Raw genomic sequence first — 56,016 nt, 5'->3', positions numbered from 1 at the left:
CTGACCTCGCACCATCCGTAGTCGCCGGTATCGATCCGGCGCAGCGCCGCCTCGATCTTGGAGATCAACTTGCGCTGGCGGTCGCGGGTGCGAAGCTCGATCGACCAGTCGGTCTCGGTCGCGGCGCGGTCGGTGACATCGGGTTCGCGGAGAGACTCGACCTGCAGGGTGGCGAGCGTCTCGCGCGCCTCGGCAAGGATCGCCTCCCGCCAATCCAGCAACTTACGCTGGAAATACGCCAGCTGGCGCGGATTCATGAAGGCTTCATCGGGCGACGGCACGTAGCGCGTGTCCGGCGGCGACAACGTGGCATCGATCTGAATTGTCGGTGACCCTGACATCGACCCTCGACTCCCGCCTGGAACGCATAACGCTATTCGAAACCGCCCCGACGCGGCCTGTAGCGAGGATCATGCGGCGGAACAAGTGGTTGAGATTACCGGCCGTCAACCATTGGCCGCCGGTATCCGACCGGCTCGATCCGGGCGGCGACATCGGCGAGCGGTTCGACGACGGCCGCCATCCAATAGGCGTTGGCGTGAACCAGCGTGAGCGGGTCGGCGAGAATTCCGACATGGCCTGGAAAGACCACGAGATCACCGCGTCGCCGATTGGCGGGGTCGACTGGGGCGAAGGCGTCGCGCTGCTGGTCCGAATCGCGCGGGCAGGCGATTCCATGTGCGATCAGAACAGCTTGAGTCAGGCCGGAACAGTCGATCCCTTCGTGTGTCCGGCCGCCCCAGACGTATGGCGTACCGATGAAGCCGAGCGCGATCGTCACGGGATCGAGGCTCTCGGCTATCGGGTTACCCAGTTCGCTGACGTGACGGCGGTGAACGAACCCTCCGCCCGCTGCGACGAAGTCCGCCCCGGCTGCGCTGGCCGCGAGCCGGGCGTTGAGCGGTAAAGACCCCACAACCCGCGTCTTGATGTCGGGCCGGGCGAAAATCGCGGCAGTCGGAGCGATGACCCGGTGCGTCGGCGACACCATACCCGGCTTGATCGCACTTGCGCGCACCCATCCGACGTACGAATCGTGGTCGCATTGACCCCAGGCCCAACCATGCGCGACGTCAAATACGGTGAACTTCTCGCCGAACAACACGGCGCTGACAGCGGTCGCGTTATCTTCGGGCGCGGCCCGTAGCATCGCCGCGGCTACCACGGCATGCATGACGACGCCATCGGCAAAGCGCGGCGCGACGACGATCCCCGCCAATCCGATGTCGGCGAGATCGGGACGGACAGCATGGGTTCGCGGGTCGAGCCGTCGCGACGGGCCCGCGAGGTGCGCCTGTCTAATGCGACGTCCGCCGTCCGGTGCGCTTGTGATCATGCCCCTCCGTCCGCTCGATGAGTTCGGCGAACTCCTCGAGGAAGGCAAGGCCCGTCGGCGTCTGCTCGACGAAAATGTTGCGCAGGTCGCTGTCGTCTTTCTGGCGGCGGAGGTAGCCGAGCGCGCCCAGGGTATTGAGCGCGCGCGTCACGACCGGCTTCGAGACGTGAAGACGGGCGGCAAGTCCGCGAACTGTGTGGGGCCCGGGGAGCAGATAGACCACCATAAGCAGCGCCATCTGGCGGTTGGTGAGGTCAGGTCGCGCCGACTGAACATAGTCGATCAGCGTTCCCATCCAGGCGGCGAGTGGTTCGCCAGTCATATCATGGTCGGCGGCAGCACTCATTTGGCAATCCTCGCACTGGGCGCGCCGTCACCGACGCGGGCGTTAAAGTCATTAACTGTTTGAGGTCGGTACTTGTTTCCTCGCTGATATGATTTCTTACCAGTTCAGTACGAAGGTGTACCAAACTCGTCAATGGCGAAACGATTTTGGAGCATCGACCACAAGGCGCGCAAGCCCGTTGCCGCTCCGCCCTTTGGCCGCCCGGGCTTGGCCGCCGGGTTCCATGCGAACAGGTCGACGTGCGCCCATGGCACTCCGGGCGCGACGAATCGGTCGAGGAAAAGCGCCGCAGTGATGCATCCGGCGAAGCCTCCCTCCCCCGAGTTGTCGATGTCGGCAATGCCTGATTTGATCATCTCGGCATACGGCGCCCACAGCGGCATCCGCCATAATTGATCGCGTGCGGTAACGCCGCCAGCAAGGAGTTCGGCAGCGATACCATCACTATGGCTGAACAATGCAGGCAGGTCGGGGCCGAGCGCGACCCGCGCCGCGCCGGTCAGCGTCGCCATGTCGAGCAGCAGGTCGGGCGCATCTTCCTGCGCCAGCGCGAGCGCGTCGGCGAGGATCAGCCGCCCCTCAGCATCGGTGTTGCCGACCTCGACGGTAATTCCGGCGCGCGTCCGCAGCACGTCGCCGGGGCGAAAGGCATTCCCCGCGATCGCGTTCTCGACCGCCGGGACAATCAGTCGCAACCGAACCGGCAGCCTTGCGCCCATCACCAGCCGGGCCAGCGCCAGCGCATGCGCCGCGCCGCCCATGTCCTTCTTCATCAACCGCATGCCGCTCGCCGGCTTGATGTCGAGCCCGCCTGAATCAAACGTCACCCCCTTGCCGACGAGGGTCAGCTTGGGATGCGCCGGGTCGCCCCACGTCAGGTCGATCAAGCGCGGGCCGACCGCGGCGGCGCGGCCGACGGCGTCGATCGCGGGGAAACCGGTGCGCAGGTCGTCGCCGGTGATCACGTCGACGACCGCGCCGAAGCGCTCGCCCTCGGCGCGGATCGCGTCGGCGAGTGCGGCGGGGTCCATGTCGCCCGCCGGGGTGTCGACCAGATCGCGGACGAGCGCGGTCGCCTCGGCAAGCTGGACCGTCGCGTCGATGCTCGCGGTGTCGGGTGTCAGCAGGATGCGAGGGGCTACCGCCTTTGGCGCGCGGTAACGGTCGAAGCGATGCTGCGCCATCAGCCAGCCGAACGCCGCCGGCCCCGGTGCCGCGTCAGCCAGCCGGTAGGTTCCCGCCGGCAATTTCTCCGCCGCCGCTGCCAGCGCCCACGGATCGAGGCGGTCGACCACGCCGGCCAGCACCGACCAGTCACCGGCAGCATCCCCGCCGACGATCACAACCTCCCCCGCGCCGCCCACGAAACCCGCTGCATCGACCGCCACCCGCGCCCGGTCGCTCGCCGCCGCCAGCCAGTCTGCGAGGCCTGCCGAGTCGACGAGGGCGATCGTCCGCGCGGGCTGGCCCGTGTCGGCGACGAGGAGCGACGCGAAGTCGGTCATGCGGTCACCATCGCAAGGCGACCGGTAAATCTCGCAGCATGTCTCAACGGTCGGTGAGTTGCCGCCGAATGGTGGGTACGCGGCGTGCTGCTGGCGGTGCTGATTGGCTTCATTCGACACGCTAACCCGCGCCGCATGTTTTGCGACAGCGAAATATGCAGCGCGCCTGCGGTCGGCTCGTTCGTCGCTTGGGGTAGCGCAACCCTCTGCTACGCCGTAACAATGATCGTCGCAGTGCAGGCGTGGGGGCCGCTAAGCAGAATGGCTGATTCGCCGCCAAACACCGCGCTCAAGGGCTGGAAGTCGATCGCCGATTATTTCGGCCGCGACCAGAGCACGGTGATGCGCTGGGCGGCGCAGCGCGGGTTGCCGGTGCGGCGGATGCCCGGCGCGGGGCGCTCGTCGATCTATGCCCTGCCCAACGAACTCGCCGCGTGGCTCCAGAGCGAGAGGCCGGGCGGGGCATTGGCGACCCCTGCCGACATCACGCCGGTCGCGACCGACATCGCCGCACCCCCTGCTCCAGTCGGCATCGCCGAGGGGTTTCGACGGCGGCGACTGGCTTATGCCGGTGCCGGTGCCGTGGCCGTTGCCGGCGCTGTGGTCGCGGCCATCATCATCTCGATGCGTGCCCCGGTCGCTTCTCCATCCCGCCCCGCCTTCGCCGATCCCGCAGTCGAACGCGACTATCTCGCCGCAACGTACGACCTCGACCTGCGCTCGCCGGCCAGCCTCAACCGCGCCGTCGGCGAGTTCGGCGCGGTCATCGCCCGCGATCCCGGTGCGGCCCCGGCGTACGCGGCGCTCGGCGAGACCTACCTCATGCTCCGCGAGTACACCGCGTTCCCGAGCGATACCGCGTACCGTGCCGCCGCCGCTGCCGCCCAGGCGGCGGTCGCGCTCGATCCCGGGCTGCTCGCGGCGCATCGCGTCCTCGCCTTCGTCGCCTTCTGGGGCAACCTCGACCTCGCCACCGCGCGCGCCGAATTCGCCCGCGCCCGCGCGATCGCTCCCCGCGACGCCCAGACGTGGCACTGGTACGCGACCGCGCTCAGCGCCAACGGGGAGGCGGCGGCGGCATTGGACGCGATCGGCGAGGCACGGCGGCTCGAGCCTCAGTCGACCCCGATCGCCGCCGACTATGGCCTGATCGCCTACCTCGCAGGGCGTCGCGACGAAGGCCTCGCGGCGCTGCACGCGGTCGCGGCGGGGTCGCCGTCGCACATGTCGAGCCACCGCTACCTTGCCGACCTTGCCCTCGCGCGCGGCGACGGCACGACGTATCTCGCCGAGGCAGCAATTGCGTGCCGCTTGAAAGGCGACGCTCGCGAAGCCGCCGGGCTCGCGAGCGATCGCGTCGCGTTTCAACGCGGTGGCGAAGCCGGGCTGCTCGAGGAAATCGCGTCACGGATGGCGGCGACCGGCCAGCATTTCGATCGCGCCCGGATCGCCGCGCTCCAGGGCCGCCGCGATTTCGCGCTCGCCGAATTGCGTGCGGCGGCCGCTGCGCATGAGACGGGCATCGCGGGACTGCCGGGCGAGGTCATGCTCCGCAGTCTCGCGGGCGACCCGATGTTCGACGCGATGCGGCGGCGCGCATCGCTCGCCACTGGGGCAGACGGCACCGTCTGACCCTGATTACGCGGCGCTGCAGCAAGATGCGGGCTCGTGCCGGTTCATGCCGGAATAAGAATCTTCGTCAATGCGACATTAACCCTGTGTGCCGAGGCGGCACGGCGGCAGATCGCTAACAGGAGATAGTCAATGAAACAGCTTTGGTTGCTTGGCGGCGCGATGGCGCTGATCGGATCGGCGCTCCCCGCCGGAGCAGTGTCGGTCTATTCGAACGATTTCGAGCACGGCAGCACCACAGGCTTCACCGGAGCCGGCAGCATCGTCCCCGCGCCGTCGGGCCAGCATTTCCTTGGTCCGCTCGCCAACGGCGGCACCGCGACACTCACCCTCAATACTGCAGGCCTGACGTCGGTGACGTTGTCGTACGACCTGTACGCGATCATGACGGTCGATGGTGACGGGCCCTTCGGCGGCAACAGCGTGGCCAACCCCGACTCGTTCGTCGTCGGTGTCGTCGGTGGCCCTGGCCTGCTCAACAACAGCTTCGCCAACTTCGCGGGCGACACGCAGAACTATCCGGTCGTCGGCAGGCCCGACCAGAGCGGGGCAAGCGCGATCAACACGCTCGGCTACGGCAATTCCGGCGACGCGACCTACGGCTTTTCGCAGACCTTCGCCGTCCATGGCGCGACGACGCAGATCAGCTTCACCAGCAACACCAACCAGGGCACCGGCGACGAGTTCTACGGGCTCGACAATGTTCGTGCGACCGGGGTCGCGGCGATCGGCGGAACGGTTCCCGAGCCGGCGAGCTGGGCAATGATGCTGGCCGGGTTCGGCCTGATCGGTGGCGTCATGCGACGCCGTGCCGGCACGGTCAGCGTCGCAGCCTGAGCGGGGGAAGCGGCGGCGACCGGTGGCAACACCGGCCGTCGCCGTCAGACCGGCACGCCGAACAGGTCGACCTCGTCGGCGTCCTCGACCCGGACGGTGACGATATCGCCGGCCGCGAGGCCGCCTGCGTCGCGGAGGTGGACCTCGCCGTCGATCTCCGGTGCGTCGTACTTCGAGCGGCCGGATGCGCCGCCCTCGTCGTCGACCGCGTCGATCAGGACGTCGAGCGTGCGCCCGATCTTCAACGTCAGCCGGGCTTCGCTGATTGCCGACTGGTGCGCCATGAAGCGGTGCCAGCGGTCGGACTTGACCTCCTCCGGCACGGCTCCGGGCAATTCGTTCGCCGCCGCGCCCGCAACCGCCTCGTATTTGAAGCACCCGGCGCGGTCGATCTGCGCCTCGCTCAACCAGTCGAGCAGGTATTGGAAATCGGCCTCGGTCTCGCCGGGGAAGCCGACGATGAATGTCGAGCGCAGCGCGAGGTCGGGCTGGACGCTCCGCCACCGCCGGATGCGGTCGAGCACCTTCGCCTCGTTCGCCGGACGCCGCATCGCCTTGAGAACGCTCGGCGACGCATGCTGGAACGGGATGTCGAGGTACGGCAGCACCAGCCCCTCGGCCATCAGCGGTATCAGGTTATCGACGTGCGGATACGGGTAGATGTAATGCAGCCGCACCCACGCGCCGGTCGCCCCGAGTGCTCGGGCGAGATCGACGACATGTGCGCGGATCGGCTGCCCGCCCAGCACCGACACCGCGTGGCCGATGTCGACGCCGTAGGCGCTCGTGTCCTGGCTGATGACGAGCAGCTCCTTCGTCCCCCCGGCGACGAGCTTCTCCGCCTCGCGCACCACTGCATTCGCGGGGCGGCTGACGAGATCGCCGCGGATCGACGGGATGATGCAGAACTTGCAGCGGTGGTTGCAGCCCTCCGAAATCTTGAGATAGCTGTAATGGCGCGGGGTCAGCTTGAGCCCGATGTCGGGGACGAGGTCGAGGTACACCGATGGTGCCACCGGCGCGGCGGCGTGAACCGCGGCGACGACGTCGGCATATTGCTGCGGCCCGGTCACCGCAAGAACCTTGGGGTGCGCCGCGCGGATCATGTCGGCCTCGTGGCCCAAACAGCCGGTGACGATGACGCGCCCGTTCTCGGCGATCGCCTCGCCGATCGCAGCGAGGCTCTCGGCCTTGGCCGAGTCGAGGAAGCCGCAGGTGTTGACCAGCACGACGTCGGCCCCGGCATAGTCGGGCGACATGCGATAGCCGTCCGACCGCAGCTGGGTCAGGATGCGTTCGGAATCGACCAGCGCCTTGGGGCAGCCGAGCGAGACCATGCCGATTTTCGGCGCGGGTTCGAGGATGAGGGTCATCGGGGGCCTGTAGGGGATAAATCGAAAAACTTCGAGCCGTCATCCCGCAGCACCCGTCACCCTGCAACATACGTCACCACGGCGCAGGCCGGGGCCCAACTCTCCCCGCAACGCGCAGTTCGTCGCTTGCTCAACTATGGGCCCCGGCCTTCGCCGGGGTGACGGTCGGGAGAAGTTACGACCTTGGCGGCAGCAGCTTGACCGGATCGGTCGCCGCCCGCCCCCGCCGCAGTTCGAAATGGAGTTGCGGCTCGTCGACCGCCCCCGTCGCGCCCGATCGCGCGATGACGTCGCCCTTCGCCACCTTCGCGCCGCGCGCGACGAGCAGCGTCTCGTTATGCCCGTACGCCGAGACCCAGCCGTCGGCGTGCTTGATCAGGATCAGGTTGCCGAACCCCGCGACCGCGTCGCCCGCATAGGCGACGACCCCGTCGGCAGCGGCGCGGACGGCGGTCCCGGGGCTCGCCTTGAGGTTGATCCCATCGTTGTAGCGGCCGCCCGGCTTCGGCCCGAAGCTCGACAGCACGCGCCCCTCGATCGGCCACGCGAACACCGGCGTTCCGGTCGGCAGCGCAGGGAGCGGGGCGAGCGCGGCGGTTGCGGTCGGAGGGGTCGGTCGCGGAACGAACGGCCTGCTCGCGGCGGGTTTGGGTGCGGCCCTCGGCGCGGTGTACGGCGCCTCGGGTGCGGCGGCGATTGCGACGGGCGCACGCGTCGCGGGGCGCGGCGTTGCGGGGCGCGGCCTCGGCTTTGCTGCGCCAGTCACCGGGTCGCCGCCCGCCGGTTCGGCCCCAGTGATCAGGTCGTCGATGTCGATCCTGAACGCCTTGGCGCGCTCCTCGACCGACATCGCCGCGACCTGCTTCGCGCTCGGCAGGAGCAATTTGTCGCCGATCTCGATCGTGTACGGCGGCTTCAAGTGGTTCGCCGCGACGATCCGGCTCCACGTCACGCCGTACGCCCGGGCGATGGCGATGCCGGTCTCGCCGTACTTGACGGTGTGGATGCGCCCGCCGGGAACCGCGACCGCGTCGGTGACGACCCTGTGCGCCTGCCATGGCGGCTTTGGCGCGGGGGCGGCGGCGGGGGCAGCGATCGGGCGCGGCGCAGGCGCAGGGACATAGCGCGGGGCCGCGACCCGCCCGCCGCATCCGGCGAGCAGCCCGGCGGTAATCAGGACCGCCGCGCGCCGCATGATTATTCGAGCCCCGCCATCGCTTCGCGCAACGCCGCCATCGTCGGGTAATGCGTCAGGTCGAGGTGGAGCGGCGTCACCGACACCCAGCCGCCGCGCACCGCCTCGAGGTCGGTCGCATGGCGCGGCGTCTCGACCTCGCGGCCATAGCCGAACCAGAAATACGGGAAGCCGCGCGGGTCGGTCCGCCCGACGATGTTGATGTTGCCGTAATCGCGGAACCCCTGTTCGGCGACGCGGACGCCCTTCGCCACACCCGCCGGGAAATTGACGTTCATCAGCACGCCCGCCGGCCAATCGGTCCCGTTGAGTCGCCGAATGATCTCGGCGCCGTGCTTGATCGCGGGGCTGAAATCCTCGTTGCCGACGGTGTAGTCGCCCATCGCCTGGCTCAGCGCGATCGAGCGGACGCCGGCAAGGCACCCCTCCATCGCCGCCGAGACGGTGCCCGAATACGTCACGTCCTCGGCCATGTTCGGCCCGCGATTGACGCCGGACAGCAGCAGGTCGGGGCGGTGGTCCTTCATCACATGGCCGATCGCCATCATCACACTGTCGGTCGGTGTCCCGCGCACGGCGAAGCGCTTTTCCCCGAGCTGCCGCAGCCGGATCGGCGCGGTCAGCGTCAGGCTATGCCCCGTCCCCGACTGCTCCTCGGCGGGCGCGACGACCCAGACGTCGTCGGACAATTCGCGCGCGATCGCCTCGAGCGCGACGAGCCCGGGAGCCTCGATGCCGTCGTCGTTGGTCAGGAGAATGCGCATGTCTGTCTTTCTTCCTTATCCTCCCCGACTTCGGGGAGGGGGACCGCGCTTGCGGTGGAGGGGCGGTCGAACGGACTAAGATTCGAGTCCGCTCGACCGCCCCTCCACCACGCGGCTGAAGAAGCCGCGCGGTCCCCCTCCCCAAGCCGGGGAGGATTTAGTTTGGCACCAACTCCGTCACCCCGCCCATGTACGGAGCCAACACCTCGGGCACCGCGACCGACCCATCCGCCCGCTGATAATTCTCGATCACCGCAACCAGCGTCCGCCCGACCGCGAGCGCCGAGCCGTTGAGTGTGTGGACGAACTTCGTACCCTTCTCGCCGCGCGTCTTGTAGCGGGCGTCCATCCGCCGCGCCTGAAAGTCGCCGCAGTCCGAACAGCTCGAAATCTCGCGATACGCGCCCTGCCCCGGCAGCCAGACCTCGAGGTCGTAGGTCTTGCGCGCCGAAAACCCCATGTCGCCTGCGCACAGCAGCATCCGGCGATACGGCAGCCCGAGCGCATCGAGGATCGCCTCGGCGTGCGCGGTCATGCGTTCGTGCTCGGCAGCGGCGGCCTCGGCATCGGCGACGATCGCCACGAGCTCGACCTTGTCGAACTGGTGCTGGCGGATCAGCCCGCGCGTGTCGCGCCCCGCCGACCCGGCCTCCGACCGGAAGCACGGGGTCAGCGCGGTGAAGCGCAGCGGCAGGTCGGCGGCGTCGACGATCTTCTCGCGGACGAGGTTGGTCAGCGACACTTCCGCCGTCGAGATCAGGTAGCGCCCGTCGGTCGTCTTGAACAAATCATCGGCGAACTTCGGCAATTGCCCCGCGCCGAACACCGCCTTCTCGAGCACGAGCAGCGGCGGCGCGACCTCGGTAAAGCCCCCGGTCTCGACATGCCGGTCGATCATGAACTGCCCGAGCGCGCGGTGGAGCCGGGCGAGCGGACCCTTGAGGACAGCGAAACGCGCACCGGCGATGGTCGCGGCGGTATCGGGGTCGTAGCCGAATTTCAGCGCGAGGGTGTCGTGTTCGCGGGGGGTGAAGTCGAAGGTTGGGAGGGTGCCGCGCGTGTGGACGACGACGTTGCCAGATTCGTCGAGACCGTCCGGGACGTCGGGGGCAGGGATGTTGGGGAGGCCGGAAATCTCGGCTTCAAGCTCGGTCTCGATTACGGCCTGCCGCTTCTCACGAACCTCGACAGTCGCGGGGGCAAGATCGTGAATAACGCGGGCACGCAATTCGTCGGCAAGGGCGATATCTCCCTTCGCCATTGCCTGTCCTACCTCGCGCGAAACCTCCTTGCGACGGGCCTGAGCAGCCTCTTCTAACTGACGCAAACTACGAAGTTCGGCATCACCAGAGATAAGGAGATCGCTTGCCGCCTGTACCCCCCGCCGCGCGAGTCCCGCGTCGAAGGCGGCCGGGTCGGCGCGGATGGCTTTGATGTCGTGCATGATGCGGGAGGCTATGGCGGGGGTGCGGGCGGGAGGCAAGCGCGGGTCGTCCCAACAACTCGTCATCCCCGCGCAGGCGGGGACCCATCACCACCGAGCTTGGGGTGATGGGTCCCCGCATGCGCGGGGATGACGGGAGAGAGCGCGGGCGCACGCTCTAAATCCTCCCCGCCTTCGGGGAGGGGGACCATGCCCTTGCATGGTGGAGGGGCGGGCGAGCGGGCGCGGATCGAGTTCGCTTCACCGCCCCTCCACCGCGAAGACGCGGTCCCCCTCCCCGAAGGCGGGGAGGATCAAGGAAGGTAAAGCCCGGTGCGTCCCCCGCACGCGCAAGCCGGACGGATCAAGGATTGTCCCCGCCCCTCCCCTCGCGCTACTCATCAACCATGATCGCCACCTGTCCAGCGTGCAGCAAACGCTACCGCCTGCCCGACGACGCGGTCCCGCCCGAGGGGCGGAGCGTGCGCTGTGCCGCGTGCGGCCACGGCTGGACCGCCTTCCCCGCGCCGCCGCCCGCCATCGACCGCGAGCCGGGGCTGCCGTTCACGCCGCCGCCGTCGTCGTCGTCGTTCGCCGCGCCGACCGTTCCAGCCGACCCGATCGGCGGTCCCGCGATCAGCCCGACCGCTGCAGCAGGCGCAACCGCTCGCGACCTTCCCGGCGTACCTGCCAGCACCTTCGCCCCCCAACCCGACCGCGCCGCGATCATCGACGAGTCCCCCGCGGCGACGATCGGCGCGTACCGCCAACGCATTCCGGAGCCCGAAGCCGACGATCGCGGCCCGCGGCGGTGGCGATGGATCGTGCCGTTGCTGCTCGTCATCATCGCGCTCGGCGCGGTCGCGGTCGTCGAGTTCGCCCCGGCGTCGACGTTCAACCCGCCGCGCCTCGGCCTGCCCGCCCCGGCGGCGCTCGGTCTGCCCGCGATCGACGTTCCTCCGCTCGACCTGCCGCCGCTCGTCCTCCCCAAGCTGGCGCTGCCCAAGCTCGACCTGCCGCCGCTCGACCTGACGAAGATTCCCATCGTCGGCGCGCGGCTCGACGCGATCGCCCATCCGATCGCCGCGCCGCCGTCGCCGCTGACGATGACCGTCGCGGGCGAGCGGCGGCATTTGGCAAATGGCGGCGCGGTGCTCGTCCTGTCGGGCAGGATCGTCAATCCGACCGCGAACTTCGTGCCGGTCCCGGCGATCGAGGCGCGGCTGCTCGATCCGGCGGGCAAGGTCGCGTACCGCTGGCGGATCTCGGCGCCGGTCACGTCGCTGCCGCCGCACCACGAGGTCCCGTTCGAATCAACCGCCGCAAATTATCCGCCGAACGCCGAGCGCCTCGACCTCGCCTTCGCCCGCTGATGGCCGGGCCGACCGTCATGGCGCAGGCCGAGGCGCTGGCGAACGCCGGGCGCGAGGCCGAGGCGCACGCGCTCGTCGCCGCCGCCGTCGCGCGCGGCGACCCCGAGGCGGTGATGGCGACCGCGGCGTGGAAGCTGTTCGGCCTCGACGGGCCGCGCGACCCGGGAGCGGCGAAGGCGCTGCTCGCCCGCGCCGCCGATGCCGGGCATTTGCCCGCGCTGACTTTGCTTACGCGGATCACAGGCAACAGCGCGTGCGGCCCGGCGGACTGGGACGCGGCGATCACCTTGCTCGAACGCGCCGCCGCGACCGATACGAAGTCGCGCGCCGAACTCACCCTTGTCCGCGCCCTCGACCGCCCGCTGCCCGCCCCCGAACGCCTGTCCGACTCGCCCAACGTCGTGCGCTTTCCCGGCCTGCTAAGCCAAGCCGAATGCGACTGGCTGATCGCCGCCGCCGAGCCGGGTATCGCGCCGTCGCTCGTCGTCGATCCGCGCTCGGGACGCCCGATTGCCGACCCCGTCCGCCGCGCCGGGGCGATGAGCTTCGGGCCGCTCGACGAAGACCTCGCCGTCCGCGCGATCGGGCTGCGCATCGCCGCCGCGAGCAATACCGGAATCGACCGCGTCGAGCCGCTCGCGGTCCTCCGCTACAACCCCGGCGACGAATACCGCCCCCACCTCGACACGATCCCGGGGCTCGCCAACCAGCGCGCGGTGACGGTGCTGACCTACCTCAACGACAGCTTCGACGGCGGCGCGACGGTGTTCAGCGAAACCGGGTTGAGCGTCGCACCGCGGACCGGTGACGCCATCGTGTTCCAGACGCTCGACGCCGCCGGACGCCCCGACCCGATGACCCGCCACGCCGGGGCACCGGTGACGCGCGGTACGAAATATCTGTGTTCGCGCTGGATTAGATCGGCCGCGCATGACATCTGGTCGCAACCATAATGAGGGAGAGACGGCCATGATGTTCGACTACAGCGACAAGTCCAAGGGGCTGATCGACAAGCTCCGCGGCTTCATGGACGAGCACATCTACCCGAACGAGGCGCGCTACGAGAAGGAATCGGCGGAGGGCGAGCGCTGGAAGGTGCTGCCCGTGATCGAGGAATTGAAGCCGGTCGCGCGCGCCGCCGGGCTGTGGAACCTGTTCCTCAACATCTCCGCGCACGACACCGCCGAGTGGAAGGGCCCCGGCCTGACCAACCTCGAATACGCGCCATTGGCTGAGGAAATGGGCCGCGCGGGCTGGTCGTCGGAGGTGTTCAACTGCTCGGCCCCCGACACCGGCAACATGGAGGTCCTTCGCACCTACGGCTCCGAAGCGCAGAAGGCGAAGTGGCTGCGCCCGCTGATGGACGGCGAAATCCGCTCGGCGTTCCTGATGACCGAGCCCGCGGTGGCGTCGTCGGACGCGACCAACATCGAGACGAGCATCGTCCGCGACGGCGACGATTATGTCGTCAACGGGCGCAAATGGTGGTCGAGCGGCGTCGGCGACCCGCGCTGCGCGATCGCGATCGTCATGGGCAAGTCGGACACCAATGCGGCGAAGCACCTCCAGCAGTCGCAGATCCTCGTGCCGCTCGACGCTCCCGGTATCGTCAAGGTCCGTGCGCTTAAGGTCTTCGGCTATGACGACGCGCCGCACGGGCATTACGAGGTGATCCTCGACAACGTCCGCGTGCCGGCGTCGAACATCGTCCTGCGCGAGGGTGCGGGCTTCGAAATCGCCCAGGGGCGCCTCGGGCCGGGCCGCATCCACCATTGCATGCGGAGCATCGGTGCGGCCGAACGCGCGCTCGAAAAGATGTGCAAGCGCCTGAAGTCGCGCGTCGCCTTCGGCAAGCCCATCAGCGAGCAGTCGATCTGGCACGAGCGCATCGCCGACGCCCGCATCGCCATCGAACAGGCCCGCCTGCTGACGCTCAAGGCGGCGTACATGATGGACACCGTCGGCAACAAGGCAGCGAAGCGCGAGATCGCGATGATCAAGGTCGTCGCGCCGAACATGTCGTGCATGATCCACGACATGGCGATCCAGGCGCACGGCGGCGGCGGCGTCAGCCAGGACTTCGGGCTGGCGAGCGGCTATGCCCAGCAGCGGACGCTGCGGCTGGCGGACGGTCCGGACGAGGTCCATCGCGCGTCGATCGCGAAGGAAGAGCTGCGGCGGTACAACTAAAGCGACTCTGCCGGATACGAGTGAGTAGTTGTTGCGGCGGAGTCATGACGAAGGTCGTAACTCCGTCGTAACTGTCTTCGTGTAGATTGCCTTGCGTCATCCGAAGTCGCCGAGAAGCCGTAGTGCTTCCGGCGGCGGTGACCGGGGGGATCTTTCAATGACCGACTTCACCGCATGGCATGGCAAGTCGTTCGCCGAGCACGTCGCGTTGCGCGACGCCGCCGCCGCGACTGGGTATCGCTTCCTGTCGCTCAGCCTGTACGGCGCGGTCGGATCGCCCGTCTACGCGGCGGTCATGATCAAGCGGGCGACCGTCGTCGCCCAGCGCGACTGGCCCCTGATGACCAGCGCCGAGTGGCAGCAGACATTCAACGACCAGGCGAAGCTCGGGTACGGGCCGGTGATGATCGCGGCGACCGGCTCGGCGGCCGACCCTCGCTTCGCCGCGGTGTTCCAGCCAATGAACCCGATACCGCTGACGCGCGGCGGGCTGCGTTCGGGGGATCCAGCCGACGCCGGCACGATCCAGGGCATGAACGCCGTCGCGCGCAAACAGGGGCTGATGCTTCATTGGGCGGCATCGTACGGCGACCCGGCCGACCCGCGCTACGCCGCGATCTGGGTGCCGGTCACCGACCATAGCCTGTGGAATGCCGACGGCGTCGCCGATACCGCCGCCCAATATCAGGCGCGGTTCAACGCCCAGACCTCGGCGTGGTGCCGCCCGTCGTTCGTCACGCTCGATGCCGGCAGCCGCTATCTCTCGGTCTTTACCGATCGCGAGACCGGGCCATGGATCGCGCGTCACGACATGACGCCAGCGGAATATCAAACCGAATTCGATGCGCACAAGCAGGCGGGCTTCTACCCGGTCTGCGTCCAGGCGGCGGGGACGTCGGCAGCGAACGCCCGCTTCACCGCGCTGTGGGTCAAGACCGAGGCGGTCACCCCGCGCGTTTTCACCCCGACCGGCCCGGTCACCAACGCGGCGATCGATGCGATCATCCTTGCGGCGATGCAGGCCAGCCCAGTCAAGCACGCCGGCCTCGCGATCACCCACGGCACCCGGCTGGTCTATGCGCGCGGCTACACCTTCGCCGAAGCCGACTGGCCGCTCGCCCAGCCGACCACGCGGTTCCGCATGGCGAGCGTGTCGAAGACCGTGACGGCGATCGCGATCCGCCAGCTGATCGACGCCGGGCAACTCCACCTCGGCGACAAGCTGCAGGACAAGCTCCAGCTCAAGACGCCGAGCGGGGGAGCGCCCGCCGACGGCCGCTTCGGCAGCATTACGATCCAGCACCTGCTCGAACACAAGAGCGGCGTAAAAACCAACAATTTCATCGCCGGCGACCTCGTCCAGTCGGCGTTCGCTGCTGCCGGGCACTTGATCGCGCTCCCGGTTACGGCCGAGCAGACCGATGCCTATGTCGCCAGCCTGCCGCTCGACACGACCCCCGGCGCGACCGCGGTGTACAACAACTGCGGCTATTATCTGCTGGCGCGCGTCGTCGCCAAGCTTCGCGGCACGGCGACGCCGGTCGCCGCGTTCCAGCAGACGATCTTCGCACCGCTCGGCATCCAGCACATCGGTCGTGCGGGCAACCTCGTCACGGCACAACCTCCCGGCGAGGCGCGCTATCAGTCGGCGACACTGGCGCTCGCGACGAGCGACATGACCAACGACCGGCCGCTGGTTCCCGCCGAATATGGCGACGAGCAGCTATCGATCGCCGATGGCAGCGGCGGGCTCAGCGGGTCACCTGTGGACCAGGCGCGGCTGATCGCGGCATTGCTGGCGGGCAAGGACACCACCATGCTCAAGGCCGCATCGGTTGTGGCGATGCTCGACGCCGGCGCCGCGGTCAACGCAACCGGAACCCGCGCCGGCTATGGCTTCGACGCGATCACCAAACTCGCCGGTGGCGGCTATCGCGCACAAAAGGGCGGCTCGCTGCAGACCTCGAACAACGTCCTGTCGTTCGACGGGCAATGGGGATTGGTGATGGCGTGGGCATCGCCGCCGTCCGCCGCCGACGCGGCGTGGTACCCCTATTACGATACCGTCATGGCGATTGCGAAATCTGCCGCCTGGGGACCGGGCGACCTGTTCGCGACAAGCTACGGCATGGCACCGCTTTAGGGCCGGACCCCCGGTCAAGCCGCGACCCACTCCGCCAGCACCGGCATCACCGGCTCGAGCTGCGCCGCATATTTCCGCCATTGCCCCGACCCGTCGAACAGCGGGCGGCGGACCTGGTGGACGCTCGCGGTCTTGACCGGGCGGGCGCTCGCGGTGCGGGCGAAGTCGCGCAGGCCCGGTGACCATGGCAGCCCGGCGAAGTCGCACAGCCGCTGCGTCGCGCCGTCGAAATCGTGGACGAGGTCCTCATAGGTCAGCACGTGCGCGTCGACCGGCAGCGTATCGAGGCAGCGGCGGATCAGCCGCATCACCGCGCCGTAATGCTGTGCCGCGCGCGGCAGCGTGGTGAATTCGATCGTCACCGGCGAATAGACGAAGCTGCGGCGGAAGCAGCTCCAGACCACATCGCGCGCGTCGCGCTGAACGATCACGACCTTGGCATCGGGGAACAGCCGCGCGATCAGCGGCAGCGCCGGGGCCTTGAACGGGTCCATGTCGACGAAGGTGCTGCCCGCGACGTCGATCCCCGCCGCCGCGACCCGCGCCCAGTAATCGGCGCGCAACGCCGCGACGTCGTCGACGCCCAACGCAGCCAGCGCCGCGATGCCGCCGGGCGCAAGATATTGTACCGCCGCGGAAAACGTCGGTGCCTCCTCGAGCGTCGTCACGCCCGGAACCGTCGCCAGCACCTGTTCGATCAACGTCGTCCCCGACCGCGGATAGCCGAGCAGGAAGATGTGCCGCGCCGCCTCGCCCGCGACCGCCGGAGCCGGCCCCGCGAGCGCGCCGGGGGCAAGCCGCGCCACCGCCGCATCGATCGCCTCGACCTCACGCCGCGCGAGCGGGGGCAGGTCGCGCCCGCCGTGGCGTTCGACGAAGCGGGTGTTGGCGCGCGCGTACGCATCGAATGCCGCGTCGGTCCGGCCCATCGCATCGAAGGCGTCGCCGAGTAGGCCGAGCGCGACGATCGCGTCGTCGGCGGCGACACCCTTTTGGCCGATGAAGCGACGCAACCGCTCGGCCGCCGCCGCATGCTGTCCGCCCGCCATGTCGCATCGCGCGACGGTCATCACCGTCATCGCGTCGCCGGGAGCGATTGCCAGCGCGTGCGCGGCATGGCCACGCGCCGCGTCGACGTCACCGAGCAGGAACTCCATCGCCGCGAGGCCCGCGAACCCCGGCGCGGTCGTGGGCGACAGCTCGGCAACCCGCGCATAAGCCGCACGCGCGTCCTCGGTCCGGCCGCTGGCGTCGAGCGCGAGCGCGCGCCCGAACCATGCCGCGACCATCGCCGGATCGACCGCGATCGCGCGGTCGAACAGCGCCACCGCCTCGGTCAGCTCGCCGGTAAAACGCAACGCGTCGCCTGCACTCGCGAGGATCGCGGGGTCGGTGGGGGCCAGGGCGACCGCACGCGCGTACAGCGCGGTTGCCGCCGGCTGGTCGCCCGCCTGTTGCCGCCAATACGCATTGAAGCACAGGCTCATCGCCTCGGCCGACGCCGTCCCGGCTGCCTGCTCGCGCACTGTCGCCGTCATTACTCACCCGCACTAAAGTCTGTGCAAACAACGACTCGACGGCACCAAAGCCCTCGCGCTTCGACGCGTAAAAACACCGGCTGAAAGATAGTGTCCGAAAGACAGGCATGGTGAGCTTTACCGGTGTCGGCGCTATACGGGGGGTCTCCCGCTCGCGTCGAAAGCCCGTGCATGATCGATCCCCGCACCCCCGTCCTCGTCGGCGTCGCGCAGTTCACCGACCGCGACTCCGCGCCTGCCGACGCCGGGTCGCCGCTCGACCTGCTCGCGCGGGTCGGGGCGGCGGCGCTGGCGGATGCGGGCGGAGCGGGCATCACCCTCGACACCGTCGCGGTCGTCCGCCTGTTCGCCGACTCGTCGCCCGCCTTCGCCTCGCCGTTCGGGCGCTACACCAATTTGCCGAAGTCGCTCGCCAACCGCCTCGGGGCATCGCCGCGGACGTGCCTGTACGGCCCGGTCGGGGGCAACACGCCGCAGATGCTCGTCAATCTGATGGCCGAGCGGATCGCGCGCGGCGAGGCCGACGCGGTGCTGCTCGCGGGGGTCGAGGCGCTGCGGACGCAGGCGCACGCGGCGAAGGCGGGGGTCGCGCTCGACTGGTCCGACGATCCCGGCAGCGCGCCCGACACGCTCGGCAAGGAGGTCCACCTCGTCAGCCGCCACGAGATGGCGCACGGCGTCGCGATGCCGGTCAACGTCTACCCGTTGTTCGAGAGCGCGGTCGCGGCGCGCTACGGCGACGCGCCGGTCGGGCATCGCGAGCGGATCGGCAAGCTGATGGCCGGGTTCACCCGCGTCGCCGCCGCCAACCCATACGCCGCGCTGCCGGTCGAGCGGGGCGCCGCCGAGCTCATCACCCCGACCGAGACCAACCGCTACATCGCCTATCCGTACACCAAGTATCTGAATTCCAACATGTTCGTCGACCAGGCCGCCGCCGTCGTGATGATGTCGACCGCCGCCGCCGACGCCGCGGGGGTCCCGGAAGCGAAGCGTGTCTACCTCCACGGTTGCGCCGACACCCACGAGCATATCCTCGTCAGCGACCGCGTCGACCTGAGCACCTCGCCGTCGATCCGCGCGGGAGCGGCGCACGCCCTCGCCCACGCCGGGATCGGGGTCGGCGACCTTGGCCCCATCGAGCTATATTCGTGCTTCCCCGTCGCGGTCGAGATCGCCGCCGACATGATCGGCTTGCGCCACAACGACCCGCGCGGGCTGACGCTGACCGGCGGCCTGCCGTACTTCGGCGGCCCGGGAAATAACTACAGCATGCACGGCATCGCCGAGATGGTCGCGCGCTGCCGGTCGGACCGCGACGCCTGCGGGCTGGTCTTCGCCAACGGCGGCTACCTGACCAAGTCGAGCTTCGGCGTCTATTCGGCGCGCCCGACCGAAGGCGCGTGGAGCCGCGCCGACCCCGCCACCTATCAGGCCGAGATCGACGCCGAGCCCGGCCCCGGCTTCACCGAGACCCCCGACGGCGATGCGACGGTCGAGGCGTTCACCGTCGTCCACGACAAGGGCGTCCCCGCCTTCGCGATCATCGTCGGGCGGCAGGCGAGCGACAACCGCCGCTTTCTCGCACAGGCGCACGACGGACTCGCGGCGCTGATCGACACGCAAGTCGTCGGGCGTCGCTTCACCGTCACCACCGGCGATCCGGTCAACCGCGCGGTGTTCGCTTAAGGTGGTTGAGCCCGACCTGATCGCCGCTTGGCTCCACGCGCGGTCGCTATCGCGCGGCCTGCCGCTCCCGGTGCCCGATCATGGCGGCTGGCGGGTCGACACGGGTTCGGCGAGCGAGACCCGCCGCCACGTCTTCACCGCGATCGGCCCCGGGCTGCGCGACCTCGGCGCGGCGACGACCGAGCCGCGCGTCTTCGTCAAGCTCACCGACACCCCCGCAGCCCTGCTCGCGGTGCTGCCGCCGCGGTGGCGGATCGACAGCGTGTCGAGCGTGATGGCTGGCCCGATGGCCCCCCGCACCGCGCCGATGCCGCCGGGCTACCGCATCGAGGTCGATGTCGCCGCCGTCGTCGTCCTCCGCATCCTCGCCCCCGACGGCAGCATCGCCGCGAGCGGGCGATCGGCGCGCCACGACGGCGTCTTCATCTACGACCAGATCGTCACCGCCCCCGGCCACCGCCGCCGCGGTCTCGGCCGCGTCGTCATGGCGACGCTCGGCGACCATCGGCGCGAGGGCGAGCGCGAAATCCTCACCGCGACTGCCGACGGCGAGGCGCTCTACACCACGCTCGGCTGGACGGTCGTGTCGCCGTGGTCAACGGCGGCGCTCCCCGCACAATAGCTATTGCGACTAAGTCGCATCATCACTAGGTTGATCGGCGAGGGAGAGTCGCCGATGGTCGTCTGCGTGTGCAATGCCATTCGGGAGCGCGACGTGCGCTCCGCCGCTCGTGGAGGCTGCGCGACGCCGTGCGCCGCCTATGCCAGCCTCGGCCGCCGCCCGAAGTGCGGCCAATGCCTGCCGTTCGCCCGCGCGATCATCGCCGAAGAACTCGCCGCCTGACGCTGTTGCCTTTGCCAGATAGCGTACCCTCGGCTAGACCCGGGGTCGAACAGCGCAAGGACGGCACATGAAGGGCGACCCCAAGGTCATCGAGTTCCTCAACGAGGCGGTGCGCAACGAACTGACCGCAATCAATCAATATTGGCTGCACTACCGCCTGCTCGACCATTGGGGCGTCGAGCGGCTTGCCGACTTCGAGCGCCACGAATCGATCGACGAGATGAAGCACGCCGACTGGCTGTCGGCGCGCGTCCTGTTCCTCGACGGCCTGCCCAACTTCCAGGCGCTCGGCCGCCTGCGGATCGGCGAGACGGTCGAGGAGGTCCTCAAGGCCGACCTCGCGCTCGAAGGCGACGCGATCCCCCTGCTGCGCGACGCGATCGCGCACTGCGAAATCGTCCGCGACTATATCAGCCGCGACCTGTTCAAGCGCATCCTCGACAACGAGGAGGAGCACGTCGACTATCTCGAACGCCAGTTCGACATGATCGCGCGGATGGGCATCCACAATTACATCCAGCTCCAGTCGAAGCCCGCCGACGCCCAGATCAGCTGAACCCACGGCGCGAGCTCGCCCGCCGCGACCACCGACCCCTAACTTGCGATAGTATTTGCCGCAGTGACGAAATTGTTGCATGGGCGAAACGTTGGTCGCGTGTTCAGCGCGACCGGGGGGGGGTATCAGTATGCGCAAGAGTATCAGTCTGGCCGCGAGCCTCGTCGCGCTCGCCGTCGCCGCCCCGTCGGCAGCGACGATCTACACGCTGACCTACACGGGGACGATCGAGAACGTTCAGCTCAGCGGTGCCGCGAATTCCTCGTCCGGCTTTGCGAACGGCGACGCGTTCGTCGCGAAATATACGGTCGACACCGGCAACGGCAGCCGCTCGACCAGTCCCGGGTACGACTCGCTCCGTGGCGGGCCCGAGAACGGGCACGCGTTGGCGGCCACGGTCGTCTTCACCGTCAACGGCATCAAGCAGATCGCGTTCGCCAGTGCGGTCGATTCAGCGGTCGCGCTCTACTCTGGCGAGCTCGACCTGAACGTCGCCGCCGTCGATGATTATGCATCGTCGGCCGCGACGACCTATTACGGAATTTACGCGACCACCACGTCGCTCGCCGCGACCAATCTCGACCAGATCCCGCGGGGCGCTTTGTCTTCGCAGTCATCGGGTCATTACATCAATTATACCTATAATTACGACACGAACCGCACGGTGTCCCGCGCAACGGGTGATTTCATCTTCGACTCGGTCGCCGTCGCCGTTCCCGAGCCCGCGTCGTGGCTGATGATGATCGCCGGCTTCGGCCTCGTCGGCGTCACCGCCCGCCGCCGCCGCATGGTCCTTGCGGCGTAAACCGGCGGTCGCGCAGATCTCCTGAGTCCGCGACGCGCCGGTCCGCCTTCCGGGGTCGGCCGACGCGAAATTGCGGATTGCTCGCATCGGCCATATCGTTACATAGACGGAACGTTGGTCATGCGCTGTGCGGGCTGCGGCGGGGTATCGGTATGCGCAAGATCATCATCTCGGCCGCGAGTTTCGTTGCGCTCGCCGTCGCGGCGCCGTCGGCAGCGGCGATCTACACGCTCACCTACTCCGGGACGCTGAGCAACGTCAGCTTCGGCGGCAGCACCAATCCGGTATCCGGCTTTCAAAACGGCCAGTCGTTCGTGGCGACGTACACGGTCGACACCGGCAAGGGCCATCGCCTGACCGGGCCCGCCTATGACTGGGTATATGGCGGGCCCAACAGCGGTACCACGTTGGCGGTCACGACCGTCTTCACGGTCGCCGGCGTCAAGCAGACCGCTTTCGGCAGCGCAGTCGATTCGGCGGCATATCTCACCGGTGGCGCGCTTGACCTGAACTCCTATGCCATCAACACGTCTGCTTCATCCACCTTGATGACCTACGGGATTTACACGAACAGCACCGGCCTTGGTGCTTCGGCGAGCCTTGAGGATGTCCCGCGGACCGCCTCGGCTTCACTGTCGACCGGATATTATTCCTATACCGTCTATGATTTCGATCACGCCCAGTATCAGTCCGAAGGACAGGGCACTCTCAACATCGACTCGGTCACCGTCGCCGTCCCCGAGCCCGCATCGTGGCTGATGATGATTGTTGGCTTCGGCCTCGTCGGCGTCGCGGTTCGCCGCCGCATGGTCGTCGCGGCGTAAAGCATAACACAGCGCCGGGTTGAGGGGTCAGGCCGGCGCGGGTTGGCAGGCACGACGGCGTCTTCTGCAACCGGACCGTCGTCGTCGCTGCTAGCCGTCGCCGGACCAGCGACAGCGCCGCGATCGCACTGCTCCGCGACGCGGTCACGCGTCGCGAGATCGTCCGCGACTATATCAGCCGCGACCTGTTCCGCCGCATCCCTCGACAGCGAGGAGGAGCACGTCGACCATCTCGAACGCCAGTTCGATATGAGGAAGTGGATGAGCCCGCGGCGCTTATCGATTAGCGTCGGACGGCGCTTAATACTGACGATAGAAACGCTCGTTAATCGGGCCATTTCCGGCTAGGTAATCGACGAAACTTGATATGCGATTGCGCTTTACGAAGATATCATTATGCGATTCGCTTAAGAATCACAGAGGCTTATACGATGGCGAGGCGAGCAAGTGAATACAACGGTTTGTTTGTTATCATTATTGTGATCGCATCGGCGTTCGCGATTAACTTGGTCACATCTTTCAACGCCTTCGTCGGCTTTTGGCTTGGCGCCGTTTGTGCCGGTGGTTCAATCGTTAGGTTTGCGTGGCTCGTAAAAGAGCAGGTTGCGGTCATCCGGCGCCGGGATCGGTGCCGCAGGTGATCGTACTCGCACGACCTCAAATGACTGAGTAAGCCAAACACCGTCAAACATTTCCTGCTTCATCTCGATATCGACGTCCATGACAATGCCGATCCGCAGATCGGTGCCTGTACTTCCCGCCTGAAGGGCATTTATAAAATTCAGGTCAGCCATCTTGGCTGAAAATAGGTTGCCGTCCGCGTCGGCGAACTTCCAGACCAGTTTCTTTGCCCTTAGCTGCGGAGTAAGCAAAATCACGTTTTCTCGGCGGGTGATGGTCCGCACCCGCGTCGTTTCAATTTCGACCTTCACGATACCCGCGCGTCTGGCGAACTCAGATCGAGGAACAAATACCGGAGGCCGTTCAGTAAAAGAGGTCGTAGCCCCAACGCCAATCACTGAACTGTCGGCTTCGGCCTGAGCATAAAGCCGCTGTTTTTGTGCACTGGCCACGTTTGTCTTTTGAGCTACGATTGTGGCTTTCTCAACCACCGCACGATCTATTCCAGTATTCTCATCTGTGTGCGACACATGGGTCAGGCCCATAGCTTCATAGACCATTGGCCAAAATAAACCCGATAAATCGTCTACTGGTTTGTGAAAGAACGTTGAGAGAATTCCACCTATGCACGCCGCTAAGATAGGACGCTGGTTAGCTACGCGTCCGATAGCTTTTACAATAGTGCGTATCTTCAAGCAGCCGTCAACAACGTCAACGACGATTATTTCCACTTCACTTGAGGGGTCTATTATCGCGCATAGTTCAATAACTAGCTCGGACCATGCAAGCGAAAGCCTTGCTACTGATTCCAAACTCGCAGCCTGCCCCTCGGCCAGATCGATATAAAAAACTAGCGGCGCTTGTTCCGGTTCTTCCAATTGTCTGCCCCCGTAATCCAGTCCGAAAGCTAGTTTATTAGGGAGACATCATCAATACGCGTAAGAAGAGCCCACAAATGTCTCTGCTTGACTAATAGGATTTCGCCGGCCAGCTGAAATCCCGCACTTCGATGGAGCGGGAATAATGGCCAGCAGCACCTCGTCCGACACAGGCGCACCCGACAGCGGGTCTGAGCCGACGCCCTCTGGCGCGCGCCGGGCACGGTCCGATGGCTGGACGGCCGAACGGCAGCTTGCTTTCATCGAGGTGCTCGCGCGGGGCGGGAACGTCGGTGCGGCGGCCGCGAGCGTCGGCATATCGGTTACCTCGGCGTACCGGCTGCGCGCACGCAGCGACGGCGCGGCGTTCCGCTTCGGCTGGAAGGCGGCGCAGGAGATGGCGTATTTCAAGCTGCGCGACATTGCCCTCGGACGGATCGAAACCGGGGTCGAGGCGGCGATCGCCTATCACGGCAACGCGGTCGGCAGCCGCACGGTGTACAGCGACAAGCTGCTGATCGCGCTGCTCAACCACCTCCGCCCCGCTCCCGAAGCGGTCGACAAGGCCGGCCTGCGTCGTGCCCCCGCCGATCCGGAAAACGCGTATGCGCTGGCCCTCGGTGCCTATGCCGACGCGATCGAGACGGGCCGCGCTCCGGTTGCGCCGAAGCCCGACGACGGCTTCGTCGACCCCTTCGTCGAGCCGCCCGAACTGATGACGCGCGAGGAGTTTCTCGCCGCGATCGCGCCGCGTCCCGGTGAGCGCGAAGCCAAATGGAGGGCTGAGTGTGAGGCGCTACCGGGGTGGGAATGTAAAACCACTATGCGATTCGCCTAACCTTAAATTCACCTTCTTGTAGGATTTGGCGATCGCTACGCTTTTCGTTCCCCCCAAAACGCCGTCATCCCCGCGACGGCGGGGACCGATCTCCAGCGGCGGGAGATGGGTCCCCGCTGTCGCGGGGATGACGAGCGTAAGGGTGTGGCTGCCGGCGGCGTACCCGGCCAGGGGATTACGGCTGGCCCTGCCCGCCGCCCGCGCCGAGCACGTTGCCGGTGGTGTAGCTGCCGCCGTCCTCGGCCGCGCGGACGTACAGCCCGGCGATCTCGGCGGGCATGCCGGGACGCCCGGCGGGGGTCTTGCCGCCGAACGACATCTGCTTGTCGGGCTGCGCGCCGCCCGACACCTGGAGCGGGGTCCAGAACGGTCCGGGAGCGATGCCGACGACGCGGATGCCCTTCGGCGCGAACTGCTTCGCGAGGCTCTTGACGTAGTTCATCGTCGCCGCCTTGGTCTGGGCATAGTCGTACAGGTCCTCGCTCGGGTCGTACGCCTGCTCCGACGTCGTGCCGATGATCACCGCGCCGGGGGGCAGGTGGGGCAGCGCCGCCTTGATGATGTGGAACGGCGCGTAGATGTTGGTCTTCATCGTCGCGTCGAACGCCTCGTCGGTGATGTCGAGGATCGACTTCTGGCTCTGCTGGCGACCGGCGTTGTTGACGACGATGTCGAGCCCGCCGAGGCCCTTGACCGCTTCGGCGACGAGATGGCGGCAGAAGGCGGCGTCGCGCAGGTCACCCGGGATCGCGACCGCGGTGCGGCCTTCACGGCGGATCAGGTCGATGACCTCGCGCGCGTCGGATTCCTCCGACGGGTAGTAGTTGATCGCGACGTCGGCACCTTCGCGGGCAAAGGCGATCGCGGCGGCGCGGCCGATGCCGCTGTCGCCGCCGGTGACGAGCGCCTTGCGCCCCGTCAGCCGGTTGTTGCCCTTGTAGCTCGTCTCGCCGCAGTCGGGGACCGGATCCATCTTCGACTGGAGGCCGGGCCACGGCTGCTTCTGCTCCTTGAACGGCGGCTTGGGGTATTTGGTCCGCGGGTCGCTGATCTTCGCCGGGCCGGCGGGGGTGCTGCCGCTCGACTGCGCGACGGCGGGGGCCGCCGCCATCGCGGCGAGGCCGATGCCGGCCGCACCGACGACCTGGCGGCGCGAGGGTCCATTGTCGTTAGAATCCATGAGATCGCTCCTGATTTGGGGTCGGGAGGCGAACTCGTGCTGCGGTCAAAGGTTCAGGCTGCGACATCGGGTGCGCGACACCGGTTGCACCCGCCACCCGCCTCTGCTAATCGCGCCCTCCTACCGGCTGGGGCACGCCCCGGGCATGATGGTCGTGCGGCCATGGCGGAACTGGTAGACGCGCAACGTTGAGGTCGTTGTGGCCGAAAGGCCGTGGAAGTTCGAGTCTTCTTGGCCGCACCAATCGCCCCCTGAGCGGGGGCCCCGACCCCGGCTAGTCGAGCCGCTTGGTCATCCGGATCAGCGGCACCTCGACATCGCCGACGGTGTCCGCCCGATGCTCGGCGACGGCATAGCCCGATGCGCGGTAGAGCGGCTCGCCCGACAGCGTTCCCATCAGCACGACATGGCGGAACCCCGCCGCCCGCGCCGCCGCCTCGCACACCTCGAGGATCAGGCGACCGACGCCGCGGCGGACGAAATCGGGGTGGGTGTACATCGCCCGGATGCGCGCCGGATCGGTTGTCGGGTCGAGCGGGGTCGCGTTGCGCAGCGCAGTGCTGTGGTCGCCGCCATAAACCCCGGCGCGGTAGCTCCACCCGCCGCAGCCTGCGATGCGGCCATCGCACTCGACGATGAAATAAGTGCGGTCGGCGACGAGCTGGGTATCGAGGCCCATGACCATGTGGCTCGCAGCGACCTGCGCCGGGGTGAGGAAGCCGCGCTGGTTGGTCTCGATCGCGGCCAGCATCAGCCCGCGCAGGGTGTCGAGGTCGGCTTCGGTGGCGAGGCGGTGGGTGAACATAGGCGGCATACTGCGGCGGTGGCCGGGCCGCGACAAGGCACGGCAGCGGCGAAAGCCATGCTTCGTCCGGATAAGTGAATAATCCCTTGGCATTCTGGCCGTCCCCGGCCAATCGGGGAGCGACATCACATCGAAGGAGACCGCACATGGCAAAGCGCAAGCTCGGGCCGTTCATGGTCGAAAGCGTCGGACTCGGCTGCATGTCGCTCAGCTATGCCTATGGCACCCCGCCGGGCGATACCGAGGGGGAGGCGCTGCTGCACCGGGCACTCGACCTCGGCTACGACTTCCTCGACACCGCCGCGCTGTACGGCGTCGGGCATAACGAGACGCTGATCGGACGCGCGCTCAAATCGCGCCGCGACGAATTCATCCTGGCGTCGAAGTGCGGCATCCGCCTCGGCGAGGGTGGCATCAAAGCACCGCGGGTTCTCGACGGCAGTCGCGCCGGGGTGACCGCGGTGCTCGACGAAAGCCTGTCGCGGCTCGGGGTCGACACGATCGACCTGTATTATCTCCATCGGCTCGACCCGAAGACGCCGATCGAGGAGTCGGTCGGCGCGCTCGCCGACGCGGTCACCGCGGGCAAGATCCGCAGCATCGGCCTGTCCGAGGTCAGTGCGGCGACGCTGCGCCGCGCCGCCGCGGTCCACCCGATCGCCGCGCTCCAGACCGAATACTCGCTGTGGACGCGCAATCCCGAACTCGGCGTGCTGGCGGCGTGCCATGAGCTTGGCACGACCTTCGTCGCCTTCTCTCCTGTAGCTCGCGGTTTCCTAGCGGGCGGCGTCACCGATCCGGCAGCGCTCACCGATGGCGACATTCGCCGGACGATGCCACGCTTTCAGGGCGACAATTTCGCCGCGAACAATGCTTTATTCACCGCCTTTGCGCAGATGGCTGCCGATCTCGGGCACACCCCGGCGCAGCTGTCGCTGGCATGGCTAATCAATCGGGACGCCGATCTCGTCACGATCCCGGGCACCGCGAGCGTCCCGCATCTCGAGGAGAATTGGGCAGCGCGCGATATCGTGCTCGACCCGGCGACGATGACGGCGCTCGACGCGCTGATCAACCAGTCGACGGTTCACGGCCATCGCTATTCGCCGGCGATGAACGCCGCGATCGACACCGAAGACTATCCCGCCGCCGAGGCCGCGTGACCCCCGAGGACCTCCTCGAGCCGCCCGCCGTCGCGGTGAGCGAGCCGCGTGGCGTGTTCGACGACGACGGCCGCCTGCGCCGCGGCTTCGTCGCCAAGGTCGTCGCCAGCCTCGATGCCGAGGACGCCGCCGCGACCCGCGCGCTCGTCGATCCGCTCCACGAAGCCGACATCGCCGACCTGTTCGAACTGATCCCCGGCGACTATCGCCAGGATCTCGCCAAGGCGCTCGGCGACAAGCTCGACGCCGACGTCATCGCCGAGATGAACGACTGGGTCCGCGAGGCGCTGCTCGACGTCCGCACCCCCGTCGAAGTCGCCGCCGTCGTTTCCGAACTCGACACCGACGACGCCGTGTCGATTATCGAGGAACTCGACGACGACGACCGGCGCGAGGTTCTGCGAGCACTCGACCCCGACGACCGCGCCGCGATCGAGGCGGCGCTGGGTTATCCCGAGGAGTCGGCCGGGCGGCTGATGCAGCGCGACCTCGTCGCGGTTCCCGAGCATTGGACGATCGGCGCGATCATCGACTTTATCGGCAGCGAGCCCGACCTGCCGACCGACTTCTGGGAAGTCTTCGTCGTCGATCCGGCGCACCATCCGACCGGCACGATCCGCTTGTCGTGGCTGCTGACGCAGAAGCGCGATGCCCTCGTCGCCGCAGTGATGCAGCGCGATCAGACGCTGATTCCGGTCGACGAGGACCAGGAAGAAGTCGCGCTCCAGTTCCAGAAATACGCCTTGATCTCGGCGGCGGTGGTCGACGCCAGCGGGCGGCTGGTCGGGGTCATCACCGTCGACGACATCGTCCACATCATCCAGGAAGAAGCCGGCGAAGACGCGCTGAAACTGTCGGGGGCGGGCGACGGCGATATCAACGAGCCGATCGTCGAGACGATCAAGGTGCGGATGTGGTGGCTGCTGATCAACCTCGGCACCGCGATCCTCGCCTCGTCGGTGGTTGCGGCATTCGAAGGCACGATCAGCCGCCTCGTCACGCTCGCGGTGCTGATGCCGATCGTCGCCGGCATGGGCGGCAATGCCGCGACGCAGACGATGGCGGTGACGGTCCGCGCGCTGGCGATGAACCAGCTGACGAGTTCGAACACCGCGCGGATGATCCGCCGCGAACTGTGGATCGCGCTGGCGAACGGCCTCGGGCTCGGCGCGCTGATGGCGGTCGGCTGCCAGCTTGTCTACCATGACAGCGCGCTCAGCCTCGTCCTGTTCAGCGCGATGCTGATCAACCACGTCAACGCCGGCCTGTCGGGGATCGTCATTCCACTCGTGCTCGAAAAGCTCGGCATCGACCCGGCGGTGACCTCGACGGTGTTCGTCACGACGATGACCGACGTCATCGGCTTCTTCGCCTTCCTCGGGTTGGCGGCGCTGTTCCACTTGTCGTGACGCTTCATCTGACCAAGGTCGCGGTTGGCTGCGCGAGCGTCGAGGCGCTCGCCGAGCGCCATGCGCTGCGTGCGGCGAGCGAGGGACAGGCATATTGCCTGACGCGCTATATGCCGAAGCGCGCCGCCGAGATGAGCGGCGGGTCGCTGTTCTGGATCATCAAGCACACGCTCGTCGCGCGGCAGGCGATCATCGGCCTCGACATGGTCGAGACCGAGTGGGGGACGAAGTGCCGGATCGCGCTGGCGACCGAGCCGGTGCCCGTGCTGGCGACGCCGCGCCGGGCGCATCAAGGGTGGCGCTATCTCAACCCCGACGACGCCCCGCGCGACATGAATGCGGGCGACGCCGACCTCGATGCCGTGCCGCCCGCGATGCTCCGCGAGCTTGCTGCGCTGTGGCTGGTTTGAGGGACTAGATTTTTAACCAAGGATTTTGCGGCACGCGGACAGCGTCATAGTGGATTTAGCCTATCCGGTACAACTCTTCGCTAAGGTCACGATAAGGTCAGGGAAAAGCACATTTGAATCGCGCCTTTCTTTGCGGGCCGACCACCTCGACCGCAGCGCGAAAGGTTACACAAGTCCACACAACGACCGGCTTTTGCACCCCATTGTTCGTGGGCCGATCACCTCGACCGCTGCGCGAAAGGTTACACAAGTCCACGCAACGACCGGCTTTTGCACACCGTTGTTCGCGGGCCGATCGGCTCGATCGAAGCGCGAAAGGTGACACAAGTCCACGCAACGACCAGCTTTTCACATCGTCGATCGCGACGATTTCGGCGGAAGTCCACAAGGTCTGCGCGAGCGGGATAGTGCCCGGCCCGCGGGCGACGACGATACCGACAATGAGAAAGAGCAAAACATTGGCCCGTTGGCCGACACAATACCCGAGCCTAATCGATACCGCGGCATGTAGGACAGCGGCAAATTCCGGCCGATTAGAATGCCGCCGTCACACGTCCGTTAGCTGCAGCGCGCCTTACCGCTGCCCGCGGTCGACACCGAGCAGCGCGCGCCGCCCGACACGTTGATGTCGCCCGACCCCATCGTCGACAGGGTCGCGGTCTGGCTGGCGTAGGCTTCGATCCGCCCCGACCCGGCAACGCTGGCGCTGAATGTCGCGCACTTGAGCCCGGTCAGCTTGAGGTCGCCCGAGCCCGCGATGCTCGCCTTGGCCGAACCGCAGCGACCGGCGATCGCCATGTCACCCGACCCGGCGACGTCGAATTTGGCCGTGTCGCTGTCGAGCAGGGCGACGTCGAGACGTCCCGAGCCGCCGATCGAGGCATCGAAGTCGCGGACCTTGATCCGATCGACGGTGACCGTTCCCGAACCGGCGAGGTCGACCGCGCGGATCATCGGCACGGTGATCGCAATCTGGACGCGCCCGTGGTCGCGCCATCCGGACCACATGCTGTCGCGCTTGGTCCCGATCTTGAGGGTTTCGCCGTCGACCCGAATATCAAGATGATCGAGCGCCGCTGCCTCGCCGGTCGCATGGACACTTGGTCGCGCGCCGGTGGTCACGGTGATGTTGGCCGAACCGCCTGCCGCGAGACGGTCGAAGCTGCCGACCGGAAAATCGCGCTCGGCGGCGAGCGAGGGCGCTGCGGCAGCGAGGAAAGCCGCGGCGGCAATGACGGAGAGCGTTGGCAGGCGAGTCATCGAAGTTTCCCCATACTGTGTGTTATTTGCATAATACACAGGGCGATCGGCCTGTCCAGCCGCTATCCCGGGCTTGCCGCCGATCCCGCAAGTAATCCGCCGTCAATGACAAACTCTGCCCCCGTGGTGTAGGTCGACTCATCCGATGCAAGATAGACCGTGATCGCCGCGACCTCGTCGACCGTGCCGAAGCGGCGAAGCGGCGTATCGGCAACGAGCCTGGCCATCCGGGCGTCGCGGCCAGGCTCGTCTCCGAGCATCGCATCCCAGATCGGCGTCATGATCGCCGCCGGGTAGACCGAGTTGCAGCGGATGTTGAGGCCCTGCTGCGCGCACCACAGGGCGACACTTTTGCTGTGATTGCGGACTGCCGCCTTCGACGATGCGTAGGCTGCGGCTCCCGGGATCCCGACGAGACCCGAACGCGACGACATGTTGATGATCGACCCGCGTCCCGCCGGTCGCATCGCGCGGATCGCGTGCTTGCAGCCGAGGAACACCCCGTCGAGATTGGTGGCGTGGACCGCGCGCCAATCATCGAGCGCCGTGTTCTCGGGATCGTGCGCGCCGGGCGTGTCGAAGCCGGTGATTCCGGCATTATTGACGACGATGTCGATCCGGCCGTCGCGATCGAGAATGCGGGCGTAGGTCGCGATCCACGCCGCTTCGTCGCGAACGTCGAGCATTGCCGCAGTTGCGCCGTGACCGACCAACGCCGCCTCCTGCTCGGCGGGTTCGATTGCAAGGTCGGTCAGCCAGACGATCGCACCTTCGTCGACGAAAGCGCGCACGATCGCTGCGCCGATGCCTTGCGCGGCACCGGTAACGAGCGCGATCTTGCCGGCGAGGCGGGGCATGAGCGGTCCTATTGTCGGGCCGCCGCGTGCGGGAAATTCGGATAGAACGCGGGCAAAGCTCGCGTCATCGGACGGGTTCGGACGGCATCGCCGCTCGCCCCGCCGGCCGGCTCGGCGCGAGTCTGCGCGCAGCTAATCGACGCGAAGAGCGTCGGTGTCGCTACGCGCAGCCGCGCCGTCGCTCAGGCTGCCTTCAGCACGCTTTCGATCTTCGCCTGCGCCGCCGGCTCGTCGATGTTCTCCATCGCCGCCAGTTCGCGCGCGAGGCGGCCGATCGCCGCTTCGTAGATCTGGCGTTCGGAATAGCTCTGCTCGGGCTGGTCTTCGGCACGGTGGAGGTCGCGGACGACCTCGGCGATCGAGACGAGGTCGCCTGAATTGATCTTGGCCTCATACTCCTGCGCCCGCCTGCTCCACATCGTCCGCTTGATCCGCGGGCGCCCCTTGAGGGTGGTCAGCGCCTCCAGCAACGTCGCCTGGCTCGACAGCTTGCGCATGCCGACGCCTTCGGCCTTGTTCGTCGGGACACGCAGCGTCATCCGCTCCTTTTCGAAGCGCAGGACGTAGAGCTCGAGATTAGTCCCGGCGATCTCCGAACTCTGCACCTCGACGACCCGGCCAACCCCGTGCTTGGGATAGACGACGTGATCGCCGACGACGAAATTGAGCGGCTTGGCTGCCATGTAAGTTCCTTTCTGGGTCCGCGTCGCGCGGCCATCCGTGAGGGGACACGGCGGCATCACATCGGGGCTGCGGACGGTTGCGTGCGTGCCTTCGCTAATCGGGTCCGACGCACCGCGCCACGACCCGGAACCGCGTCACGAACGAGCGACGCGACCGAAGTTGTAACACAAAAAGGCGCAGTTTTCCACGCTTTTGTGTTCCCTGCACCCTCCCCCAAACGGGGGGCGGACCTATTGGCCGTCGGTTCCGGGCTTGTCCGAGAAATACTTGTCGAACTTGCCCTCTTCGCCCTTGTGCGCTTCGGCGTCGGGCGGTGTCGCGCCCTTGACGGTGATGTTTGGCCACGACGCCGAGAAGGTCGCGTTCAATTCGAGCCACTTGTCGAGGCCGCCCTCGGTATCGGGCAGGATCGCCTCGGCCGGGCATTCGGGTTCGCACACGCCGCAGTCGATGCATTCGGACGGGTTGATGACGACCATGTTGTCGCCTTCATAGAAGCAGTCGACCGGGCACACCTCGACACAGTCCATGTACTTGCACTTGATGCAAGCCTCGGTCACCACGTACGTCATTGTCGAACCCCAGGTCGCCTAACCACCCCCTGCTAGACGGCAGCAAGCGCTCCCGTCAACAGTGGGTCGGCCCCGCGACTACGCGTCAGGTCGGCGTAGAGCTCGCGGGCTTCGCTGAACGGCCCCCGCCGCTCGGCAATCCCGAGCACCCTGACGACGACGACATCGTCATGTTTGGGAAAACTTACCACCGACCCGGCGCGGACCAGCGCCGAGGGGCGATCGATCACCCGGCCGTCGAGGCGCAGGTGACGGCTCTCGCAGAGCCGCTGCGCATCGCTGCGCGATTTCGTCAACCTTGCGAACCACAACCATTTGTCGAGCCGCAAACCCTGACCATGGACCAAAAGCTACCGTCCTTTCATTTGCCGAAGGATCGCGAAGGGAGAATCCGGGGCATCGTCGACGACCTCGACGCGGCGAGGCTCGATCCGCGAGCCTCCCCACGCGAATGCCGCCGTGCCGTCGACGAGCTTCGGCCGATAGCCGAGCGCGCGCATCAGGCGGGCGAAGCCCTCCCGGCTCATGCCGACGCTGGCGATCCAGTTGGCGTCGGGCACGAACGGACTGCGGCCATCGCGCTGGCCGTGCATCGCGCGCGCCAGCCGATCGACCATGTCGATGCGGACAGCGTGCGTACCGATACTCCAGAAGCCGGCGACGTCGTAGAAAGCGGATGGGATGCCGGGGCCGACATCGACCGTAACAAGGCCCGGCACCGGCGGCGCGGGCAGGATGGCGATGCCCTCCGCGACCGCCCACAGCGCGAGGCGCCAACGGGTCGGTTCAGGGCGCAGCGCCGCAGCGATGAAGATGTGGATGACGCCGATCCTGACGCCGGCAGCGAGCAGCGCCTTGCGGTCGGCGCGGGTCAGCGCGTCGACCTGTGCGGTCACCGCCGCGCGCGTCAGGCAGCCCATCGTCTCGACCAGCCGGACGATCAGTCCGCGCGCGGCGGGCGAAACCTCGGGAACCAGCGCGGCGACCGACATCAGCGAACTGAGGTGCTTGTCGCGCGACGCGGCGAACCACACGGTCAGCCGGTCGGCGACGCGGCGGCGATCGGCGAAGGCAACGCCTTCCAGTGCTCGATCGGTCTCGACGCGCGGGTTCAGCGCGTCGCGCCCGGTCCGTAGCAGCCCGACCCGCGCGCCGTTCCACAGGATGCGCGGCGGCAGCGCCCCGTCGAACGACAGGCTGAACTCGCCGTCGGGGGCGGCGGCGAGCGCATTGCAGCGGCGCTCGAATTCCTTCGGCAGATGGCGTTCGGCGGCGGCAAGGAGCATCCGCTTCTCGCCCGCGCGCGCTGCCGGATCGGGGGTAAAGCGGAAGCCGTCGAGCGTGCCGATGATCTCGCCCTCGACCGCGACCGACCCGTCTGGGTCGACTTCGACGCGCTGCTCGCCCCTGATCTTGAGGTCGCGGAGCAGCACCGCGGTCCGCCGGTCGACGAAGCGCTGCGTCAGCTTGACGTGGAGCGCGTCCGACAGCCGATCCTCGAGCTCGCGGGTGCGGTCGGCCCACAGCGTCCCGTCGGCGAGCCAGCCGGGACGGTGCGCGACATAGGTCCATGTCCGCGCCGCCGCGATCCGGTCGGCGATCGTACCGATGTCGCCCGCGACATTGTCGAGCGCGGCGACCTCGCTCGCGATCCACGCCGCCGGCAGCGTCCCGTCGCCCTCGCTCAAATGACGGAACACCCGCCCGACGAGCCGGGTGTGCTGCTCGGGCCCGGTCTTGCGGTAATCGGGCAGGCTGCACGCCGACCACAGCCGCGTGATCCGCCCGCGGCCGTGCGCGCGCTCCATCACCCACGGCTCGCCCGCCAGCCGTTTGAGCACCGCAAGGTCGATCGCGTCATCACCGCGGACCAACTCGGCCCGCGGCGACCGCTCGTCGAGCGAGCCGATCAGCCGCGGCAGCGTGTTGAAGTCGGCGTGGGTGTTGCGCCATGTCAGCTGCGTCAGCGGCGGAAAGACATGCCCCTCGATCGCCGCGATCTCCTCGGCCTCGAAGGTCGACACCGCATCCTGGCCGAGCTGGACGACGCCGAAGCTGCCGTCCTTCTGGTAGCGCCCGGCGCGCCCGGCGATCTGCGCCATCTCGGCGACCGTCAGCCGCCGGTGGCGCTTGCCGTCGAACTTGCTCAACCCGGCGAAGGCGACATGGGCGATGTCCATGTTGAGCCCCATGCCGATCGCGTCGGTGGCGACGAGATAATCGACCTCGCCCGACTGGTACATCGCGACCTGCGCGTTGCGCGTCCGCGGGCTGAGCGAGCCCATGACGACCGCCGCGCCGCCCTTGTGCCGCCGCAGCATCTCGGCGAGCGCATAGACTTCCTGCGCGGTGAAGGCGACGATTGCGGTCCGCTTCGGCAGCCGTGACAGCTTCTTCGGCCCGGCATAGGTCAGCGTCGAGAAGCGCGGCCGGGTGATGATCTCGGCGCGCGGCAGGAGCCTGCGGATCAGCGGACGCAGCGTCTCCGAGCCGAGGATCATCGTCTCGGCATAGCCGCGCATGTGGAGCATGCGGTCGGTGAAGACGTGGCCCCGCGCCGGATCGGCCCCGACCTGCCCCTCGTCGATCGCGACGAACGCGACTTCACGATCCAGGGGCATCGATTCAGCGGTGCACAGGAAGTAGCGCGCGCCCTCAGGGACGATCTTTTCCTCGCCGGTGATCAGCGCGACCTGGCTTGCGCCCTTGATCGCGACGACGCGGTCGTAGACTTCGCGTGCGAGCAGCCGCAGCGGAAAGCCGATCATGCCGCTGGCGTGACCGCACATCCGTTCGACCGCGAGAAAGGTCTTGCCGGTATTCGTCGGACCGAGAACCGCAGTGACCCGGGGCCCAACCTCGCGGGCGTTCTCCGAAGTGCGAAGCAATCCGCTCATGACCTCGAACTGAGGTCGGAGGTGCCCGGATACAAGACGGGCGTACGGCGGAACACTGCTCGGCTCATCGCATCCTTTGACGGATAATGGGCTGAGACTTGATGCCATGGCTGCGAAGCCGATTCAAGTGAACCTTGTAAGTCATCGCTTCGCCGCATCGTCGCACCAGCCAGTCGGCCCCGCCGTTGACTTGGGGTTAATCGCGGCACACGGGTACGGTGAGCGACAGAGCGGGGGTTCGGTTTGTATCAACCGGGAATCAATAGCTTCGGCGGTGCCGGCAGTGGCGGCGCGGTCGCATTACGGCCGGGCCGCGTTATCCTTCTGCCGCGCCCAACGGCGGAGCGGCCCAAAGCGCCGCGCTTCGACTTCGACCGCTTCGCCGACCTCGACCTGTGCGTCGATCTCGGGCAGGCGATTGGTAGCCGTGACTGGTGGCTCGGCCTCGGGCTGGTCCTGACGTTATGCGCGACTGCGCTTGTCGCCGGCTACCGCATCGCCCCGCTGCCGCAGACCGTCCGCGCGACACTCACCCCGGTCCAGTACGACGACGCCCGCCCCGACACGATCGCGCCTTTGGCATCAGGCGCAACGACCGGCCGCACGACGCCGCCAACGAAGTACGTCGAGGCGCTCAGCGAAATTCCCGAGCGCCCGCAAATCGAGACGACCGCGCGCATCGGCCGCGGTGACGGCATCGGTGCCGCGCTGCGCCGTGCCGGGGTTGGTGCCGACGACGCTTCGACCGTCGCCCGGCTTGTCGGTAGCGCGGTCCACGCCATCGCCCCCGGGACCGGAATCGACCTCGTCCTCGGCCGCCGCGAGACCCGCACCGTCCCGCGCCCGCTGACCAGCCTCGGCTTCCGCGCCGCGTTCGACCTCCGCCTCGAAGTCGGACGGAGCGCCGACGGGTCGCTCGACCTCAAGCGCATCCCGATCGCAGTCGATAGCACGCCCCTCCGCGTCACCGGCCTCGTCGGCACCAATCTCGTCCGCGCGGTTCGCGCCGCTGGCGTCCCGGAGGGCCAGGTCGCCGACTATCGCCAGAACCTCGCCTACGTCCTCGATCTGCAGCGGCAGGTCGGACGCCGCGACCGCTTCGACGTTGTCCTCGAGCACCGCCGCGCCGCGACCGGCGAGACCGAGACCGGCGGGCTGTTGTACGCCGCGCTCCGCCCCGAGCACGGCGACCCGGTCGAGCTGATGCGCTGGACCTATGGCGGCAAGGCAATGTTCTTCCGCGCCAATGGCGAGAGCGCCAAGAAAGGCCTGATGCGCACCCCGGTCGACGGCGCGCACGAGACGAGCGGCTTCGGCATGCGCCTCCACCCGATCCTCGGCTTCTCGCGGCTCCACCAGGGCACCGACTTCGGCGCGGCGATGGGCTCGCCGATCATGGCGGCAGCGGCGGGCAAGGTCACCTTCGCCGGGTGGCACGGCGGGCACGGCAACTACGTCCAGATCCTCCACCACCCCGGGCTGATGACCGCCTACGCCCACATGAGCAAATTCGCCGTCAAGCCCGGCATGCTCGTCGCGCAGGGGCAGGTGATCGGCTACGTCGGCTCGACCGGCCTGTCGACCGGCCCCCACCTCCACTACGAAGTCTGGGTCAACGAAAAGCCCGTCGACCCGACCGGCATCAAGTTCCTCGGCGGCACGACCATCGCCGCGAGCGAGATGGGGCGCTTCCGCGGCGAGATGGAGCGCATGCGCGGACTCCGCGCGGCGGGGAGCGAGGTCGCCGTGGCGGACGAGCCGAAGGCGCGGCGGCGGGGGTAGGCCGCGCGATGCGACTGGCATGCCGGCGGATCGCTGACATCGGCAGACGGTCAGCGCGTCAGCCGCATCATCCCTGCCCGGACGGCGGGAGCCTCTAGAAGGTCGAGACACTGCGCCAGCGGAGCCGGCGTTTCATGACCAACCGGGCCATCGCCATGGATCGTCAGGATCGGCTGACGCGACAGTTCGCGCGCGACCGTCGTTTCGAGCATCTTCCAGCCGACGATCGTCCCGTCGGTCCGCTGCATCAGAATGCTGCCAAGGGCGAACCCCTGATCGCGCAAATCGGCAGATGATTTCTGCCGTATCAAGCAGACCGATAGCGCATAGTCTCGAACATCCCGGACGCTGGCACGATGCAGCGCGGCATTACCGGCCGTTGCCAATGTACAGGCAAGGACGCCTGCCACGAGACTGCGAAGCATCATCACGGAAGCTCCGGAATTCGCCGACAGACTTTCCTTAGGCTACGCACTCGCGCCTGAGCCATCCCACCGCACGAAGATCGCGGTCGGCAGCAGCCGCCCCCGGGCTTCCTCGCGGATCGTCATCTCGCCTGCGGTGATCGTCCCTCCCAGTCCCGCCAACGCCTCGCCCGCAAGTTCGGCGATCGCCACCGCCGACATGCGGATTGCGTAGACCGTCAGGACGAGGAACGCCGACCGCTCGTCGAGCAGGCTGCGCGCCAACGCCAGCAATTCGGGCAAGTCGCGGTACAATTCCCACACCTCGCCCTCGGGGCCGCGCCCGTATTTCGGCGGGTCGAGGATGATCCCGTCGTAGCGCCGCGCGCGCCGGACCTCGCGCCGCATGAACTTGAGCGCATCGTCGACGACCCAGCGGACCGGTGCGTCGGCGAGGCCGCTGAGCCGCTGGTTCTCGACCGCCGCCGACACCGCCTTTTTCGACGCATCGAGGTGGGTCACCCCCGCCCCCGCCGCGGCGCACGCCAGCGTCCCGACCCCGGTGTAGCCGAAGACGTTGAGCACCTCGCTCCCCGCCCCAACGCGCTCGGCCATCCAGTCCCAATGGACCTCCATGTCGGGGAAGAAGCCGAGGTGGCGGAACGGGGTGTTGTTCGCGCGGAACTTGAGCGGGCCGCGGGCGAGCGGCCACGCGTGCGGCACCGTGCCGTCGAGGTTCCACCGGCCGCCACCGTCCTCCTCCGACCCGCCGACGAACTCGCCATTGGCCTGCCAGTCGGGCGACGCCGGGGACCACAATGCCTGCGGCTCAGGGCGGATGAAGCGGTACGGCCCGTAGCGTTCGAGCTTTCGACCGTGCCCCGAATCGACCAGCCCATAGTCGGCCCACGGCTCCGCGGTCAGAATATCGAGCTTCACGCCGCCCGCCGCACCGCCGCCGCGCCAACGTCGGCGACCGCATAGGGTCCGGCGATCATCCGTGCCGAGGCGGCGCGGACGATGTCGAGGTCGACCGCCTCGATCCGCGCGACGATGTCGGCGGGGGTCTTGACGTGGCCGTGGGCGAGCAGCTGCCGCGCGAGATATTCGGCCCAGCCGCCCGGCGATTCGAGGCTCATCAGCACGCCTGCACGAACCTGTGCCTTGGCCCGCGCAAGTTCGTCGGGGCGCAGCGCGCTCGCGGTCTCGCCGAGGACCTTGACCGCGAGGTCCATCGCCCGCGCCGCGTCCTTTTTCGCCGTCGCCAGATAGACCGAGAATAGCCCGGCGTCGGCGTATGGCGTCGTCGAGGCATAGACCGAATAAGCGAGGCCGCGCTCCTCACGCAGCTCCTGGAACAGTCGCGACGACGCTCCGCCGCCCGCCGCGGTGACGAACAGCGCGATCGCGTCGAAATCGGGGTCGTGGATTCCCGGAGCGGGCAGCCCCAAAGTGAGGTGCGCCTGTTCGAACTTGCGCCGGTCGTGGATCACCCCGGGAGCGAACACCGCCGCGGCGGTGTCGGGGCGGACGCCGGGGGCGAGGTCGCCGAACAGCGCCTCGCTCAGCGTGACGAGCGCGTCGTGGTCGACCTTGCCCGCCGCCGCGACGATGCACGATCCGCCGCGATACTGGACGTCGAGCCAGTCGCGCAGGTCGCGTGAGGTCAGCGCGGCAATGCTCGCTTCGGAGCCGAGGATCGACCGGCCGATCGACTGGTCGGGGAAGGCGGCGGCCTGGAGGTGGTCGAAGACAATGTCGTCGGGAGTGTCGCGCGCCTCGCCGAGTTCCTGCAGAACGACCGCCTTTTCGCGCTCGAGCTCCTCCTCGTCGAATCGCGGGGCGCGGACGAGGTCGGCGATCATCTCCATGCCGAGCTGGGTGTCGGCGCTGAGCAGACGCGCGTGGAACACCGTCATGTCGCGCGCGGTATAGGCGTTGAGCGACCCGCCGACGTCCTCGATCTCCTCGGCGATCCGTCGCGCCGACCGCGTCGCGGTGCCTTTGAACACCATATGCTCGAGCAGATGTGCGACGCCGTTGGTCGCCTCGGTTTCCGACCGCGCGCCGGTGTCGACGTGGAGCCCAAGCGCGACGGTCTCGACGTGCGGCATCGACCGAGTGACGACGCGGACACCGTTGGCGAGTGTGGTGAGCCGGGTCGTCATCGTGCCGTCGCCCGTTCGGCGATATACGCTTCGACCGCGCGCAACTCGGCGGGAAGCGTGGCGAAGCGTTCCTCGCGGTCGAACAGCCCGGCAGCGCGCAACGGCAGCACCGGGCGCTGTCCCGAGGCGCGTTCGACCGCGTCGCGGAACTTCGCCGGATGCGCGGTCGCCAACGTCACGATCGGACCGTCGATCTCACCCGCCAGATCACGCGCCGCCGCCAGCCCGATCGCGGTGTGCGGATCGACGAGTTCGCCGCACTCCGACGCCGCCCAGCGCAACGCCTCCGCCATGCCGTCGGCATCGACCCGCGCGCTGGTCATCAGCGCCGCCGCTTCGGCGCGCATCGTCGGCGTCAGGTCGAGTCGCTTGGTCGCCTCGAACCCCGTCATCGCCGCCGCCGTCGCAGCGCCGTCACGCCCATACAGGTCGAACAACAGCCGCTCGAAGTTCGAGCTGACCTGGATATCCATCGACGGCGCGGCGGTCGCCTCGACATGGCCGACCGAATAGTCGCCCGCGCTCAGCGCGCGATGGAGGATGTCGTTCGTGTTGGTCGCGACGATCAACCGGCCGATCGGCAGGCCCATCTTTGCCGCGACATAGCCCGCGAAGATATCGCCGAAATTGCCCGTCGGCACGCTGAAGCTGACGCTGCGCTCGGGCGCGCCGAGGCGGACCGCGGCGTAGAAATAATAGACGATCTGGAGCATCAGCCGCGCCCAGTTGATCGAATTGACCGCCGCGAGCCGGTATGTTCCGGCGAAGCCCGGATCGTTGAACATCGCCTTGACCAGCGCCTGCGCGTCGTCGAAATTGCCCTCGACCGCGATATTGAACACGTTCGGCGACTGCACCGTCGTCATCTGTCGCCGCTGGACGTCGGTCACCCGCCCGAGCGGATGGAGCATGAAGACGTCGAGGTGCGCGCGGCCGGCGAGCGCATGGATCGCCGCCGACCCGGTATCGCCGCTCGTCGCGCCGATGATCGTCAGATGCTCGGTCCGGCGCCCGAGGAAGGTCTCGAACAACAGCCCGAGCGCCTGCATCGCGACGTCCTTGAACGCCAATGTCGGGCCGTGGAACAGTTCGAGCAGCCAGTTGCGCTCGTCCAACTGCTTGAGCGGCGCGACCGCAGCATGGCTGAATCCGGCATAGGCGGTGGTCAGCAGGCGGCGCAGCTCGTCCTCGCTCAGCGCGTCGCCGACGAACGGCGTGCAAACGCGGACCGCGGTCTCGACATAGCTGAGTCCCGCCAGCCCGGCGATCTCGGCGCGCGACAGTGTCGGCCAGTGCGCGGGAACATACAGCCCGCCGTCGGGAGCGAGCCCGGCGAGGGTGACCTCTTCGAAATCGAGGGAAGGCGCGGCCCCGCGCGTGCTGACATAATTCATCGGGTCGCCGGTCTAGCGGCGCGGTGCGGCGGGAGCAAGGCGTGGGGGTCAGCCGTGCCGCCGCCACTGCCGGACATACACCGCGTAGATCACCCCGAGCGTCGCCGCGAAGGCGAACCACTGCATCGCATAGCTCAGATGATTGTCGGGCAGGTCGTCGGGCACCGGCACGCGCGACGGCAGCAGCCCGGGTGCGGCGGTCGTCGGGATCAGCATGAACAGCGGCCGCCCCGGCTCGGTGCCGTACGGCCGCTCGATCAGCGTTCCGCTGAAATGCGTGTCGAGGTCGAGTTGCTTGATCGTGTCGGGGCGCAGCGTCCACCCGGCGACGACGACGAGGTCGGGCTTGGCGTGCCGCGCTGGATCGTTGCAGTCGACGAGGATGAGAAAGCCGCCCTGCCCTCCGTCATCTCCTCCCGCGCTTGTCCCGCCCTTGACGTCGTACGGCGCGATGCGGCCGGGGCGGCAGTCGACCTCGGCATGACGGTATTGGAGGTCGGCGACGCCGATCATCGCGCGGTAATAGTCGTGGGGGGTGGCCGGCGGCAGCGTCTTCGCCGCCTCAAGCCGGGCGATGAGCTGATGCTTCCAGTCGCGCCGCTGAAGCTGCCAGACCCCGAGGCCGATCAGGACCGGAATCATCAGCAGCGTCAGGAGCGTCGCGCCGAGGGGAAGCCGCTTCACTTGACCCATCTACTCCGAGCGGCCCAACCGGGCGTCGTTCTTATATTCGAGGGCGAGGAGGATACCCTTCGCCACCCGCAGCAACGCCAGCGTCAGACCGAGCGTCAGCGGCACCCATATAACAACATGGACCCACCATGGCGGCGATCGGCTGAGTTCGAGCCAGATCGCGCCGACGACGACGACCGCGCCGACGATGAAGATCAGAAACGGCGCGGCGGCATCGCCGACGTCAAAGGCGGCATAGTCGAGGCCGCACTTCGGACATGCCGGAGCGAAGCTGGCGATGCCCTTGAACAGCCCCGGCGCGCCGCAGCGGGGGCAAAGTCCGAGGATTGCACCCTGCAGCGCCGGCTGCGCCAAAGGGCGGGTCATGTCGTTATCCCGCAGCCGCAGTCACCAGCGCGCCGAACTTGCTGCCCCAGCAATAGATCGCGATGAACAGGAACAGCCAGACGACGTCGACGAAGTGCCAGTACCACGCTGCCGCTTCAAAGCCGAAGTGGTGCGTCGGGGTGAAGTCGCCGCGATACGCGCGGACGAGGCAAACGAGGAGGAAGATCGTGCCGACGAAAACATGGAAGCCGTGGAAGCCGGTCGCCATGTAAAATGTCGCGCCGTAGATATTGCCGGCGAAACCGAACGCCGCGTGGCTATACTCGAACGCCTGGATGCAGCTGAACGTCGCGCCGAGGATGATCGTGAACCACAGGCCCTTCTTGAGCCCCTCGCGATCGCCGTGGATCAGCGCATGGTGCGCCCATGTCACGGTCGTCCCCGACAGCAGCAAAATCATCGTGTTGAGCAGCGGGAAGGCGAACGGGTCGAGGACCTCGACGCCCTTCGGCGGCCAGACGCCGCCGATCGCCGCCGCGGTGCTCGGGTAGAGCGACGAGCTGAAATACGCCCAGAACCACGCGACGAAGAACATCACCTCCGACGCGATGAACAGGATCATCCCGTAGCGGTGGCTGAGCTGGACGACGGGGGTGTGATCGCCGGTGTTCGCCTCGTGAACGACATCCGACCACCAGAAGAAGAAGGTCGCGAGCACGGCGGTGACGCCGAGACCGAATGCCCACGGGCCCCACGGCATCTTGTGCATCCAGCCGATCGCGCCGGCGGCGAGGATCAGCGCCGAGAACGAGCCGAGGATCGGCTTCGAGCTCGGATTGACGAGATGGTAGTCGTGGTTGTGGGTCTTGGCGCCGGCCATGGTCTATCCTTGCGTTCGTACGGTCGGGCTTACAGGATCGGTCGCGGGCTGGTCCACCTTTCCCGCGTCGACCGGGAAGAAAGTGTACGACAGCGTGATCTCGTCGATCTTGCGGGCCTGCGGATCATCGAGGATCGCCGGGTCGATAAAATAGGTCACGGGCATGTCGACCGTCTCGCCCGCCTTGAGCGTCTGCTGGGTGAAGCAGAAGCAGGCGATCTTCTTGAAATACTTGCCCGCGAGGTCGGGCGAGACATTGTACGTCGCGCGCCCGGTGGTCGTCGCGCCACTGATGTTCGTCGCGCGGAAGAACGCCATGCGCCGCCCGCCGATCGGGATCGTCGTCTCGACCGTCACCGGCTTGAACTGCCACGCCATACCCGGCGAGGTATTGCCGTCGAAGCGCACCTTGACGGTTTCCCCGGCGACCGGAGCCGACGGAGCAGCGGCCGCCCGGCTTGTCGTGCCGGCAAACCCGGTCACCGAGCAGAACGCGCGGTAAAGCGGCACGCTGGCATAGGCCAGGCCGATCATTGAGACGGCGAAGCCCGCTGCCCAGAGCGCGGTCGTCCGGTTCGCACTCGCGCTGCTCATGGGACCATTTTCACGATGCTGATGCCGAAGAACAGGACCACCAGGACGCCGAGCACGATGCCGAGCGCGAGATTGCGCGCACGTCGGCGGCGGTTGAACTCGGCGGTCTGCTCGGGGGTCCAGTCGACGTTCACGCGACGATCCAATGGTCGGCGACGAGCGCGGCGAAGATCAGGAACAGGTACAGCAACGAGTATTTGAACAGGCGCTTCTCGGGCCCCATCTCCGCCGCGAGCGTCGCGGTGTTGCGGTAGACCGCAACCGCGCGGGCGATGAAGATCGCTCCGGTGACGGCGGCGACGCTCCCGTAAACCCAGCCGGTCAGGCCGAGCGCCCACGGCAGGATCGTCACGGGCACAAGGACGAGCGTGTAGAGCAGGATCTGACGCCGCGTCGCGGTCTCGCCCGCGACGACGGGGAGCATCGGCACCCCGGCCTTGGCGTAGTCCGCCTCCATGAACAGCGCGAGGCTCCAGAAGTGCGGCGGGGTCCACAGGAAGATGATCGCGAACATCAGCCACGGCAGCGCGGTGACGTCGCCGGTCACCGCCGCCCAGCCGATCAGCGGGGGGAAGGCTCCGGCGGCACCACCGATAACGATGTTCTGCGGCGTCCGGCGCTTGAGCCACACGGTGTAGACGACCGAGTAGAACAGGATCGACCCGGCGAGGATGCCCGCCGCGAGCCAGTTGACCGCGAGGCCCATCACCGCGACCGACCCGACCGCGAGCGCGACGCCGAACGCCAGTGCCTCGTCGGGCGAGACGCGGCCCGCCGGCAGCGGCCGGTTCGCGGTGCGCTTCATCAGCGCGTCGATGTCGGCCTCATACCACTGATTGAGCGCGCCCGAAGCCCCGGCACCGATCGCGACACAGAGGATCGCAACGCAGCCGATGAACGGGTGGACATGCCCGGGCGCGGTCAGCAACGCGCACGCCGCGCTGAAGATCACGAGCGACATGACCCGCGGTTTGAGCAACGCGAGATAGTCGCGCCAATCGGCGAAGCTGACCCCTTCGGGCGCGGAGACGATCAGCCCATCGGGCACGGGAACGGCAGCGGCACTCATCGCCGCTACTTGATGACCGGCAGCGTCTCGAACTGGTGGAACGGCGGCGGTGACGACAGCGTCCACTCGAGCGTAGTTGCGCCTTCACCCCAGTAATTGTCCCCAACCTTCGGTCCGGCGAAGAGCGAGTAGATCACGTTGATGAAGAAGAACACCATGCCGATCGCCATGATCCCGTAGCCGATGCTCGATATATAATTGTAGTGCTCGAACTGCGCCGGATAGTCCGGGATACGCCGCGGCATGCCCTGCTGGCCGAGGAAGTGTTGGGGCATGAAGAGGACGTTGACGCCGATGAAGAAGATCCAGAAGTGGAGCTTACCGAGCGTCTCGTTGTACTGGCGCCCCGACATCTTGCCGAACCAGTAATAGAAGCCGGCGAAGATCGCGAACACCGCGCCGAGCGACAGCACGTAGTGGAAGTGCGCAACGACGTAATAGGTGTTGTGCATGTAGGTATCGATGCCGGCGTTCGACAGGATGACGCCGGTAACGCCGCCCACGGTGAACATGATGATGAACCCGATCGCCCACAGCATCGGCGTCGGGAAGGTCAGCGACCCGCCCCACATCGTTGCGATCCAGCTGAAGATCTTGATGCCGGTCGGCACCGCGATGATCATCGTGGCGGCGGTGAAGTACATCTTGGTGTTCACGTCGAGACCGCTGGTGAACATGTGGTGCGCCCAGACGATGAAGCCGATCAAGCCGATCGCGACCATCGCGTACGCCATGCCGAGGTAGCCAAACACCGGCTTCTTCGAGAAGGTCGAGATGATCTGGCTGATCATGCCGAAGCCTGGGAGGATGAGAATGTAGACCTCGGGGTGGCCGAAGAACCAGAACAGGTGCTGGTACAGAATCGGGTCGCCACCACCGGCGGGGTCGAAGAAGGTCGTGCCGAAGTTACGATCAGTCAGCAGCATCGTGATCGCGCCGGCAAGAACCGGGAGCGAGAGGAGCAGCAGGAACGCCGTCACCAACACCGACCAGACGAACAGCGGCATCTTGTGGAGGGTCATGCCGGGCGCGCGCATGTTGAAGATCGTCGTGATGAAGTTGATCGCGCCGAGGATTGACGAGGCGCCGGCAAGGTGGAGCGACAGGATCGCCATGTCGACCGCGGGTCCGGGGTGGCCCGACGTGCTGAGCGGGGCGTAGAGCGTCCAGCCGGTGCCGACGCCGTTGAAGCCGGCGGGGCCCTCGACGAACATCGAGCCGAGCAGCAGCAGGAACGACGGGACGAGCAGCCAGAACGAAACGTTGTTCATCCGCGGGAACGCCATGTCGGGCGCGCCGATCATCAGCGGCACGAACCAGTTGCCGAATCCGCCGATCATCGCGGGCATGACGGTGAAGAACACCATGATCAGGCCGTGCGCGGTGATGAAGACGTTCCACAGGTGGTACGACGCATCGAGATTTCCGTGGGTGAACCACGTCAGATACTGGATGCCCGGGTGCGCGAGTTCGGCGCGCATGATGCCCGAGATCGCCCCACCCAACGTCCCCGCGAAGATCGCGAAGATCAGGTAGAGCGTGCCGATGTCCTTGTGATTGGTCGAGAACAGCCAGCGCTGCGCGAACGACAGTTCGACGTGATGGCTGTGATCGTCGTGGGCGAGCCCGGCGTCGAAGGCGGATGTGGCCATTACTGAAGCCCTTACTTTGTCGGGGCCGGCGCGGCGGGCGCGGCGGGAGCGGTCTCGGTCGGGACGGCGGGAGCAACGGCAGTCGCAGCCTCGGCGGGGGCATTGCCCGCAGCCGGAGCAGGCGTCTCGGCACCGGCGACGGCACCGGCGGTCAGCGCGGTGGCGGTCTTCGCCCCCGGCGGCGTGATGCCGTTTTCCTTCTGCTTCGCCGCGACCCACTGGGCGAAGCGCTCCTTCGAGACGACCTCGACCGCGATCGGCATGAAGGCGTGCTTGGTGCCGCACAGCTGGAAGCACTGGCCGTAATAGACGCCGGGGCGATCGACCTTGAACCACGTCTCGTTGATGCGGCCCGGAACGGCGTCCATCTGGACCCAGAACGACGGCATCGCCCAGGCGTGGATAACGTCGGCGGCGGTCGTCAGGACGCGAACGGTCGTGCCGACCGGAACGATGACCCGGTTGTCGACGCCGAGCTTGGCGGGGTCGCCCTTCTTGATCGCGTCGGCGTCGGACAGGATGATCGAGTCGAAGCTGAAGCCGCCCTGGTCGGGGTATTCATACTCCCAATACCACTGGTGGCCGGTCGCCTTGATCGTCAGCCCGGCCTTGGGCGGCTCGTACTGGTTGGCGAGCAGGCGGAACGACGGCACCGCGATCCAGACGAGGATCAGCACGGGGACGACGGTCCAGATCACCTCGACGACGGTATTGTGCGACGTCCGCGACGCAACCGGATTGCGCGCGGCGCGGTAGCGGAACAGCGTGTAGAACAGCAATGCGAACACAACGATGCAGACGCCGAGCATCAGCGGATCGAGGATCGTCGTCGCCATGTGGCGCGCTTCGACCGCGATCGGGGTCATCGCTTCCTGGAGGTTCCAGCCGCCACCGGGCTGGCCGATCCCGGGGGTGCCGAGCACCGGCGCGACGGTCGCCGCTGCCGGCATTGCCGTCGTCGTCACCGGCACAACGGGCGCGGCCGCGACTGCGGCGTCCTGCGCGCGGGCGGACAGCGGGAGCAACCCGGTCATCGCCAATACCAACTTTACGGTCGCGCGCATCGTGCCCCTTCGCAAGACTTTGTCAAAGCGCGCCCGGTTCGGGGACCTCGGCGCGTGGCACGCTCTATATGCCCCGGGGTCCCCAGCGGCAAGCGTACAACTGCCGCACTGCGGCATAAGCCTTTACGCGACGAGGTCGGCGAACACCGGAGTCGTCCGCGCCGCCTGCGCGGTCATCGCCGCACGGAGGTCGTGGCCCTGGAGCATGCCGGCATTCCACGTCGCGACATACTCCAACCCCTGCGCGATCGTCGCATCGCGGCCGTGGTTGAGCACGGCCTTGATCCCGGTAATCGCGAGCGGCGACTTGGCGGCGATCTCGGCGGCGAGGGCATGCGCCGATGCCAGCGCGGCGGCATGGTCGGCCTCGACCCGGTTGAGGAAGCCATAGTGCTTCGCCTCCGCCGCGCCGAAGCGCCGCCCGGTGTAGGCGAGCTCGCGGACCAACCCCTGCGGCAGCAAATGGGGAATGCGCTGGAGCGTGCCGACGTCGGCGACGATCGCGATGTTGATTTCCTGCACGGTGAAAAAGCAGTCCGCGGTGCCAACGCGGAGGTCGCACGCGGTGACGAAGTCGACCCCGCCGCCGATGCACCCGCCCTGGACACAGGCGATGACCGGCACCCGGCAGCGGTCGACCGCGCTGAACGTTTCCTGGAGATGGTGGACGTGGCGACGGAAGGCTTCGCGCGCGCGGCCGGCGTCGGCCCCCGCCCCGACGAGCGTCTGCCCGGCCCAGTTGAGATCGAGCCCGGCGGTGAAGTGCTTGCCGGTCGAGGCGACGACGACCGCGCGGACGGTCGGGTCGGCGTCGATCGCGGCGAAGGCGGCGGGAACGTCGGTCCAGAACGCCTCGGTCATCGTGTTGAGCTGGGCCCCTCGGGTCAGCGTCACGGTGGCGATCCCGGCATCGACCGCCAGCGCCAAAGTCTCCAGTTCCACGACTTCTCTCCCCAGAGTATAACCATGGCATGACCAAGTTCACCGTCAACGGCAACCCCGTCCATTATCTCCTCGCCCCCGAGACACCGCTACTGTGGGCGCTACGCGACGCGTCGAACCTGACCGGGACCAAGTTCGGCTGCGGCGCCGGGCTGTGCGGCGCGTGCACCGTCCATATCGACGGGGTCGCCAAGCGATCGTGCCAGACGACGATCGGCGAGATCGAGGGCAGCTTCGTCACGACGATCGAGGGACTATCGGCCGATCGCAGCCACATCGTCCAGGCGGCGTGGATCGCGGGGCAGGTCCCCCAGTGCGGCTATTGCCAGTCGGGGATGATCATGGCGGTCGCGGCGCTGCTCAAGGCGACGCCGCACCCGACCGACGAGGAGATCGACGCCGGCATCACCAACATCTGCCGCTGCGGCACCTACCCGCGCATTCGTAAGGCGATCCATGCCGCAGCCGCCGGGGTCGTCGATGCCGGCATCGCCCCGCCAGGAACGACCCCGAGCGAGGCAGCACGGCGCGCGCCATCGATGGTCGCGGAGCCGAAGCGCGTCGCCTGACGCGCGCCCTACCCGCGCCTCAGCCGCGCAATCACCGCTTCCGCCTCCTTTATCGTCCGCGCGACGATCTCCGCGCACGACAGGACCTCAGTGATCCCGCCGCCGCCCTGCCCTGCCGCGAGGCACTGCGTCACCGGATTCACGTCATCGACCACCCCGGCGATCGGCCCGAGCAGGTTGAGCCGCGCCGAATTCGCCACCTGCGCCATGAACGGCAGCGGCTCGCGCCCCGCCCAGTCGCGCGTCGTGTCGTTGGCGATCGCGCGGAGCGTCTTGCCGGTGAAGCCGCGGCTGATGACGGTGTCGCTTTCGGACATCGCGACGATCGCGTCCTTGTAGACGTCGGCGGCGTGCGCCTCGGTCGAGGCGATGAAGCGCGTCCCCATCCACACGCCGTCGCAGCCGAACGCGAGCGCCGCCGCGAGCCCGCGCCCGTCGAACAGCCCGCCCGCCGCGATCACCGGCACGTCGACCGCATCGACCACCTGCGGCCACAACGCGACCGACGCCACCGATCCGGTATGCCCGCCGGCCTCGGTCCCCTGCGCGATGACGACGTCGCATCCGGCCTCTGCCGCCTTGACCGCGTGGCGGACCGATCCCGCCATGCACATCACAACGACGCCCGCCGCCTTGAGCTGCTCGATGATCGCGACCGGCACGCCGAGCCCGGCGATGAACGCTTTGGCGCCTTCCTCGATGATGACGTCGACCGACGCCGTCAGCGTCTCGGGCTGGGCGGTGAGGAGGTCGACGCCGAACGGCTTGTCCGTCAGTTCACGGACTCGGCGCATCTGGGTGCGGATCGCGGAGGGCGGCAACCCCGCCATGCCGAGCGAGCCGAACCCGCCCGCTTCGCTGACCGCCGCGCAAACCTCGGCGTACGACACGCCGCCCATTCCGGCGAGCAGGATGGGGTGTTCGACTCCGAGGAGCGTGGTGATGCGGGTGGAGATGGTCATAAATAGTCCTTCCTCCCTCTCCCCTTGAGGGAGAGGGACGGCGCGTTCTTCACGCGCCAGGGTGAGGGTGAGTGCTGAGAGGTAAGCTTCGAAGCGCAGTCATAATCTTCACGAACACAGCTTGCGGCCGATCGATCACCTCGGCGTTGGCGAACCGTAAAACTGTTAGCCCCCTGCCCGCCAGCCAAGCCGTCCGCCGCTCGTCGTACTCAGCCCGCTCGGCATGCCCCGCGCCGTCGAGTTCGACGACCAGCCCCGCCGCAGCGCAGTAGAAGTCGACGATGAACGGCCCGATCGGCTGCTGTCGGCGGAAGCGCGCGCCGAGTTTGCCGCCGCGGAGGATGGTCCACAGGTCGCGCTCGGCGGGGGTGGCGTCGGCGCGGAGGACGCGGGCGCGGGGGACGAGGGTGAGGGCGTCGTAGTCGGGTTGGTGCGGCATGTTGCTTCCCCCGACTATTTGGCGACGTGATTGAAGCCGTCCGCGTCGACGCTCGCACGCGCTAACTACTGGCGTCACCAGTCGCCCTCACCCTGGTTGCGCGAAGGGCGCAACCGTCCCTCTCCCTCAAGGGGAGAGGGAGAGGCCGCGCTCTACCGCACGGTCGTCCTACTCCGCCGCTTCCTTCGCGCCCCAACCCAGCACCGCCTTGACCTCGAGGAATTCCGCGAACGCGTGGTCGCCCCATTCGCGGCCGTTGCCCGACTGTTTGTAGCCGCCGAACGGGGCCATCAGGTCGCCGCCGGTGCCGTTGAGGAACACCTGTCCGGCGCGGAGCTTCTTCGCCACCGCATGGGCGTGGCCGAGTTCGCCCTGCACGTAGGCGGCGAGGCCGTAGACGGTGTCGTTGCCGACCGCGATCGCCTCCTCCTCGTCGGCGTATCCCAGCATCGTCAGGACCGGGCCGAAGATTTCCTCGCGGGCGATCGTCATGTCGTTGGTGACATCGGCGAAGACCGTCGGCTTGACGTAATAGCCGGTCTCGAGCCCCTCGGGCTTGCCGGTGCCGCCGGACACGAGCGTCGCGCCTTCGTCGATGCCCTTCTGGATCAGCCCCTGAATCTTGTGCCACTGCGCCTCGGACACGACCGGGCCGATCTTGGCATTGCCGTCGGGCGGTCCGACGGTGACGCTTTCGGCGGCGGCGGCGGCGATTGTCTTGGCCTGCGCCATCTTGCCGGCGGGGACGAGCATCCGCGACGGCGCGTTGCACGACTGGCCCGAATTGTTCATCATCGCGACGACGCCGCGGGTCACCGCCGCGTCGAGGTCGGCGTCGTCGAGGACGATGTTCGGCGACTTGCCGCCCAATTCCTGCGCGACGCGCTTGACCGTCGGGGCGGCGTTGCGCGCGACTTCGATTCCGGCGCGGGTCGAGCCGGTGAAGCTGACCATGTCGACCTGCGGGTGGCTGCTCAGCGCTGCGCCGACGGTCGGGCCGTCGCCGTTGACGAGGTTGAACACGCCGGCCGGAACACCTGCGGCGTGCATCACTTCGGTCCACAATTGTGCGCTGAACGGCGCGATCTCGCTCGGCTTCAAAACCATCGTGCAGCCGACCGCGATCGCGGGGACGACCTTGCAGGCGATCTGGTTGATCGGCCAATTCCACGGGGTGATGAAGGCGCAGACGCCGACCGGCTCCTTCGACACCATCGTCGCACCGCGCAGTTCGTCGAAGCGGTAATTCTTGAGCACCTCGATGCCGGTCATCAGGTGGCCGATGCCGATCGCCGCCTGCGCCTGCATCGCGAGCCAGCCGGGCGCGCCCATCTCCTCGGTGATCGCGGCAGCGATGTCGGCGTAGCGCTTCTGATATTCGGCGAGAATGTTCTGGAGAAGCTCGACGCGGTCGTCGCGGCTCGTCGCGGCGAAGGCATCGAACGCCTTGCGCGCTGCCATTACCGCGCGGTCGGCGTCGGCGGCGGTGCCCATCGCGATAACCCCGGCGACGGCCTCGGTCGCCGGATTGATCACGTCGAGGCGGGCGCTGCCAAGCGGCTCGACCCACGCACCATCGATGTAGAATTTGGTGTAGTCGCGCATCCCAAGGACTCCTTTTGAGGAATTGGTGTCACTCTAGCAGAGCCGCGCCCCCGAGCCAGCACAGGATTACGTTAGGGTGAACCCAGCGGCGGCCGGTCATCGCAAGCGCCGGTCGGCCTATCGCTGGCTCAGCTCGCGGGGACGATATCGACGACATCGAGGGTCGACTGGAAGCGCGGCCACGGCAGCACTAAACGCCACCGCGCCGGGCCGATTCGTTCGAGCACCCCGACCTCGTTGCGGTCGGGGTCGGCGCCATAAGCGAACTGCGACATGTCACCGCGCAACGTCATTGCGCCGAGGAAGACCATCCGCTCGCCGTCGGGATAGAGCCGCCCGGTCGACGACTGGAAGGCATTATGTCCGGCAAAGCCGATGACGCCGTCGTCGTTGGTCACGGTGCAGGGAAAGTCGCGCAGCGGGGCGACATCGGGCTGCCCGGGCAGTCGCGCGCCGAGCTTGACGACGCGGCAGCGATACGCCCCGGCCGTCGGCCAGTCGCCATCTGGAGCCGCCGCGGGATCGGCGAGGCGGCCGAGCGCGACCCAGTCGGCGGTCTCGCCGTGGACGACCGCCTTCGCCTTGGCAGTGGTCCACGCCGGCCACAGGCCGAGCAGCCGGACGCGATCATCGGGGTGGATCGCCGCGCGCCACGTCGAGGCGAGTCCGGCACGCGCTGCGCTCCCCGCGCAGACCGCGGCGATCGTCAGTAAGAGCACACCCCTGCGCATGTCTTACCGTAGCATGAAGTTTGGTGCGGCAGTGCCGGGAATCTTGGTTTAGGCGAGCATGTCGCGGACGAAATTCGCCAGCCCCAGCTGCCGCTTGCGGCGGAGTCGCTCGGCCTTGAGGATCGCGCGGATTTCACCGAGGCAGACGTCGGGATCGTCGTTGATCAGGATGTAATTATACTCGCCCCAGTGGCTGATCTCGGTCGCGGCGCGCTTCATCCGCTGCGCGACGACGTCCTCGCTGTCGGTGCCGCGTCCGCGCAGGCGACGCTCCAGTTCAACCATCGTCGGCGGCAGGATGAAGACGCGGACGAGGTCGCTCGCGGCGTCGGTCTGCTGGAGCTGCTGCGTCCCCTGCCAGTCGATGTCGAACAGCACGTCACGCCCGGCGTGGAGCGTGTCCTCGACCGGCCCGCGCGGCGTCCCGTAGCGATGCCCGAACACCGTCGCCCATTCGAGCAGCTGCTCGTCCTTGAGCAACGCATCGAAACCGGCGTCGTCGACGAAGCGATAGTCGCGCCCCTCGATCTCGCCGGGGCGCGGCGGGCGCGTCGTCACCGACACCGACATGACGATCTCGGGATCATCGACGATCAGCCGCCGCGACATCGTCGTCTTGCCCGCTCCCGACGGCGACGACAGGACGAACATCAGCCCGCGGCGGGGCGGCGCCGACGCCCGGGGGGTGGCGAATTGCGTCATGCCGGGTCGGGGCCGAGCATCGCGTCGGCGCGGACGATGCGGCGGAAGCGGGCCTCGTCGATCAGTCCGAGTTCCAACGCCGACTCGAGCAGAGTGCCGCCGCTATGGTGGGCGTGCTTGGCGATTTTCGCGGCGTTGTCGTAGCCAATCTCGGGGGCGAGCGCGGTGACGAGCATCAGCGAGCGTTCGACGAGTTCGGCGATGCGGTCGCGGTTTGGTTCGGTCCCGGCGACGCAGCGATCGGTAAAGCTGACCGCGGCGTCGGCGAGCAGGCGGATCGACTGGAGCACGGCGTCGGCGATCACCGGCTTGAACACGTTCAGTTCGAGGTGCCCCTGCAGCCCGCCGATCGTGACGGTGACGTGGTTGCCCATCACCCGCGCGGCAACCATTGTCAGCGCCTCGGCCTGCGTCGGGTTGACTTTGCCCGGCATGATCGAGCTGCCCGGCTCGTTCTCGGGCAGGCTGAGTTCGCCGAGTCCCGAACGCGGTCCCGACCCCAACAGCCGGAAATCGTTGGCGATCTTGGTCAGGCTAACGGCGAGGACATTGAGCGCCCCCGATAGCTCGACCATCGTGTCGTGGGTCGCGAGCGCCTCGAACTTGTTCGGCGCGGTGACGAACGGCAGCCCGGTCAGCGTCGCGAGTTCGGCGGCGATCGCCTCGGCGAAGCCGGTACGGGTGTTGAGCCCGGTGCCGACCGCGGTCCCGCCCTGCGCGAGCCGGTGGAGGCGCGGCAGTACCGCCTCGACGCGGGCGATGCCGTCCTCGACCTGCCGCGCATAACCCGACATCTCCTGGCCAAGGCTGACCGGGGTCGCGTCCTGGAGATGAGTGCGCCCGATCTTGATGATGTCGTGCCACGCCGCAACCTTCGCCGCGAGCGCCGCGTGAAGGTGCTTCAACGCCGGGATCAGCCGCGCGTCGATCTCCATCGCGGCGGCGACGTGCATCGCGGTCGGAAAGGTGTCGTTCGACGACGCCCCGGCGTTGACGTGGTCGTTGGGGTGGACCGGGGTCTTGCCGCCACGCTTGCCCGCCAGCAGTTCGTTGGCGCGCCCGGCGATGACCTCGTTCGCGTTCATGTTCGACTGCGTGCCCGAGCCGGTCTGCCAGACGACGAGGGGGAACTGGTCGTCCCACTTGCCGCTCGCGACCTCGCCTGCCGCCTGCTCGATGCACGGCGCGAGATTGTCGTCGAGCACGCCCAACCGCGCATTGACCCGCGCCGCCGCCTGCTTGACGAGGCCAAGCGCGTGGATCAGCGGCAGCGGCATGCGTTCGGTGCCGATCGGGAAATTGCCGATCGAGCGCTGCGTCTGCGCGCCCCAATAGACGTTGGCGTCGACGTCGATCGGGCCGAAGCTGTCGGTTTCGGTACGGGTGGTCATGTCTGGCTCCGGAACGCGGTGTGCGCGCTGTCTATCGGAGCAGGGCCGCCGTTGGAAGCGCGGCTACTTCTTGCGGAAGCGATCGAGCGTGACGACGTTCGACCCGTCCTCGATCGGCAGCGGCGGCGGCGGTGCCACGGGCTCGGGCTCCGGCTCGGCGACATCGGTGTTCGGCACGAACTGGAGCGCGAAGTTGACCGCGGGATCGACGAAGCCGGTGACCGCGGCGAACGGAATCGACAGCTTCGCCGGCACCTGGTTGAAGCTCAACCCAATGGTGAAACGCTCGTCGTTGATCGCGAGGTCCCAGTAACGGTGCTGGATGACGATCGTCATCTCCTCGGGGTAGCGCTCGAGTAGATGCTTGGGCATGTCGACACCCGGGTAGCGCGTGCGAAAGGCGATGTAGAAATGGTGCGCCCCGGGCAACCCGCCCTCGGCATCGATCCGTTCGAGCACCCGCTGCACGACCGAGCGCAATGCGGTCTGCACGATCTCGTCGTACGGGATCAGACTGTCGGCGGTCGTATCGTTCACGCGTGGGCTCCGGAGCTAGGCGCATAGGTGGCGCGGTGGCCGCCGGGGGTCAAGTACGGATTGGGTTCGTATCGGGACCGACTGAAAACAGTGGGGAGCTTCTGTTGCTCGGTGCTCCCCGTACCGCCGGTGTCCACTTCTGTTGCCCGGTGTGGCCCGTACCG

Annotated in this window: 56 protein-coding genes, 1 tRNA gene and 1 other RNA gene (2 of these 58 cut by a window edge); 19 read left to right on the top strand and 39 right to left on the bottom strand. The window is 67.6% G+C overall.

Features of this window, described 5'->3' with window-relative positions; translation table 11 throughout:
• The 4 genes from dksA to KTC28_RS09465 form a co-directional block, all read right to left on the bottom strand.
• Positions 1 to 341, bottom strand: partial view of an RNA polymerase-binding protein DksA gene (gene dksA / locus KTC28_RS09480; RefSeq protein ID WP_216708675.1) — the 5' portion only. It extends 109 nt beyond the left edge of the window; only the first 341 of its 450 coding nucleotides appear in the window; it begins with the start codon at positions 339 to 341; its stop codon lies beyond the left edge, outside the window.
• 95 nt (positions 342 to 436) lie between these two features.
• Positions 437 to 1,336 (bottom strand): C40 family peptidase, encoded by a 900-nt coding sequence (locus tag KTC28_RS09475; protein WP_216708674.1) that lies wholly within the window; start codon positions 1,334 to 1,336, stop codon positions 437 to 439.
• Positions 1,299 to 1,631, bottom strand: a complete 333-nt coding sequence (locus KTC28_RS09470) for a MarR family winged helix-turn-helix transcriptional regulator (RefSeq protein WP_216708886.1) — start codon at positions 1,629 to 1,631, stop codon at positions 1,299 to 1,301. The genes KTC28_RS09475 and KTC28_RS09470 overlap by 38 nt, the downstream gene beginning before the upstream one ends.
• A gap of 155 nt (positions 1,632 to 1,786) precedes the next feature.
• Positions 1,787 to 3,187: a leucyl aminopeptidase family protein gene (locus KTC28_RS09465; RefSeq protein ID WP_216708673.1), complete on the bottom strand. Its 1,401-nt coding sequence runs from the start codon at positions 3,185 to 3,187 to the stop codon at positions 1,787 to 1,789.
• Between the two features lie 261 nt (positions 3,188 to 3,448).
• Between KTC28_RS09465 and KTC28_RS09460 the strand changes: the two genes are divergently transcribed.
• Together KTC28_RS09460 and KTC28_RS22735 are read left to right on the top strand one after the other, a co-directional pair.
• On the top strand, positions 3,449 to 4,819 hold the full coding sequence (locus KTC28_RS09460) for a tetratricopeptide repeat protein (protein WP_216708672.1): 1,371 nt from the start codon (positions 3,449 to 3,451) through the stop codon (positions 4,817 to 4,819).
• A 132-nt stretch (positions 4,820 to 4,951) separates the two neighbouring features.
• On the top strand, positions 4,952 to 5,656 hold the full coding sequence (locus tag KTC28_RS22735; protein WP_255601879.1) for a PEPxxWA-CTERM sorting domain-containing protein: 705 nt from the start codon (positions 4,952 to 4,954) through the stop codon (positions 5,654 to 5,656).
• A 44-nt stretch (positions 5,657 to 5,700) separates the two neighbouring features.
• Here KTC28_RS22735 and rimO read toward each other — a convergent pair whose 3' ends face one another.
• The 4 genes from rimO to serS all read right to left on the bottom strand — a co-directional run bounded on the left by rimO (position 5,701) and on the right by serS (position 10,432).
• Entirely contained in the window at positions 5,701 to 7,029 is a 1,329-nt protein-coding gene (rimO, locus tag KTC28_RS09450; protein ID WP_255601878.1) for a 30S ribosomal protein S12 methylthiotransferase RimO, read from the bottom strand.
• Between the two features lie 175 nt (positions 7,030 to 7,204).
• Positions 7,205 to 8,224, bottom strand: a complete 1,020-nt coding sequence (locus KTC28_RS09445) for a M23 family metallopeptidase (protein ID WP_216708671.1) — start codon at positions 8,222 to 8,224, stop codon at positions 7,205 to 7,207.
• A 2-nt stretch (positions 8,225 to 8,226) separates the two neighbouring features.
• Complete coding sequence (surE, locus tag KTC28_RS09440) at positions 8,227 to 8,988, bottom strand: 5'/3'-nucleotidase SurE (RefSeq protein ID WP_216708670.1); 762 nt, start codon at positions 8,986 to 8,988, stop codon at positions 8,227 to 8,229.
• Between the two features lie 157 nt (positions 8,989 to 9,145).
• Positions 9,146 to 10,432: a serine--tRNA ligase gene (serS, locus tag KTC28_RS09435; protein WP_216708669.1), complete on the bottom strand. Its 1,287-nt coding sequence runs from the start codon at positions 10,430 to 10,432 to the stop codon at positions 9,146 to 9,148.
• 386 nt (positions 10,433 to 10,818) lie between these two features.
• On the opposite strand from serS, the gene KTC28_RS09430 reads away from it, so the two are divergent.
• The 4 genes from KTC28_RS09430 (at position 10,819) to KTC28_RS09415 (ending at position 16,117) form a co-directional block, all read left to right on the top strand.
• Complete coding sequence (locus tag KTC28_RS09430; protein ID WP_216708668.1) at positions 10,819 to 11,784, top strand: zinc-ribbon domain-containing protein; 966 nt, start codon at positions 10,819 to 10,821, stop codon at positions 11,782 to 11,784.
• Entirely contained in the window at positions 11,784 to 12,737 is a 954-nt protein-coding gene (locus KTC28_RS09425) for a 2OG-Fe(II) oxygenase (protein WP_216708667.1), read from the top strand. Before KTC28_RS09430 ends, KTC28_RS09425 begins: the two co-directional genes overlap by 1 nt.
• 16 nt (positions 12,738 to 12,753) lie before the next feature.
• A complete protein-coding gene (locus KTC28_RS09420; RefSeq protein WP_216708666.1) occupies positions 12,754 to 13,974 on the top strand; it encodes an acyl-CoA dehydrogenase family protein in 1,221 nt (406 codons plus the stop codon).
• A 157-nt stretch (positions 13,975 to 14,131) separates the two neighbouring features.
• Complete coding sequence (locus KTC28_RS09415; protein WP_216708665.1) at positions 14,132 to 16,117, top strand: serine hydrolase; 1,986 nt, start codon at positions 14,132 to 14,134, stop codon at positions 16,115 to 16,117.
• Between the two features lie 14 nt (positions 16,118 to 16,131).
• On the opposite strand, the gene KTC28_RS09410 is transcribed toward KTC28_RS09415, so the two are convergent.
• The gene (locus KTC28_RS09410) at positions 16,132 to 17,655 is read right to left on the bottom strand and encodes a tetratricopeptide repeat-containing sulfotransferase family protein (RefSeq protein WP_216708664.1); all 1,524 of its coding nucleotides are present in this window, start codon (positions 17,653 to 17,655) and stop codon (positions 16,132 to 16,134) included.
• Positions 17,656 to 17,826: 171 nt separating this feature from the next.
• Here KTC28_RS09410 and KTC28_RS09405 point away from each other — a divergent pair, with 171 nt between their 5' ends.
• The 6 genes from KTC28_RS09405 (at position 17,827) to KTC28_RS09380 (ending at position 22,373) form a co-directional block, all read left to right on the top strand.
• Positions 17,827 to 19,344, top strand: coding sequence for an acetyl-CoA acetyltransferase (locus KTC28_RS09405; protein ID WP_216708663.1), 1,518 nt, complete (start codon positions 17,827 to 17,829; stop codon positions 19,342 to 19,344).
• 1 nt (position 19,345) lies between these two features.
• Complete coding sequence (locus tag KTC28_RS09400) at positions 19,346 to 19,966, top strand: GNAT family N-acetyltransferase (protein ID WP_216708662.1); 621 nt, start codon at positions 19,346 to 19,348, stop codon at positions 19,964 to 19,966.
• Positions 19,967 to 20,020: 54 nt separating this feature from the next.
• The gene (locus KTC28_RS09395; protein ID WP_216708661.1) at positions 20,021 to 20,188 is read left to right on the top strand and encodes a (2Fe-2S)-binding protein; all 168 of its coding nucleotides are present in this window, start codon (positions 20,021 to 20,023) and stop codon (positions 20,186 to 20,188) included.
• A gap of 67 nt (positions 20,189 to 20,255) precedes the next feature.
• Positions 20,256 to 20,744 carry a bacterioferritin gene (gene bfr / locus KTC28_RS09390; protein WP_216708660.1) on the top strand — a complete coding sequence of 163 codons (489 nt, stop codon included), beginning with the start codon at positions 20,256 to 20,258 and terminating at the stop codon, positions 20,742 to 20,744.
• A gap of 130 nt (positions 20,745 to 20,874) precedes the next feature.
• On the top strand, positions 20,875 to 21,549 hold the full coding sequence (locus KTC28_RS09385; protein WP_216708659.1) for a PEPxxWA-CTERM sorting domain-containing protein: 675 nt from the start codon (positions 20,875 to 20,877) through the stop codon (positions 21,547 to 21,549).
• A 152-nt stretch (positions 21,550 to 21,701) separates the two neighbouring features.
• Entirely contained in the window at positions 21,702 to 22,373 is a 672-nt protein-coding gene (locus tag KTC28_RS09380; RefSeq protein ID WP_216708658.1) for a PEPxxWA-CTERM sorting domain-containing protein, read from the top strand.
• Between the two features lie 566 nt (positions 22,374 to 22,939).
• Here KTC28_RS09380 and KTC28_RS09375 read toward each other — a convergent pair.
• Positions 22,940 to 23,872 (bottom strand): hypothetical protein, encoded by a 933-nt coding sequence (locus KTC28_RS09375; protein ID WP_216708657.1) that lies wholly within the window; start codon positions 23,870 to 23,872, stop codon positions 22,940 to 22,942.
• 145 nt (positions 23,873 to 24,017) lie between these two features.
• Between KTC28_RS09375 and KTC28_RS09370 the strand changes: the two genes are divergently transcribed.
• On the top strand, positions 24,018 to 24,710 hold the full coding sequence (locus KTC28_RS09370; RefSeq protein ID WP_216708656.1) for a hypothetical protein: 693 nt from the start codon (positions 24,018 to 24,020) through the stop codon (positions 24,708 to 24,710).
• Positions 24,711 to 24,885: 175 nt separating this feature from the next.
• On the opposite strand, the gene KTC28_RS09365 is transcribed toward KTC28_RS09370, so the two are convergent.
• A complete protein-coding gene (locus KTC28_RS09365; protein ID WP_216708655.1) occupies positions 24,886 to 25,890 on the bottom strand; it encodes an SDR family oxidoreductase in 1,005 nt (334 codons plus the stop codon).
• A 156-nt stretch (positions 25,891 to 26,046) separates the two neighbouring features.
• On the opposite strand from KTC28_RS09365, the gene KTC28_RS09360 reads away from it, so the two are divergent.
• Positions 26,047 to 26,133, top strand: a tRNA-Leu gene (locus KTC28_RS09360).
• Between the two features lie 31 nt (positions 26,134 to 26,164).
• Here the strand turns inward: KTC28_RS09360 and KTC28_RS09355 are convergent.
• Positions 26,165 to 26,695: a GNAT family N-acetyltransferase gene (locus KTC28_RS09355; RefSeq protein ID WP_216708654.1), complete on the bottom strand. Its 531-nt coding sequence runs from the start codon at positions 26,693 to 26,695 to the stop codon at positions 26,165 to 26,167.
• 146 nt (positions 26,696 to 26,841) lie between these two features.
• Between KTC28_RS09355 and KTC28_RS09350 the strand changes: the two genes are divergently transcribed.
• The 3 genes from KTC28_RS09350 to KTC28_RS09340 are packed head-to-tail and all read left to right on the top strand — an operon-like array spanning position 26,842 to position 29,677.
• Positions 26,842 to 27,858: an aldo/keto reductase gene (locus tag KTC28_RS09350; RefSeq protein ID WP_216708653.1), complete on the top strand. Its 1,017-nt coding sequence runs from the start codon at positions 26,842 to 26,844 to the stop codon at positions 27,856 to 27,858.
• Positions 27,855 to 29,267 (top strand): magnesium transporter, encoded by a 1,413-nt coding sequence (gene mgtE, locus KTC28_RS09345; protein ID WP_216708652.1) that lies wholly within the window; start codon positions 27,855 to 27,857, stop codon positions 29,265 to 29,267. Before KTC28_RS09350 ends, mgtE begins: the two co-directional genes overlap by 4 nt.
• Positions 29,264 to 29,677, top strand: a complete 414-nt coding sequence (locus tag KTC28_RS09340; RefSeq protein ID WP_216708651.1) for a DUF1489 family protein — start codon at positions 29,264 to 29,266, stop codon at positions 29,675 to 29,677. The genes mgtE and KTC28_RS09340 overlap by 4 nt, the downstream gene beginning before the upstream one ends.
• A 558-nt stretch (positions 29,678 to 30,235) precedes the next feature.
• Here the strand turns inward: KTC28_RS09340 and KTC28_RS09335 are convergent.
• From KTC28_RS09335 to KTC28_RS09310, 6 genes are all read right to left on the bottom strand, one after another.
• Entirely contained in the window at positions 30,236 to 30,937 is a 702-nt protein-coding gene (locus KTC28_RS09335) for a head GIN domain-containing protein (protein ID WP_216708650.1), read from the bottom strand.
• Between the two features lie 62 nt (positions 30,938 to 30,999).
• Positions 31,000 to 31,794 (bottom strand): SDR family oxidoreductase, encoded by a 795-nt coding sequence (locus tag KTC28_RS09330; protein ID WP_216708649.1) that lies wholly within the window; start codon positions 31,792 to 31,794, stop codon positions 31,000 to 31,002.
• Positions 31,795 to 31,976: 182 nt separating this feature from the next.
• On the bottom strand, positions 31,977 to 32,477 hold the full coding sequence (locus KTC28_RS09325; protein ID WP_216708648.1) for a CarD family transcriptional regulator: 501 nt from the start codon (positions 32,475 to 32,477) through the stop codon (positions 31,977 to 31,979).
• A gap of 231 nt (positions 32,478 to 32,708) precedes the next feature.
• Complete coding sequence (gene fdxA / locus KTC28_RS09320) at positions 32,709 to 33,050, bottom strand: ferredoxin FdxA (protein WP_216708647.1); 342 nt, start codon at positions 33,048 to 33,050, stop codon at positions 32,709 to 32,711.
• A gap of 32 nt (positions 33,051 to 33,082) precedes the next feature.
• Entirely contained in the window at positions 33,083 to 33,346 is a 264-nt protein-coding gene (locus KTC28_RS09315) for a S4 domain-containing protein (RefSeq protein WP_369426582.1), read from the bottom strand.
• A gap of 54 nt (positions 33,347 to 33,400) precedes the next feature.
• Complete coding sequence (locus tag KTC28_RS09310; RefSeq protein WP_216708645.1) at positions 33,401 to 35,947, bottom strand: helicase-related protein; 2,547 nt, start codon at positions 35,945 to 35,947, stop codon at positions 33,401 to 33,403.
• Positions 35,948 to 36,190: 243 nt separating this feature from the next.
• On the opposite strand from KTC28_RS09310, the gene KTC28_RS09305 reads away from it, so the two are divergent.
• Entirely contained in the window at positions 36,191 to 37,729 is a 1,539-nt protein-coding gene (locus KTC28_RS09305; RefSeq protein WP_216708644.1) for a M23 family metallopeptidase, read from the top strand.
• A 50-nt stretch (positions 37,730 to 37,779) separates the two neighbouring features.
• Here the strand turns inward: KTC28_RS09305 and KTC28_RS09300 are convergent, their stop codons facing one another.
• From KTC28_RS09300 to KTC28_RS09240, 13 genes are all read right to left on the bottom strand, one after another.
• Positions 37,780 to 37,977 (bottom strand): hypothetical protein, encoded by a 198-nt coding sequence (locus KTC28_RS09300; RefSeq protein ID WP_216708643.1) that lies wholly within the window; start codon positions 37,975 to 37,977, stop codon positions 37,780 to 37,782.
• Positions 37,978 to 38,196: 219 nt separating this feature from the next.
• On the bottom strand, positions 38,197 to 39,072 hold the full coding sequence (locus KTC28_RS09295) for a class I SAM-dependent methyltransferase (RefSeq protein WP_216708642.1): 876 nt from the start codon (positions 39,070 to 39,072) through the stop codon (positions 38,197 to 38,199).
• On the bottom strand, positions 39,069 to 40,301 hold the full coding sequence (locus KTC28_RS09290; RefSeq protein ID WP_216708641.1) for a M16 family metallopeptidase: 1,233 nt from the start codon (positions 40,299 to 40,301) through the stop codon (positions 39,069 to 39,071). The genes KTC28_RS09295 and KTC28_RS09290 overlap by 4 nt, the downstream gene beginning before the upstream one ends.
• Positions 40,298 to 41,695: a threonine synthase gene (gene thrC, locus KTC28_RS09285; RefSeq protein WP_216708640.1), complete on the bottom strand. Its 1,398-nt coding sequence runs from the start codon at positions 41,693 to 41,695 to the stop codon at positions 40,298 to 40,300. Before thrC ends, KTC28_RS09290 begins: the two co-directional genes overlap by 4 nt.
• Positions 41,696 to 41,743: 48 nt before the next feature.
• A complete protein-coding gene (locus KTC28_RS09280) occupies positions 41,744 to 42,379 on the bottom strand; it encodes an SURF1 family protein (RefSeq protein WP_216708639.1) in 636 nt (211 codons plus the stop codon).
• Between the two features lie 9 nt (positions 42,380 to 42,388).
• A complete protein-coding gene (locus tag KTC28_RS09275; protein WP_216708638.1) occupies positions 42,389 to 42,754 on the bottom strand; it encodes a DUF983 domain-containing protein in 366 nt (121 codons plus the stop codon).
• A 4-nt stretch (positions 42,755 to 42,758) separates the two neighbouring features.
• The gene (locus KTC28_RS09270) at positions 42,759 to 43,595 is read right to left on the bottom strand and encodes a cytochrome c oxidase subunit 3 (RefSeq protein WP_216708637.1); all 837 of its coding nucleotides are present in this window, start codon (positions 43,593 to 43,595) and stop codon (positions 42,759 to 42,761) included.
• 3 nt (positions 43,596 to 43,598) lie between these two features.
• Positions 43,599 to 44,189, bottom strand: a complete 591-nt coding sequence (locus KTC28_RS09265; protein ID WP_216708636.1) for a cytochrome c oxidase assembly protein — start codon at positions 44,187 to 44,189, stop codon at positions 43,599 to 43,601.
• On the bottom strand, positions 44,186 to 44,323 hold the full coding sequence (locus tag KTC28_RS09260) for a cytochrome c oxidase system small membrane protein (protein ID WP_216708635.1): 138 nt from the start codon (positions 44,321 to 44,323) through the stop codon (positions 44,186 to 44,188). Before KTC28_RS09260 ends, KTC28_RS09265 begins: the two co-directional genes overlap by 4 nt.
• On the bottom strand, positions 44,320 to 45,150 hold the full coding sequence (locus KTC28_RS09255; RefSeq protein ID WP_255602430.1) for a heme o synthase: 831 nt from the start codon (positions 45,148 to 45,150) through the stop codon (positions 44,320 to 44,322). The genes KTC28_RS09260 and KTC28_RS09255 overlap by 4 nt, the downstream gene beginning before the upstream one ends.
• A 113-nt stretch (positions 45,151 to 45,263) precedes the next feature.
• The gene (gene ctaD / locus KTC28_RS09250) at positions 45,264 to 46,910 is read right to left on the bottom strand and encodes a cytochrome c oxidase subunit I (protein ID WP_216708633.1); all 1,647 of its coding nucleotides are present in this window, start codon (positions 46,908 to 46,910) and stop codon (positions 45,264 to 45,266) included.
• Between the two features lie 11 nt (positions 46,911 to 46,921).
• A complete protein-coding gene (gene coxB, locus KTC28_RS09245; RefSeq protein WP_255602390.1) occupies positions 46,922 to 47,974 on the bottom strand; it encodes a cytochrome c oxidase subunit II in 1,053 nt (350 codons plus the stop codon).
• A 123-nt stretch (positions 47,975 to 48,097) separates the two neighbouring features.
• Complete coding sequence (locus tag KTC28_RS09240) at positions 48,098 to 48,916, bottom strand: crotonase/enoyl-CoA hydratase family protein (RefSeq protein ID WP_216708632.1); 819 nt, start codon at positions 48,914 to 48,916, stop codon at positions 48,098 to 48,100.
• Positions 48,917 to 48,945: 29 nt separating this feature from the next.
• Between KTC28_RS09240 and KTC28_RS09235 the strand changes: the two genes are divergently transcribed.
• A complete protein-coding gene (locus KTC28_RS09235; RefSeq protein WP_216708631.1) occupies positions 48,946 to 49,485 on the top strand; it encodes a (2Fe-2S)-binding protein in 540 nt (179 codons plus the stop codon).
• A gap of 8 nt (positions 49,486 to 49,493) precedes the next feature.
• Here the strand turns inward: KTC28_RS09235 and KTC28_RS09230 are convergent, their stop codons facing one another.
• The 8 genes from KTC28_RS09230 to ssrA all read right to left on the bottom strand — a co-directional run.
• The gene (locus tag KTC28_RS09230; protein ID WP_216708630.1) at positions 49,494 to 50,447 is read right to left on the bottom strand and encodes an NAD(P)H-dependent flavin oxidoreductase; all 954 of its coding nucleotides are present in this window, start codon (positions 50,445 to 50,447) and stop codon (positions 49,494 to 49,496) included.
• A 49-nt stretch (positions 50,448 to 50,496) separates the two neighbouring features.
• Complete coding sequence (locus tag KTC28_RS09225) at positions 50,497 to 50,886, bottom strand: endonuclease domain-containing protein (RefSeq protein WP_216708629.1); 390 nt, start codon at positions 50,884 to 50,886, stop codon at positions 50,497 to 50,499.
• A 168-nt stretch (positions 50,887 to 51,054) separates the two neighbouring features.
• The gene (locus KTC28_RS09220; RefSeq protein ID WP_216708628.1) at positions 51,055 to 52,491 is read right to left on the bottom strand and encodes an aldehyde dehydrogenase family protein; all 1,437 of its coding nucleotides are present in this window, start codon (positions 52,489 to 52,491) and stop codon (positions 51,055 to 51,057) included.
• 128 nt (positions 52,492 to 52,619) lie between these two features.
• Positions 52,620 to 53,210, bottom strand: a complete 591-nt coding sequence (locus KTC28_RS09215; protein ID WP_216708627.1) for a DUF4893 domain-containing protein — start codon at positions 53,208 to 53,210, stop codon at positions 52,620 to 52,622.
• A gap of 60 nt (positions 53,211 to 53,270) precedes the next feature.
• A complete protein-coding gene (gene gmk, locus KTC28_RS09210) occupies positions 53,271 to 53,924 on the bottom strand; it encodes a guanylate kinase (RefSeq protein ID WP_216708626.1) in 654 nt (217 codons plus the stop codon).
• Positions 53,921 to 55,315, bottom strand: coding sequence for a class II fumarate hydratase (gene fumC / locus KTC28_RS09205; protein ID WP_216708625.1), 1,395 nt, complete (start codon positions 55,313 to 55,315; stop codon positions 53,921 to 53,923). The genes gmk and fumC overlap by 4 nt, the downstream gene beginning before the upstream one ends.
• 63 nt (positions 55,316 to 55,378) lie before the next feature.
• Positions 55,379 to 55,852: an SspB family protein gene (locus KTC28_RS09200; protein ID WP_216708624.1), complete on the bottom strand. Its 474-nt coding sequence runs from the start codon at positions 55,850 to 55,852 to the stop codon at positions 55,379 to 55,381.
• A 128-nt stretch (positions 55,853 to 55,980) separates the two neighbouring features.
• Positions 55,981 to 56,016: a transfer-messenger RNA gene (ssrA, locus tag KTC28_RS09195) on the bottom strand; it runs 314 nt beyond the window's last position.

Source organism: Polymorphobacter megasporae, assembly GCF_018982885.2.
In the GTDB taxonomy this organism is placed as follows: domain Bacteria; phylum Pseudomonadota; class Alphaproteobacteria; order Sphingomonadales; family Sphingomonadaceae; genus Polymorphobacter_B; species Polymorphobacter_B megasporae.
Note: the sequence above shows the minus strand (reverse complement) of the source record. Positions and strands in the feature narration are given on the sequence as shown.

Bases quoted from the DNA above. Each gene is read 5' to 3' on its own strand.
- rimO (WP_255601878.1), bottom strand. From the start codon at position 7,029: ATGACCCTCATCCTCGAACCCGCGCCGAAAATCGGCATGGTCTCGCTC.
- KTC28_RS09225 (WP_216708629.1), bottom strand. From the start codon at position 50,886: ATGCCGCACCAACCCGACTACGACGCCCTCACCCTCGTCCCCCGCGCC.
- KTC28_RS22735 (WP_255601879.1), top strand. From the start codon at position 4,952: ATGAAACAGCTTTGGTTGCTTGGCGGCGCGATGGCGCTGATCGGATCG.
- bfr (WP_216708660.1), top strand. From the start codon at position 20,256: ATGAAGGGCGACCCCAAGGTCATCGAGTTCCTCAACGAGGCGGTGCGC.
- KTC28_RS09290 (WP_216708641.1), bottom strand. From the start codon at position 40,301: ATGACGACCCGGCTCACCACACTCGCCAACGGTGTCCGCGTCGTCACT.
- KTC28_RS09415 (WP_216708665.1), top strand. From the start codon at position 14,132: ATGACCGACTTCACCGCATGGCATGGCAAGTCGTTCGCCGAGCACGTC.
- fdxA (WP_216708647.1), bottom strand. From the start codon at position 33,050: ATGACGTACGTGGTGACCGAGGCTTGCATCAAGTGCAAGTACATGGAC.
- KTC28_RS09475 (WP_216708674.1), bottom strand. From the start codon at position 1,336: ATGATCACAAGCGCACCGGACGGCGGACGTCGCATTAGACAGGCGCAC.
- coxB (WP_255602390.1), bottom strand. From the start codon at position 47,974: ATGCGCGCGACCGTAAAGTTGGTATTGGCGATGACCGGGTTGCTCCCG.
- fumC (WP_216708625.1), bottom strand. From the start codon at position 55,315: ATGACCACCCGTACCGAAACCGACAGCTTCGGCCCGATCGACGTCGAC.
- KTC28_RS09460 (WP_216708672.1), top strand. From the start codon at position 3,449: ATGGCTGATTCGCCGCCAAACACCGCGCTCAAGGGCTGGAAGTCGATC.
- KTC28_RS09335 (WP_216708650.1), bottom strand. From the start codon at position 30,937: ATGACTCGCCTGCCAACGCTCTCCGTCATTGCCGCCGCGGCTTTCCTC.
- KTC28_RS09270 (WP_216708637.1), bottom strand. From the start codon at position 43,595: ATGGCCGGCGCCAAGACCCACAACCACGACTACCATCTCGTCAATCCG.
- gmk (WP_216708626.1), bottom strand. From the start codon at position 53,924: ATGACGCAATTCGCCACCCCCCGGGCGTCGGCGCCGCCCCGCCGCGGG.
- KTC28_RS09325 (WP_216708648.1), bottom strand. From the start codon at position 32,477: ATGGCAGCCAAGCCGCTCAATTTCGTCGTCGGCGATCACGTCGTCTAT.
- ctaD (WP_216708633.1), bottom strand. From the start codon at position 46,910: ATGGCCACATCCGCCTTCGACGCCGGGCTCGCCCACGACGATCACAGC.
- KTC28_RS09300 (WP_216708643.1), bottom strand. From the start codon at position 37,977: ATGCAGCGGACCGACGGGACGATCGTCGGCTGGAAGATGCTCGAAACG.
- KTC28_RS09370 (WP_216708656.1), top strand. From the start codon at position 24,018: ATGGCCAGCAGCACCTCGTCCGACACAGGCGCACCCGACAGCGGGTCT.
- KTC28_RS09235 (WP_216708631.1), top strand. From the start codon at position 48,946: ATGACCAAGTTCACCGTCAACGGCAACCCCGTCCATTATCTCCTCGCC.
- KTC28_RS09380 (WP_216708658.1), top strand. From the start codon at position 21,702: ATGCGCAAGATCATCATCTCGGCCGCGAGTTTCGTTGCGCTCGCCGTC.
- KTC28_RS09420 (WP_216708666.1), top strand. From the start codon at position 12,754: ATGATGTTCGACTACAGCGACAAGTCCAAGGGGCTGATCGACAAGCTC.
- KTC28_RS09255 (WP_255602430.1), bottom strand. From the start codon at position 45,150: ATGTCGCTCGTGATCTTCAGCGCGGCGTGCGCGTTGCTGACCGCGCCC.
- KTC28_RS09220 (WP_216708628.1), bottom strand. From the start codon at position 52,491: ATGCGCGACTACACCAAATTCTACATCGATGGTGCGTGGGTCGAGCCG.
- surE (WP_216708670.1), bottom strand. From the start codon at position 8,988: ATGCGCATTCTCCTGACCAACGACGACGGCATCGAGGCTCCCGGGCTC.
- KTC28_RS09355 (WP_216708654.1), bottom strand. From the start codon at position 26,695: ATGTTCACCCACCGCCTCGCCACCGAAGCCGACCTCGACACCCTGCGC.
- KTC28_RS09425 (WP_216708667.1), top strand. From the start codon at position 11,784: ATGGCCGGGCCGACCGTCATGGCGCAGGCCGAGGCGCTGGCGAACGCC.
- KTC28_RS09445 (WP_216708671.1), bottom strand. From the start codon at position 8,224: ATGCGGCGCGCGGCGGTCCTGATTACCGCCGGGCTGCTCGCCGGATGC.
- KTC28_RS09430 (WP_216708668.1), top strand. From the start codon at position 10,819: ATGATCGCCACCTGTCCAGCGTGCAGCAAACGCTACCGCCTGCCCGAC.
- KTC28_RS09330 (WP_216708649.1), bottom strand. From the start codon at position 31,794: ATGCCCCGCCTCGCCGGCAAGATCGCGCTCGTTACCGGTGCCGCGCAA.
- KTC28_RS09265 (WP_216708636.1), bottom strand. From the start codon at position 44,189: ATGAGCAGCGCGAGTGCGAACCGGACGACCGCGCTCTGGGCAGCGGGC.
- KTC28_RS09230 (WP_216708630.1), bottom strand. From the start codon at position 50,447: ATGACCATCTCCACCCGCATCACCACGCTCCTCGGAGTCGAACACCCC.
- KTC28_RS09465 (WP_216708673.1), bottom strand. From the start codon at position 3,187: ATGACCGACTTCGCGTCGCTCCTCGTCGCCGACACGGGCCAGCCCGCG.
- KTC28_RS09350 (WP_216708653.1), top strand. From the start codon at position 26,842: ATGGCAAAGCGCAAGCTCGGGCCGTTCATGGTCGAAAGCGTCGGACTC.
- KTC28_RS09410 (WP_216708664.1), bottom strand. From the start codon at position 17,655: ATGACGGCGACAGTGCGCGAGCAGGCAGCCGGGACGGCGTCGGCCGAG.
- KTC28_RS09310 (WP_216708645.1), bottom strand. From the start codon at position 35,947: ATGAGCGGATTGCTTCGCACTTCGGAGAACGCCCGCGAGGTTGGGCCC.
- KTC28_RS09275 (WP_216708638.1), bottom strand. From the start codon at position 42,754: ATGACCCGCCCTTTGGCGCAGCCGGCGCTGCAGGGTGCAATCCTCGGA.
- KTC28_RS09395 (WP_216708661.1), top strand. From the start codon at position 20,021: ATGGTCGTCTGCGTGTGCAATGCCATTCGGGAGCGCGACGTGCGCTCC.
- thrC (WP_216708640.1), bottom strand. From the start codon at position 41,695: ATGAATTATGTCAGCACGCGCGGGGCCGCGCCTTCCCTCGATTTCGAA.
- KTC28_RS09470 (WP_216708886.1), bottom strand. From the start codon at position 1,631: ATGGGAACGCTGATCGACTATGTTCAGTCGGCGCGACCTGACCTCACC.
- KTC28_RS09365 (WP_216708655.1), bottom strand. From the start codon at position 25,890: ATGGATTCTAACGACAATGGACCCTCGCGCCGCCAGGTCGTCGGTGCG.
- KTC28_RS09385 (WP_216708659.1), top strand. From the start codon at position 20,875: ATGCGCAAGAGTATCAGTCTGGCCGCGAGCCTCGTCGCGCTCGCCGTC.
- serS (WP_216708669.1), bottom strand. From the start codon at position 10,432: ATGCACGACATCAAAGCCATCCGCGCCGACCCGGCCGCCTTCGACGCG.
- KTC28_RS09405 (WP_216708663.1), top strand. From the start codon at position 17,827: ATGATCGATCCCCGCACCCCCGTCCTCGTCGGCGTCGCGCAGTTCACC.